The sequence below is a fragment of the Pseudomonas sp. P4_B3 genome, from assembly GCF_056402295.1.
The window spans coordinates 180,968-238,638 of record NZ_JBFUHR010000007.1 but is presented as its reverse complement, the minus strand read 5'-3'; the positions used below and the strand labels follow the sequence as shown (position 1 = coordinate 238,638).

Genomic DNA, 57,671 nt, shown 5'->3' with positions numbered 1-57,671 from the left:
TGCTCGGTGAAGCTCGGTTCCTGTTTGCCCTGCTCCGCTTCGGGCTCAGGTGCCAACCCCTTGCGCCCCATCAGCACCTCATAGGCCGATTCACGGTCAATCGGCTTGTCATAACGCCCCTGCAACGGCGAACCGGCAATCAGCGCCGTGCGCTCGGCGTCGGTCAAAGGCCCGATCCGCGATTGCGGCGGCGCTACCAGCACCCGCTGGACCATTTCCGGCGTACCTTTTTCCTGCAAGGTGCCGACCAGCGCCTCGCCGATCCCGAGCTCGGTCAGCACCGACAACGTATCGAACGCCGGATTCGGCCGGAAACCTTCGGCCACCGCGCGCAGGGACTTCTGCTCCTTGGCGGTGAACGCACGCAGACCGTGCTGGATGCGCAAGCCCAACTGCGCCAGCACATCATCCGGCAGGTCACCCGGCGACTGAGTGACGAAATACACGCCCACGCCTTTCGAACGAATCAGCCTCACGACTTGTTCCAGACGATCGCGCAATGCCTGGGGCGTACCGTTGAACAACAAGTGAGCCTCGTCGAAAAACAGCGCCAGCAACGGTTTGTCGGCATCGCCACGCTCCGGCAACTGCTCGAACAGCTCGGCCAGCAGCCACAGCAGGAACGTCGCGTAGACTTTCGGCGCTTCATGCACCAGACGGCTGGCATCCAGCAAATGAATGCGCCCACGACCGTCCGCAGTGGGCTGGAGGATGTCTTCGAGTTGCAGCGCCGGCTCGCCGAACAGGGCTTCGGCGCCCTGTTGCTCCAGGGTCGCCAGACGCCGCAGCAATGCCTGACTGGAGCCGGTGGTCATCAATGCCGCATCGTCACCCAGCAACTGGGGGTTGTCCCGCAGGTGATTGAGCAGCGCCTTCAGATCCTTGAGATCGAGCAACAACAGGCCTTCGCGGTCCGCCACCTTGAACGCGGCGTACAGCGCCGACTGCTGACTGTCGGTCAGTTCCAGCAGGCTGCCTAGCAGTAGCGGCCCCATTTCACTCAAGGTTGTGCGCAAAGGATGACCGGACTGACCGTGTACGTCCCACAACGTCACCGGATAAGCCTGAGGCTTGTGGTTGAGCCAGGGCATCCCGGCAATCCGCTCGGCGATCTTGCCCTGGGGATTGCCGGCGGCGCCGAGGCCGCACAGGTCACCCTTGATGTCAGCGGCGAACACCGCCACGCCGGCATCGCTGAAGGCTTCGGCCAATCGTTGCAAAGTGACGGTTTTGCCAGTGCCGGTCGCGCCCGCGATCAAACCGTGGCGGTTCGCCAGGCGCATGGCCTGGGCAATCGACTGCCCTTTGAGATCGGCGCCGATAACGAGTTGCAGAGAGTCAGGCATTTGGTCACCCATGATTAATCTTTGGTCCTACACGGCCGATAGAGATAGCTGACAAAGCAGTCAGACACGATCTGGTCGGAAATTTCCCTAAGGAGAGTCGGAAAATTCACTTGCTTTCAACCTTGCCCGTTGTGCGCCCCTTTATAAAAGCACGCGCTGGACATTAAGACCTTAGCGGAACCCCAAGCCATGAACAAAAATCTGCGTTTCAGCCATAAAATCCTGCTTGCCGCCACCCTCATTGTGATTGCCGCCTTCGCCTCATTCACGCTGTACAACGACTATTTGCAGCGCAATGCCATTCGCGAAAACCTGGAAAATTATCTGCAGGAAATGGGCGCAGTGACCGCCAACAATATCCAGACCTGGTTGAACGGGCGCAGCCTGCTGATTGAAAACCTGTCACAAACTGTCGCGCTCAACCCCGATGCGGACAACGTTTCCAGGCTGCTGGTACAAAAAGCCGTGACCTCGACCTTCATGGGCGCCTACCTCGGCAACAAGGATGGCTCTTTCATCATTCGCCCCGACAGCAAGATGCCCGATGGCTATGACCCCCGTGCACGCCCTTGGTACAAGAGCGCGCAAGGCAGCAGCGGTTCGGCATTAACCGAGCCTTATATCGATCTGGCCTCCGGCCAACTGGTGATTTCCATTGTCGACAGCGTTATCAAGGACGGCCAGAACATCGGCGTGGTCGGTGGCGACCTGAGCTTGCAGGTGATCGCCGACAGCCTTGGCACGCTGGACTTCGACGGCATGGGGTATGCCTTCCTGGTCAGTTCCGACGGCAAGATCCTGGTACATCCCGACAAAGCGCTGGCGATGAAGATGCTCAAGGATGTCTACCCGCAAGACACGCCGGCCATCAGCAGCACAATGAGCGAAATCCAGGTCGACGGCAAAACCCGCATCGTGACCTTCACCCCGATCAAAGGCTTGTCATCGGTCAACTGGTACATCGGTGTTTCAGTCGACAAGGAAAAAGCCTACTCGATGCTCAGCGAGTTCCGCACCTCGGCGGTCGTTGCGACCGTCATTGCCGTGGCCATCATCATCGCCCTGCTGGGCATGCTGATTCGCATCCTGATCCAGCCTTTGCACGTCATGACCCGCGCCATGGCTGATATCGCCGACGGCGAAGGCGACCTGACCAAGCGCCTGACCATCCAGAACAATGACGAATTCGGCACCCTCGGCACCGCGTTCAACCGCTTCGTCGAGCGCATTCACGGCTCGATCCGCGAAGTGTCCTCGGCCACCGGGCAAGTCAACGAAGTGGCGTTGCGCGTGGTCGCGGCTTCCAACTCGTCAATGTTCAACTCCGACCAGCAAGCCTCGCGCACCAGCAGCGTCGCAGCCGCCATCAACCAGCTCGGCGCCGCCGCCCAGGAAATTGCCCGCAACGCCGCCCAGGCGTCGAGCCAGGCCAGCGATGCCCGCAGCCTGGCCGAGGATGGTCAACACGTGGTGGACCGCAGCATCGTGGCGATGAATCAACTGTCGAGCATGCTCAGCGCATCGAGTTCCAACATCGAGTCGCTGAACAGCAAAACGGTGAACATCGGGCAGATTCTCGAAGTGATCACCAGCATTTCCCAACAGACCAACTTGCTGGCGCTCAACGCCGCGATTGAAGCCGCCCGTGCCGGTGAAGCCGGTCGTGGTTTTGCTGTGGTGGCGGACGAAGTGCGCAACCTGGCACATCGCACGCAGGAATCGGCACAACAGGTGCAAACCATGATCGAGGAGCTGCAGGTCGGCGCCCGAGAGTCGGTCAGCACCATGAGCGACAGTCAGCGCCACAGCCAGGACAGCGTGGAAATCGCCAACCTCGCGGGCGAACGCCTGAACAGCGTGACGCTGCGTATCGGTGAAATCGACGGCATGAACCAGTCGGTAGCCACCGCGACCGAAGAACAGACCGCCGTGGTGGAGTCGATCAACGTCGACATCACCGAGATCAACACGCTGAATCAGGAAGGCGTGGAAAACCTGCAATCGACATTGCGCGCGTGCTCGGACCTTGAGCAGCAGGCGGCGCGGCTGAAGCAGTTGGTAGGCAGCTTCCGTATCTAGCGCCTGAACTGGCCTCTTCGCTGGTAAGCCAGCTCCTACAGGGTTTAGCGTGAAGCCTGTAGGAGCTGGCTTGCCAGCGAAGGCCTCGTCTCAACCCTCACTGCCCCCACCCGCACAACTCCAACCGAACATCTATCCTTCATATAGGTCAACCAAGGGAGTACCGGGACTGGAGGATCGTTCATCGTGCATATCGCTGACATCACCATGTTCTACGCCCCTGCCAGCGGTGGCGTACGCACTTATCTGGATGCGAAGCACCGTCGTTTGGGCATCAAACCGGGCATTCGCCACAGTTTGTTGATTCCCGGATCTTCTTTTAGCGAACAGGATGGTATTTATACCGTTCCGGCCCCTGCCCTGCCCTTCGGCAAGGGCTATCGCTTCCCTCTGCGCCTCGCGCCCTGGCGCAATGTCTTGCAGGATTTGCAGCCCGACCTGATCGAAGTCGGCGATCCTTATCTCACGGCCTGGGCGGCGCTGGATGCGCGGCGCCAACTCGATGTGCCGGTCATCGGCTTTTATCACTCGGACCTGCCCCTGCTGGTCAGCAACCGCATGGGCCATTGGGTGACCAACAACGTCGAGGCCTATGTCAGCAAGCTCTACGGCAACTTTGACCGCGTACTGGCGCCCAGTCAGGTCATGGCCGACAAGCTCACCGGGCTTGGAGTCAAGAATGTGTTTGTGCAACCGCTCGGCGTCGACCTGCAAACCTTCAATCCCGATGCCAGAGACCCCGGGCTGCGGGCCGAGTTGGGCCTGGACGAAAACACCCGGTTGCTGATCTTCGCCGGGCGCGGCGCCAAGGAAAAAAACCTGCCGGTGCTGCTCGACTGCATGAAACGCCTGGGCCGACGCTATCACCTGCTGCTGGTTGGTTCGTCGATGCCCACGGCCGTGCCGTCCAACGTGACGGTGATCGACGAGTTCTGCCCGGCCGTACAAGTTGCCCGCCTGATGGCCAGTGCCGATGCACTGTTGCACGCCGGCGATCAGGAAACCTTCGGTCTGGTAATTCTGGAGGCCATGGCCAGCGGTATTCCGGTGGTGGCCGTGGCGGCCGGGGCCTTCAAGGAAATCGTCACCGAGGACTGCGGCCGGCTCTGCGCGCCGAACAATCCCGCCGCGATGGCCACCGCCGTTCGAGAACTGTTCGGGTCGGGCAACACAACGCTGGGCAAACAGGCGCGATTGCATGTCGAACGGCATTACGCCTGGGATACGGTGGTCAACAGCTTGTTGCGCCACTACCACGCCGTGCTTGGCAGCCAATGGCCGCTGACAGCCAATGGTTGAGTCCATGAACAGTCCCGCTTTACTGCTGGTACTGCACGACGTGGCACCGCCAACCTGGGCCGATTATCAGCCGTTCGTCAAAGCTGTCGACGCCTTGGGTGGCGTGCCGATCACCTGGCTGGTGGTCCCGGACTTCCACAAACACAACAACCTGGACGCCCATCCGCAATTTCGCCGCCAGCTCAGTACCAGGCTCGCCCGGGGCGACGAACTGGCGCTGCATGGCTACTTCCACTGCGACGACGGGCCGATGGCCAGCAATCCCCGAGACTGGTTCATGCGTCGGGTGTACACCTACGAAGGCGAGTTTTACCGTTTGTCGCAGGAAGCCGCCCTCGCCCGCCTGCGTTCGGGCATCGAGATGTTCCACCGCCATGACTGGCCGCTGGAGGGGTTCGTCGCCCCTGCCTGGCTGATGAGCCAAGGCACTCGCCAGGCATTGCGCCAATTGCCGTTGAGTTACACCAGCGACTCGCAGCACTTGTACCGGCTGCCGGATTTCACCGCATTCGAGGCGCCAGGGCTGGTCTGGAGTGCGCGCAGTGCCTGGCGCCGGGGCCTATCGAAGCTCGTCAGCGACTGCCGTGAACAACGCTGGCAGCAGGCCCCGGTGATTCGCCTGGGCCTGCACCCGGTGGACATGCGCCATGAGCTCTCGCGCCGATATTGGCTACAAACCCTCGAGCGCCTGCTCGACAACGGACGTGTTCCGATGACCAAGGCCCAGTGGCTGGCGCTGCAGAACGACCAACTGGGGTGCATCGCATGAGTCGCGGACTGCTGTTGCTCGTTGGCCTGCTCGCGGCAGTGCTCATTCCATTACTGTTGGGCGGCAGCGAAACCTGGTCCCGGCTGACCGGTTTTCCGCTACCGTGGTTGCTGATCATGTTCGGCATGATCCTGCTGTGCTGGGGCGTGAACACCCTGCGTCTACGCCTGTTGCTGGGGGATCAATGCGACAAGGTCAGCCGGCTCAGGAGCCTCGGTGTGGTGATTGCCGCCGAATTTGCCTATTGCGCCACACCCGGCGGCAGCGGCGGGCCTCTGACGATCATGGCTTTGCTGGCACGTTACGGCGTACGTCCGGCCAAGGGCACTGCGGTGTTTGCCATGGACCAGATGAGCGACTTGTTGTTTTTCCTTTGTGCCCTGAGCGGGATTCTGATTTACGCCCTGTTCCAACACCTGAGCCAGCGCATGGAATGGATGCTGATGGTCAGCGCCGTTTCGCTGTTCGGCGGTCTGATCAGTTGCGTCTTGGTGGCCCGGTATCACCGTTTATTGATTCGCCTGAGCGGCCGATGGCTCGCCCGAGTCAATGTCAAAGCGGCCACGCGAATGCGCTGGGCGCGCAAGCTCCTGCAGTTTTTGGCGGCGTTTACCGACACGCTGAAATTGCCCGTGCAGACCTTGATCAAGGTATTCGCCCTGACCTGCGTGCATTGGCTCCTGCGCTACAGCGTGCTGTACCTGGCGTTGCGCGGGCTCGGCGCGGATTTGCAGTGGGCCTGGACTTTTCTGATCCAGATGCTGGCACTCAGCGCCGGGCAATTCAGCCTTCTGCCGGGCGGAGCCGGGGCGGCGGAGTTGACATCGGCGGCGTTGCTGGCCCCCATGGTCGGGAAGTCCACGGCGGCGGCCGCGATTCTGATTTGGCGGGCGGTGACGTACTACTTCTATTTGCTGGTCGGTGGGCCGGTGTTTTTGCTGATGCTGGGCCGGCCGCTGCTGATGAAATTGATGAAACTCAGGCAGGCTTAGGTTTGTCCTCGGGCTCTTGCTGCAACTGTTCCCACAACTGCGCGGCGTCAGGAAACTCCGTACCCGTTTCAGGCCCCATGTCCTCCGGGTCGTAGCGGCTCAGGCAACCCTCGCCCAGCGTGGCGGGAGCCTTGGATGTGGCTTTGTCCAGTGGATCGGCCATGGTCATGTCCTCGGTGCAGAAACGGCGAAGGACCTGAAGCGATTGAACGCCCAGACCCTTCGAGTTTCAACTGTGCTGCAGGCCTGTCAGAAGACGACGGTTTTGTTGCCGTGCACCAGCACCCGGTCTTCCAGGTGATAACGCAGGCCACGGGCCAGCACCATCTTCTCGACATCGCGGCCGAAACGCACCATGTCTTCGATGCTGTCGCTGTGGCTGACGCGTACCACGTCCTGCTCGATGATCGGGCCGGCATCCAGCTCTTCGGTCACATAGTGGCAGGTCGCGCCGATCAGCTTCACGCCACGCAGGGAGGCCTGGTGATACGGTTTGGCACCGACGAACGACGGCAGGAAGCTGTGGTGAATGTTGATGACCTTGTGCGCGTATTCGCTGCACAACTCCGGCGGCAGGATTTGCATGTAACGGGCAAGCACCACCACTTCGGCATCGTGCTGTTTGACCAGGCGCGAAACCTCGGCGAAGGCCGGCTGCTTGTCCTGCGGATTGACCGGGACGTGGTAGTACGGGATACCGTGCCACTCCACCATGCTGCGCAAGTCATCATGGTTGGAAATCACGCAGGAAATTTCGCAGTCCAGTTCATCGCTGTGCCAGCGGTGCAGCAAATCGGCCAGGCAGTGCGACTCGCGGCTGGCCATCAGGACCACGCGTTTCTTTTGCTCGGTATCGGTGATGCGCCAGTCCATCGAGAACTCTTCGGCGATCGGGGCAAAGGCTTCACGAAACGCTTCGATACCAAATGGCAGGGAGTCGGCACGGATTTCGTGACGCATGAAGAACCAGCCACTGAGATTGTCCGAGTGATGGCTCGCTTCAGTGATCCAGCCGTTGTGTGATGCCAGAAAGTTACTGACTTTGGCAACGATGCCAACACGGTCCGGGCAAGAAATCACCAGACGAAAAGTGCGCATGAGGGGGAAACTCCAGAACTTCGCAAAGGCCGCCATTCTAGCGATTGCGCAGCAAAACTGCAGTATTGTTGACGTTTCGCCCCGCAGGAAGGTCGGTGCGGCAGGATGGATAGCGCAGATGCCGGTTCGCCCGGATGCTCTAGCGGTGCGGGTCATTTGTTAAATTATGTATATCCGGCAGACCTGGACCACACTAATAAACGCATTACAGATGTGCGCCAAAGACACAGCAATTAAATTAAATAAAGTTGGCTTAAATGTTTACTTGATGAAACACCGTGACTATTATTGCCGCACTGTCACCTGCCATCCAGCGCACAACATAAGGTAGTCCACATGTCCTTGATCAACGAATATCGCGCCACCGAAGAAGCTATCAAAGAGCTGCAAGCCCGTTTGAAGAACCTGTCCCAAGACGACAAACTGCAAACCGAGCTGGAATTCGAAGGCAAACTGCGCACCCTGATGGGTGAATACTCGAAATCCCTGCGCGACATCATCGCGCTGTTGGATCCAGAATCCAAAACCAAGGCACCACGCGGCGGTGCAGTGAAAACTACCGGCACCAAGCGTGCTCGCAAAGTTAAACAATACAAAAACCCGCACAACGGTGAAGTCATCGAAACCAAAGGTGGCAACCACAAGACTCTGAAAGAGTGGAAAGCCAAGTGGGGCGGTGACGTGGTGGAAGGCTGGGCTACCCTGCTGGGCTAAGCTTCAGAGCTTGTCGCAGACGGATCCGTGACAAAAAATAACGCCAGCAAATGCTGGCGTTTTTTATGCCCGGTGTTTTAAGCCCTGGCATGTTCGATTTCAAAGACGCAAACGCTGACGCAATCCCTGGACATAATCCTGCCACTCACTGAGCACCCCCTGCTGAAACGGAGTGGCACTAACGCTCAATTGGGCCGCGGCTTCTACAAAACTTTCAAGGGTATTTGGCGCCCCCCACTCGGGTTCTGACAAACGTTTCTGACAGAATATTCGCCAGCGTTCTTGCTCCTCGGAATTCAACGTGTCGGAAAAGTTACGTGCGCGATATCGAAACAGCAATTCAGGCAAACGTTCGTCATCGAAAGGCCACTGCTCTTGTGCCAATTGCATCGGGTCAACGGTTCTGACTTGCTCACACAATCGCCGATCCCGATCACCGATAAATCCATCATATAACTGTTGCTCCGGATCCTGGCTCTGGGAAAAATCTTCGCGAGCATAGATCGCCAGGACTTTATCCAGCCAAACTTTCCGGGCGTCATTGAGCTGCAACACCCGCTGCTGATACAGCGCCATATCCAGCCCCAGACGCTGCTGATCTTCCTGGCGAAGTACCGACAACGGTGCCACCACCGGGCACTTGTTGATGTGAATCAGCTTCAACGGCACCGGCAACTCACCTTCGGCCAGCTCGTCACGGCGGGTATACAAGCGCTGACGCAAGCTTTCGGCATCCAGATCGAGCAGGCCCTGGGGATCGAGGTGCAGGTCACAGACAATCAGGGCGTTCTTGTTGCGCGGGTGCCAGGCCAGTGGCAACACCACACCCACATAGCTGCGCGCGGCCGAAAATCGCCCGGAAACATGCACCAGCGGTTGCAGCAGGCGTATCTGGTCCATGACTTTTTGCTTGCTGCGCAGTTGAAACAGCCAGTCGTACAGCTTTGGCTGTTTTTCCCGTATCAGGCGCGCCAGGGCGATCGTCGCGCGAACGTCCGACAGCGCTTCGTGGGCATTGCCATGGTCGATGCCGTTGGCAGCGGTCAGGCGTTCAAGCTTGAGCGTGACCCGCCCCTCGTCATCGGTCGGCCAGACCATGCCATCGGGGCGCAAGGCATAAGCGGCGCGCACCACATCAATCAGGTCCCAGCGGCTGTTGCCGCCCTGCCACTCCCGCGCATAGGGGTCGAAAAAGTTTCGGTACAGGCTGTAGCGGGTCATCTCGTCGTCGAAACGCAAGGTGTTATACCCCGCGCCACAGGTGCCGGGCGCGGCCAGCTGCGCATGCACCCGGGTCATGAAATCGGCTTCGCTCAAGCCTTGCGCCTGCAGTTGCCCGGGGGTGATTCCGGTGATGGTGCAGGCGGCCGGATGCGGCAGGATGTCGTCACTGGGCTGACAGTAAAGATTGACCGGCGCGTCGATTTCATTGAGATCGAAGTCGGTGCGCAGGCCGGCCATTTGCAACGGACGGTCGCAACGGGGATTGATGCCAGTGGTTTCGTAGTCGTACCAGAAAATGGAGGTCACGGGCGATTCCTGAACTGAAGATCGGCAAAGTCTAGGCGTTCACCTCCTTCCCCGGCCAGTAGTCTTGTCATTCAAGCACCTTGCGCGACTCAGCATGCAATACATAGTTATGTCGTTTCCCCCCGCATAGGCTGCTAGCATCGGATAGACACAGAATCCCGATCCAGGCCACATCATCAGGTTGCCCATGTTCGAGACCACAGCACTGCCAGGGAATGTGCCGCTGTCACCGCCGCTGGATACGCGGTACCAGGTCGAAACGCCGGAGGGCGTCGACCTGCCACTGCGCCCGGCCGGGTTGATGGTCCGTGCGCTGGCCTTCTCCATCGATCTTGGTTTGCGCGGCCTGGTCCTGGGCTTGCTGTTCATTGCACTGGCGATGCTGGGCAAACTGGGTGCCGGGATCGGGTCGATCCTGCTGTTCGTGGTGAGCTGGTGGTACATGGTGCTGTTCGAGGTACTGAACCACGGCCGCTCGCCGGGCAAGCAATGGATGGGGCTGCGGGTGGTGCACGACGATGGCACCCCGGTTGGCTGGTCCGCGTCGCTGCTGCGAAACCTGTTGCGCGTTGTCGACCTGCTGCCCTTCGGTTACTTCCTCGGGGCCATCAGTTGCCTGCAACATCCCCACTTCAAGCGTCTCGGCGATATCACCGCCGGGACCCTGGTGATCTACCGCGAACAAACGCACGCCCGCCCCGAACTCCCCGAAGCCCAACCCCGCCGCCCGGCCTTTGTCCTGACACTCACCGAGCAAAGGGCCATCATCGGGTTTGCCGAGCGCCAGGGCGAACTCTCCGAAGCGCGGGTCAATGAACTGGCCGCGATCCTCGCCCAACCATTGCAAGTCCAGCCCCCGCAGGCGGTGACCGAACTCAACGGTATCGCCCGCGGCTTTTTGGGGCCGACATGAAGCAAAGCCTTTTTGAAAGCCGGCACAAGGCCGAATGGGAACAGTTCACTCACCTGCTCGAGCAATTGGAGCACGACAGGAAAGCCACCGACGCCGGCAGCTTCCCGAAGGACTACCGACGCCTCTGCCACCACTTGGCACTGGCCCGGGAGCGTGGCTACAGCAGTTTCCTGATCGACTCCCTGCAGCAACAAGTGCTGCGCGGACACCAACAGCTTTACCGTCATCGCAGCCGTTTGGGCGCCAACGTGCTGGCATTCATCCTGGCCGACTTTCCGCGACTGGTGCGCGAACAGTGGCGTTTCGTCCTCGCCGCCAACCTGATGTTCTTTACCAGCCTGGCCGGTTTCGCGCTGCTGGTGTACCTGTACCCGGACCTGGTCTACAACCTGATCCCCGCCGAGCAGGTCAGCGAGATGCAAAGCATGTACGACCCCGTTGCCGGTCACCTCGGGCGCACGACGGAACGAGCCGCCAGTGAGGACTGGGCGATGTTCGGCTACTACATCATGCACAACATCGGCATTGCCTTTCAGACCTTCACCAGCGGTTTGCTGTTCGGCCTGGGCAGCGTGTTTTTCCTGATTTTCAACGGCCTGATGATCGGTGCGGTGGCCGGGCACCTGACCTATGTCGGCTACGGGCAAACCTTCTGGTCATTCGTGATCGGCCATGGAGCATTCGAACTCAGCGCCATTGCCCTGGCCGGTGCCGCCGGCCTGAAGCTGGGCTGGGCGTTGGTCGCCCCGGGGCGCCTGCCACGCGCCGAGGCCTTGCGATTGGCGGCGCGCAAGAGTGTGCTGCTGGTCTGTGGAGTCATGCTGTTTCTGTTGATCGCAGCGTTTATCGAAGCCTATTGGTCGTCAATGAGCGCCCCTTCACACCAGACCAAGTACCTGGTTGGCGCGGCGCTCTGGTTGCTGGTGGTGGTTTATCTCGTGTTTGCCGGACGTCGCCGCCATGCGCCTGAGTGACGCCACTGTGGTGATTCGCCCGCGCTCGACCTGGGAAGCCTTGGACCTCGGCGTGCTCCAGAGCCAGCGCCACCGACGCCTGTTGATGACCAGTTGGGCCATGGTCACCTTGCCCATTTTCGTGCTGCTCAGTTGGGGATTCTGGGATTCGCCCTCTCTCGCCGTGTTCATTTTCTGGTGGCTGAAGCCGGCGTTCGAACGCCTGCCCTTATACATCCTGTCCCAAGCCATGTTCGGTGAAACGCCCACGCTCAAGCAGGCCCTGCGCCAATGGCCACGCCTGCTCAAACCGCAATTGCTGGCCAGCCTGACCTGGCGACGCCTGAGTTTGCCCCGCAGTTTCGTGATGCCGGTGGTGCAACTCGAAGGGCTCAACGGCCAGCAACGGCAGCAGCGTCTACAGGTGCTGTTGCAGCGGGACGCCGGCACCGCACGCTGGCTGACGATCATCGGCGCGCACCTGGAAGGCGCGTTGTGGATCGGCTTGATGGTGCTGTTCTATCTGCTCCTGCCACAGCAGGTCGCGCTCGACTGGAGCTGGCAGTCGCTGATCTCGGCAGCCACCCACGACTGGCTCTGGCTGGAACACCTGACCAACGCCTTTTATGCACTGGTGCTGGTGGTCTGGGAACCGATCTATGTCGCCTGCGGTTTCAGTCTGTACCTGAACCGGCGCACCGTGCTGGAGGCCTGGGATATCGAACTGGTGTTCCGCCGAATGCGCCAACGCCTCGTCAGTGCAGGCGCTGTCCTGTTGATGGCCGTGATTGCGCTGATGTCGCCCAACCACAGCGCATGGGCCACCGAACCGGCCATCTCACCCGACAGCCCGCGCTTGCTGGACCAGCCCCTGACCAGCCAGGCCTCCAGGGACAGCATCAAGTCGATCCTCGAGCAGCCGCCCTTCAAGAACCGGGAAACGGTGACGCGCTACCGCTTTGGCGAAGAGCAACCGAGTCCTGAAGCCGCGGACGATGGCAAGACACTGCAATGGTTGAAGGCGCTGTTGAAGCTGTTCGAGGGGCAACGCTTCGGGGCATTGGCGACCCTGATTGAAATCGTGCTGTGGGGCATCGTCATGGGTGCCGTCGGCCTGTTGATCTGGCGCTATCGCGACTGGTTGCAGGCGTTCGTCAGCCTCCGACCGATCCCCGTCAACAAAGCCACGGGGCTATTACCGCAGCAGGCATTCGGCATGGACCTCAAGCCCGAATCCCTGCCCGCCGACATCGCCGCCCACGCCGAAAGTCTTTGGCAGACTCATCCACGTGAAGCGCTTGGTTTGCTTTATCGTGCCCTGCTCAGCCGTCTGTTGCACGACTTCAACATCGCGCTCAAGTCCGCCGACACTGAAGGCCAAGTGCTTCAGCGTATCGAACTATTACAGCAACCGGCCTTGCTGGCCTATAGCAAAAACCTGACCGGGCACTGGCAAAACATGGCCTACGGTCATCGCCTGCCGCCCGCTCAGGTGCAGCAGGAACTGTGTAACGGCTGGCGCGTTCTGTTCGGCTCGCAGGTTGTCCGTTGAATCGGCGCTGGGGGGCGATAACCGGGGTGTTGATCGCCGTGTTGCTGGCAGCGCTGAGTGTTTATCTGTACCTCAAGGCAACCCCCTACCAGACCGACATCGACCACGGTCCCGCCCCCGAAGCCAGGGCCAACCCATATCTGGCGGCGGAGCTGTTCCTGCGCAAGCAAGGCCTGAGCGTCGACCACGCCAATGGCCTCGACATCCTGCCCAGCCTCGACCCGCATCAACACAGCCTGCTGTTGCTCGCAGAGCGCTACAACATGACCCCACGGCAGATCGACCAGGTGATGAACTGGACCCGGGCCGGCGGGCGGCTTCTGTTCGTCGCCGAAGCGCTGTGGGATGAAAAACGCGGTCATAGCAATGACCTGCTGCTCGATCGGGTGCAACTGCACCAGTCCCTGAGTAAGGACCTCAAGGCAGCGCCACCCAATGTCGGCGCAGATCCGTACCCGGAACTGACCAAGCTCTATCTGGAAAACGAAGACGCCCCGGCCTATGCAGGTTTCGATACCGCGTTCCATCTCGAAGACCCGAAAAACCTCGCCCAGGCCTGGGCCAACAGCGCCGGGGCCACACACATGATGCAGCTCGGTTACGGTCTCGGCTCGATCATCGTGGTCACCGATGCCGACTTGTGGAAAACCCCGGCCATCGACCAGTACGACAATGCCTGGCTGCTCTGGTACCTGACCGCCGACACCCGCGTGACGCTGATCTTCAATACCGATCACGACAGCCTGCCGACCTTGCTGCTGCGTTATTTTCCCCAGGCGCTGGTCGCGTTGTTCGCTTTGATCGGTCTGGGTTTCTGGCACTTCGGTGTGCGTCAGGGGCCATTGCTGGAGCCGGCGCCGAAAGCACGCCGGCAACTGCAGGAGCACCTGCGCGCCAGTGCCGACTTCCTGTTGCGTCACAACGGTCAGGCCGGCCTGCTGCAAGCCTTGCAGCAAGACATCCTGCGGCGCATGCGGCGTCGCCATCCCGGCTTTGAACAACTCGCCGTTGCCGAACAATGGCTAGTGCTCGCGCGCCTGACCGGCCAACCCACACGCGCTATCAGCCAGGCCATGAGCCCGCGACCGAAGCAACGACTTACCAGCGTTGAATTCAGCCGTCAGGTCGCCCATCTGCAATCCTTGAGGAACGCCCTATGAGTCAACCGATCGAGCCCGACGCAGCGAGTCATGCCACTCAACAACGTCAGCGTGCCAGCCACCTGGCCCAGGCCGTACGCCATGAGTTGCAAAAAGCCTTGATCGGCCAGGACAGCGTGATCGACGACGTCCTGACGGCGCTGATCGCCGGCGGCCATGTGCTGCTCGAAGGCGTACCGGGCTTGGGCAAGACCCTGTTGGTGCGCGCCCTCGCTCGCTGCTTCGGCGGTGAATTCGCGCGCATCCAGTTCACCCCGGACTTGATGCCCAGCGATGTCACCGGGCACGCGGTGTACGACATGCAGACTGAGCAATTCAAACTGCGCAAGGGCCCGTTGTTCACCAACCTGCTACTCGCCGACGAGATCAACCGCGCCCCGGCGAAAACCCAGGCGGCGCTGCTCGAAGCCATGCAGGAACGGCAAGTCACCCTCGAAGGTCGTGCTCTGCCCATCGCGCAGCCGTTCATGGTGCTTGCCACGCAAAACCCCATCGAACAGGAAGGTACCTATCCGCTACCGGAAGCCGAACTCGACCGCTTCATGCTCAAGGTACGCATGAATTACCCCGACGCCGACCAGGAGTTGAACATGGTCCGTCAGGTCAGCCGCTCGACCCGGGCCGACATGCTCGATGTCCAACCGATACGTACGTTGTTGCAGGCCAAGGATGTACTGGCCCTGCAACGCATCGCCAGCGACCTGCCGCTGGACGATCAGGTGCTCGATTACGCCGTGCGCCTGGCCCGCTCCACCCGCAACTGGCCCGGCCTGATCCTCGGCGCCGGGCCTCGGGCGTCCATTGCACTGGTGCGATGTGCTAGGGCGCGCGCCTTGTTGCGCGGTGGCGAGTTCGTGATTCCGGATGACATAAAGGGCTGCGCGCTGGCGGTGCTGCGCCATCGCGTACGCATCGCGCCGGAGCTGGATATCGAAGGGCTGGATGTAGATCACGTGCTGCGGCAACTGCTCGACCAAGTGCCGGCGCCTCGGGTTTGAACGTCGTGGCCCGGATAAAAGATCGCAGCCTTCGGCAGCTCCTACGTCGAAGGTGTGCACCTGTAGGCGCTGCCGAAGGCGGCGATCTTTTGATCTGGCTGCACGGTGTTACACCATGAAACCCTCGCGCCTGCTGTTGATCTGGCTGGCACTGCTGCTGGTCATCGGCATCGTGCTCGGTGCATTGCGGGCGCTGGACGTCGCCGTTCCTTCGAGCCTGTTGTCGATCAACTGGGGATTGCTGCTGGCGCTGCTGGCACTGGCAATACTCGACGCCATCCGCCTCCAACGCCTGCCCTCCCCCCGTGTACGACGACAAATGCCCGGTAGCCTGGCGCTGGGTCGCTGGAGCGAAGTGCGACTGGAGGTCGTGCATGACCTCCCCCAACCACTGAACATTCAGATCTTCGATCATGTGCCCAACGGCCTGAGCTTCGAGAACCTTCCCCTGTCGGTCGAACTTCAGCCCGGCCAGCACAGCGAGGTTGGCTATCGCCTGCGCCCGCTCAAGCGCGGTCACTTCAGCTTCGAACGCTGCGAAATCAACCTGCCAAGCCCATTGGGCCTGTGGTCCGGCAAACGTCTGCTCAGCGTGACCGACCACACCCGCGTCTACCCCGACTTCGCCCGCCTCTACGGTGGCCAACTGCTGGCGGTGGACAACTGGCTCAGCCAGCTCGGCGTGCGCCAGCGACAACGACGCGGCCTGGGCCTGGAGTTTCACCAGCTAAGGGAATTTCGCGAAGGCGACAGCCTGCGCCAGATCGACTGGAAGGCCACCGCCCGCCAGCGTACGCCGATTGCCCGGGAGTATCAGGATGAGCGCGATCAACAGATCATTTTCATGCTCGACTGCGGCCGGCACATGCGCAGCCAGGATGATGAGCTGTCGCACTTCGATCACGCCCTCAACGCCTGTTTGTTGCTCAGCTACGTCGCGCTGCGTCAGGGCGACGCGGTGGGCCTGAGTACATTTGCCAGCGAACAGCCGCGCTACCTTGCACCGGTAAAAGGCACCAGCCATCTCAACACACTGCTCAACACGGTCTATGACCTGGAAAGCACTCACCACAGTGTTGATTATCAGGCCGCTGCCAGCCTGTTACTGGCTCGACAGCAGCGCCGGGCGCTGGTGGTCTTGGTGACCAACTTGCGCGTTGAGGACGATGAAGATTTGCTGACCGCCGTCAATCGCATGGGCAAGGCGCACCGGGTGATCGTCGCCAGCCTGAGGGAAGACGTGCTCGACTGTCTGCGCCAGACACCGGTGCAAACCTTGCAGGAGGCTCTGGCCTATTGCGGCACGGTTGATTACCTGAATGCGCGGGCAGAACTCCATGAGCAGTTGAGTGCTCATGGAGTGCAGGTGGTGGATGCCCGACCTGATCAGTTGGGCCCTGCTCTGGTCACACACTACTTGAGTAGAAAAAAAGCAGGATCGATCTAGGGGGCGTTCTCAATTAGTTTTCCCGCCGCGTTGTTGACGGTCATTCAACTCGACGATAAAACACGCAAGCTCCGCGGTTCGTAAACCCTGTCGTCGAGTTGGATAGTTTTTAGTGCAAGAGGGACTAGTTTCACATCCACTTCAACATTTGCCATACGCAGTGCGGCCGTACCGGCTTTTTTAGAACCATGCAACTGCACAGTAAAATCGGTATCCCCCGCCTCAAAAACATCCAGATGATTCAGGTCATAGTGGTTCCAATCGGCAAGCGTCTGATCAGCAGTCTTGCCACTCAGGTCAATAGGGAATTCTTTTCCCTTGCTGGTTATCACTACGACTTTTGAATTCTCGCCGTCGAGATAGTTTTCATACATAAAGGCAATCCGATACGCTACTCCCGTCATCTGAGATTCGGAAAAAGTGACCGTATCTATTTTCTGTTCCACCTTTGCAAGGCTATTCATTGCCAAGTAGTTGCCTACGCTCTCATCTTTCATTATCACTGCGTTTCCCACGCCATCATGCGTCCAGAAGCTCTTCCAGTCTGCGGGAAAGTTGCCGCGTAAAATCAAATTGCGTCCTTTGATATCATCATCGTTCATGATGCATTCACCTCTATCAATCAACAGTTGCGAGGTCGATGAATTCGACCCGGTTGTCAAGCTAACGCCCCAAAGCCCTCAGGGCAGCGCCACCCTCAATCACCCAGTTTGTCCAGAACAGCTTTGGTGTAGGCTGAACCTCCGACCTTCGCCAGGTATCGCACGTGCACAATGATGTCTGTCAGGCTGTCGATCAGTTTGATCTGGTCTGGCGATTTGGGTCGTGGTAATTCGAAGTGCCAATGCGATACCGCTCCTGTTCCTTCAAATGGAAGGTAACGTTCATCACCAAAATTCAGCTGGAACAAACCGTAATCATCCAGACCGTGGCTGATTCCCTGTTGCTGGTTGGGGCGCGGATTCAGAAAAATCCCCGGTGGCGGCATTTCCTCTCCGTCGCCATACAACCAGCCAAGTGAGTCGATATCGGTTTTGTGTACTGTGGTACTGCCGGTTTGCGTCAAAATGGCGTGAACATCCTGATAAGGACCGAGCACCGCGGGCAGAGACAGCGAGACACTCGTGATCTGCCGGCAATAATGGCCGGGATAATCACTGTCGAATAATCTTTGGGAAAAGTTAAATTCAAGTTTGCCATTCTCGAGTTCGGCTATCACTGCTGCCCAGTCTTTCCCTGAGATGAACTCTGCTTTCTCGAACAGATCGCGCAAAGAGATGGTTTTGGTCAGCTCCAGCCGGCGTTCGTTTCGCTCAAGATACATACGCTCCAGACGCAACAGGTCAAGCAACATGGATTCGCCCGCACTCAGGCCATGGTGATGATCCATCCAGACATTAGGGCGAATGACCTGCGTGTCGAAATCGCCCATCTCGTATTGAAAGCTGGCTTGCGCACTCAGGCAAATGCTCACCACGGCGTCGTAAGCCTGGAAGTACAACGTGGCCATCTGGCTCAGCAACCAACGATAGAGTTCAACATTGGTGGACCGGGTTTTGTAAAAGGAAAAAATTTCCTGGGCCTGGTCGTTGGCTTTTTGTGTTTGCGCCAGGCTGGTTCTAGCTGCGTTGAGAGAGTGTTGTTGTGCTGTCAGCTGTTCCTGAAGGACCAGCAACTCACTATTGGCCTGTCCTTCTGCAAAGTCCCATTCTTGTTCTCGACGGGCATAAAAAGCTGTTCGCTGAAGTATTTCTGCCCCTGCATCGAGGATACTGGCACTTGCATGCAGACTGTTACCCGCCGCCTCCAAAGGTCCCGCAGGCTGCATGCCACCATTGGCGAGACCGAAGATTGTCGGTACCAACTTTACAGCGCCTGCCGCAATATTGGGTGCAATGGTAGCGGCACGTAATACCTTGCCACTAACTGACAACAAATCCCCTCCTACTTCCAAAGCCAGAAGTGCACTTCTACTGAGTTCTCTATAGTGTCCCGCCCGCTCTGCAACCATTTTCTGACTTTGTTTAAGCCCCTGCAGCGAGGCCTCCATTTGCTTGATCGTTTCCTCCTGAATGGTCCTGGCATGTGCTCCCAGCGCGATGACATGACTCTGCTGCAGCTCCTCCAACTGCCCACGGTCACGCTGTTCCATCAGCTGACGCACTTCCCGACCAAAGCCGATCAGCGTTTGCACTGCATTTTGTGCCGTGGACAGCAGGGTACGGAATCGATAATGCGGAATAGTCTTCCACCCTCCCGCATTGCGCGTTGCCCCCGATGAACCGCCAGCCTGAGCGCGAAGCAAATCAAGTGGATTCGTCGGCGGAGCATACAGCGCCAGCATCATCGGTTTGCCATCGATGGTCAGGTTATGCCGCATGTTCCACAAGCACTCGTCAATATACTTCCAGGTGTCCAGCAACTGCTCGTTGGTGAATGGACGAAAGACACCCAGCTTCAATATTTCAAAATCGGGTGTGCCCTCGACGCGGGCAGGCAGGTTCGCGACATCGACATCAAGTGTTCCCGCGAACGATTCCAGGGGCGAAACGGTTTCGGCCAGGTCGTCAAGAATGTCTTTGGCTGACTGCGGTTTCCAGTGGCTCATGGCCTTTGCTGTGGGTGCCGGCCCCATCAGTGACAACGCACGCACATATTGCAATTTCGCCGCCGTCAGACTGTCACGGGTCAATCGACGATAAAGCGAGTCGGCATGCGCGATGATGCAACGCACGTAGCCCATGAAAATAGCTTTGCGATAGTGAATCCGATTGGAAAAGGCGATGGCATCAGGGTCAACCAACCCTTTGGCCTCGAAGCTGATACTGCCCTCTTCCAGCAATGGGCGACAAAACCAGAACTGCTCACCGGGAACCGCTTCGCGGTTGCTGTCGGTGCGAATATGCGGGTTGAATATGTATTGATACCAGCGTTGCGACTCATGGTAGTTGCGCTGTTCGCAGAGCCGATGGGCAATCAGGAATGGCAGGTGAAAGAACAGTTCCCAATAAAAAGTGCCGTGGGCACTGTTGAAATCGATGGGAGCCCATTTAATTTCGTCATTTATGCCTTCAACCGGCAATGGTTCTTTTGTGTTCTGAGTAACCCAACTCAGGATGTCATCAATGGAGATAGCCGCTTTGGCTACGAGTTCCGGAGCAAAAAGAGAATTGAGGCGAATCCATTTGAAGTCGGTGATTTTCAACTTTGAAATATCCAGGAACTGTGCCCCGGATTTCTGCTTGCTGATCAGTGGTGCATCACCGAGGGTGACCGCGCCATTTTTCAAATTGTGTTGCAACCAGGTCTCAGCGAACTGGTCAGAAATCAGCAACTTAAAGTTATCGCTGGGACGCAGCGCGTCATCGAATATAGAATTTCTCGCCGCGACAAAATAATCCCATTCTTCATTAAGACCCTTAGTAGCAAAACATATAGCCAGCCTATCATCGCTGCTTTTTTCGCCAACATAGTTCACAACTACCAACTTCGTTGGAGGGTCACCGACCCAATGCTTCAGCTTCTTTTTCCCTAGGCTCGTCGGAGTCGACCATACTCCGTTCGCAGCAAGATAGGAAAGTTTTATCTCAAACTCCCACCAACCATTTACTTTAAAATGACCACCTTCATACTCGATCGTAAAATCGACCATTTCCAAACGCTCAACCTGAACCACCATCAAGCGTCCGGCGAAAAATACTGGGCGCATTTCCACCGTATCCTTCGCCGTTGGTATAGTGATGGGGGCCCACTCGGTCCAGGCCGCAGGGTCAAGAAATTTTCTATCGCCATTTAAATCGACATGGGCTTTGCGCCAGAAATAGCCAAAAGGCTGTACCCTTTGCCGACCAATAAAATAATAGTCGGCATTTTTGAAACTCTGACCCTTTCCAGTTCCCGTACCGTCGATACTATTTATATAGCCCGAAACCAGATCGAGGTTGCACACCTCTTCAAAATTCTTCAAATGCTCAAACAGCGCCGTTTGTACAGCCGCTTCATTGAGCGTACTTTGACCCAGGTTATTCTCCAACTCCTTGAACGAGTCGGACTTTCCAAGACGCAACGTCGGATTCAACCAATTTTCCGGATAATCGAGCAACACCTGATAACCGGCCCAATCACTGACATTGCAATAGCGCTGATGCCAGGCAATTAACTCTTCTTGAGTGAACTCTGTTGCATGACCGGGTTCCAGACCACCGTAGACAGCACCTATATACTGTTGAAGGCAAGCAATGGCTTCAGCCAGCCGCGAAGTATCGGGTTCCTGGCCAACCTGACTGTCCAATAACAAATATTGGTATAAATCATCCAGCGACGTCAGGTTAAGCTCCCTGGCATCAGGATCATTGGGCGCCACTTGCCCCAGATAAAAATCGGCCAAGGCCGAGCAGCGCCTTTCTTCCAATGTACCAATGATGGAGTTATTCATTTTTTAATGCTCCTGAATGCAGCATGCACCCGGCGGTTTCAATAAAAACACCCGTTCAGTATTCAGCAATAAGTGTTCAGGGATTAATCAATGAGTTTTTTCCAACATGCACGTGAACATCCGGCGCCCATGCTTCGGTTGTGTCGATGTGTCGTTGTTTGACCGAGAACACATGCGGCCCTGTAGAAAGTGGTTCGGCAATCGTTACTTTCCAGTTGCCGTCAACGCCTACGCTGGTTCTTGCCAACAGCGCGCCCTGCTTACCTTCAAATACATATATCTGCGCTGAGGAACTACCCGTACCGCTGAGCTCCGGTTGAACGTCCACTTCAGCGTTTTGGGCAGGAATCGCCACCACCGGAGGTGGTGCATCCAGGCGACCCGGCAATATCAGGCGCTGATCAAGTCGATCGCAGTAGAAGGTCAAATCGAAGGCGCCGTTGCGCAGATTCTGGCAACTAATATCCCAACCGAGGGACGTGTCATTGGCGCCGATCCCTACATATGCACCTGTTGCCGGGGTGAATAGCATTCCCAACCCCTTCGCCGAGAAATCACTGTCCCAAGCCAGCATGGCACGCGCCCCGACCAGGTCGACGCCATCAGGCAAGCTGATTACGAGCTTGTATTGATGACCTCTGATAAAGGCCAGTGGCACGCTGCTGTAAACAATACTTGTCGCGGTGTCGGTCAACGTGAACGTCCAGTCAATGGCCGGAACAACTTGAAGATCGAATATGCGCTGATCCCCCGCGCCAGCCTCACGAACTGCGGTCACTTCATACTTTCCGGCCACATCAACCTCGAAGGGGTAGGTTGAACGCCCCATAGCGTCGGTAGGGATGCTGACAGATGCCAGCAGTTCTCCACTCGGACCTGTAACGCTCCACAAAATCGGGCAGTTGGCAATGAACCGGGACTGGTTATGCGACTCCTCTCTGACCGTGACCCACAGCAAGGTAGGCGTACCTGAACCTGCCACAGGGAACCGATAATCCGCAGACTCTCCGTGAATGACCGCCGATTTGGCCACATCGATTTCAAGCTGTTGCTCGTCCATCTCGACCTTGGCGGTAAATGTCTGTTTCCCGGCTTTAACGTCAGGCACGGTGAACTCCGCGATCCCCTCCTCGGTGGTGAGTTTTGTTTCAATCGGCTCCTCTGCGGCGTCGAGGTACAAGTCAACCGACACACCAGGGGACGGCAGCTTGCCCAACCCGAACACATGGCAACGAAGCACCAGCGGCTCCACGAGCACGGCCATCGACACCACTTCCAGGAGCTTGATAGACGGCTTGTCGACAAAGGTGATGTTGTTGATGACCTTCGAATCCTTGGTGCTGTAACTGGCCACCAGACTCGCTTCTATAACAGGCTCAATACTTCTGACACGGGTGCGGGCGACGCCCTCCTTATCTGTAATTGCCACCAGAGGATCAGCCACCGCGCCCTGTCCTGAAAACGTCACGGTACGGCCAACCCCTGGGTTGGAGTGCTCGTCGACAAGACGCACCCACACCGGAAAGATCCCTTCGCCGCCCGCCAGAAACGTCTCGTCTGGTTCTGGATCAACTGTGCCGCCAAGGTCAAAGTCAAGCGAGTACTCATCGCAGTCGACGATGATCTTCGGTGCATAAACCACCTGAGCCAGACCATAAGAGCCTTTGATCTGCACCGCGCCCATCCACGACCCTTTTTCTGGCCTGAAGCGAATGACCGCACGGCCCTCATGATCGGTAATTGAAATATCCTCCAGCAAACCGGGGCGGTCGGAGGTCCACTGAACCGTGATATTCGGCATTGGTCGGTTGGCAAGATCACGCAAGCTCAACTCGACCAGCGCGACCTGATTCTCAGCATTGGCAATAAGGGTGTCATTGATGCAGCGGATTTCGTGAGTCACGCTCTGGCCGACTTCGCCAACTTCCCTGGATTGCCCCTCTACCGTCGACTCGGACAGGCTCTCAAGGACGTGTTCCGCCACGTCACGATAGGCGGGGGTGTCGCTGTCTGGAGTGAGCGATCCCAATCGGATAATGGCTTTCGCATCCAGCCCACTGCGGGTCGCCAGTCCACGAATGCGCAGCAGGGCATCCAGCGTGGTGACGTCGCGAACGATCGGCATCGCAGGGCTCAAATAGAGGATGCATTCAAGCACCTCCCTGACGCCCCACTTCAGCACCACCGCCAGCCGGGTCGCGGCGGAATCACGGATCAGCCGCTGATCTTCCGGCGTCAGCATGGCCGGTAAAGCGTTGACCAGTTCCAGGTATTGCAACAGCGTTTGGGCGGGCTGCCCGGTGTGCATGACAGCTCGCTGAAACAGTGTCAGTTGATACAACGTACTCAAGGTAAGTGCTTGCGCATCATTGAGGCCGAACCATTGCCAGTTCTGTCGCGTCGTCAGGGCTACGAGCATCGCGGAACTCAACGACAACATGTTAACAACCTCGGCCCGCTGTACCAGATGCTCCAGCAGATTAAGCACATCATCACCAACATTGACTTTATCGGCCCCCGAAGTAACCGCTGCGAGTGCCCGTGTGGTTTCCATCACCAACAGGTAAACACCACCCTTGTTGACCCATTTGAGCAGCGGCAACACCACGTCTGGTGACACACTCAAATACACGGACAGACTTTCCTGAATCACTGCGCATTGCGCATCCCGGGCCTGCAGCACCAATGCCAAAATGACCGCGCGGGCATTATCCACATCAGCTTCGGGTAATTTCGCGTCCGCCACTGCCGCCTGAATCTCGGCGACGGCCCGTTCGTAATCGTTCTCATCGCTGGGAAGGTTCGACACCAGGCCATCGGCATCTACCAGTTGATCCAGCAGAGACAGCCAACCTTGCGAAGGGGCGGCGTTGCTCTGTGGAACACCCGCTGCCATGAAGACTTCTTCGGTGAGCCGCACCGGCTGCAGTCGCCCGTGGATTTCTTGCAGCAACATGACGTCTGCTTCAGTGGCCAAGGGGGGAGCAATCACCTGAGCCACATGCTGTACCAGCCAGGTCACACTCAGGTCGTTTTCCTGCAACCACTGGACACAGGTTTGTGCCGCATGGATAACACTCAGCACATCACCGACGCCACTGGTGCCGCTGATCAATAGGCGAGGCTCGCCGAGCAGTCGTTGCACCACTTCGCTTGCGCCGCGCTCACTCAAGGTTTCCAGCAGGGCTGCCAGCTCTATCGGGCTGATGCGCAAAAAAGAAGCGAGCAGTACCAAGCGATAAAATGAAGACACGACCGGCAGACTGCACTGCAGTTCGTCGCGCTGGTTATAGCTCTTGGCGACGAAGCGCGCGAGGTATAGCCAGGTTTCCTGGTTGAGGCCCAAGCTGCTGCAAATCTGATCGACGGTGCGCTTGTCGTTGCGGGTTTGAGGCTCGATCGCGAAAAAGCGGTTATCCAGTTTCAGCGGCGTGTCGAACAAGGCCTGAACGTTGAAAATACGGTCGAACTGAGAAAGTTCTTCTCCGCGACCGCAAGGGGAAATCTCGTCAATCAACGCAGCGAATTGCTCTGCAGTGCACTTGAACTGCAGACGAAACTCCTGGAACAGGCCAATGACTCGAAGGGTATTGTTGGTAATTCTGGAGGGTCTGTCTGCCAACTCGCTCAATCGGATTGCAGGGTCAACGATATCGCCCCGTACTTCGGCATTGAACGCTGCCATGATCAGTCGATCACATTGGTCTGGAGGCAGGTCCAACCAGCGGCTCAGACGCAACATGCGGTTCATCCGGTCAAAGCGATTGAGATCATGCTGGACGAATTTGCGCGTGCCATCTGCCGGATCCGACAGGTCCATCGCTGCTGCCAAGCCATAATTAATGTAGCGCGAACCAAACTCTTTGGGCGTTACCGTCACCGTCGTGGTTGGCAGGCTGACGTTGCTGGATTGTTTCGGTGCAAACTCTTCTATGGACAACAGCGAGGTCAATGCTTTCGCATCAATCGAGGTTTGCGCGCAGAAATGTACCGAGTCCTTGAGTTTGTCAGCAGTGGAACCAAAGTTTTTTGTGTAAAAGTCCGCCGCGTTGCCGGGAATAACAAAATTCTCGATCAACAAACGCTGCTGCTTCGGTCCGAGATTGCACGATTGACGCAATGCAATATCCGAAAAATCACCCCGGACACCAGGCTGTCTGAAGTAGGGAGCAGTGTGATCGATCGATCGCACCACCTCGCCCAGAGAGAGCTTGTTCTTCGCCAGTACCACTTTGTATTGCTCGGCGTACCACTCGAAGGGCATGGAGCGATGCGGAAACCGTGTTTCCAGTAATTTGTCATCGACAACCTGACCTTCCAGCAATTGTGGAGCGAGGTGATTCTTGATAATGCTTTCTAGCACTTCATTGACCAAAGTGATGGTCGGTTTGATCTGAAAGGCGCTGGTCGGATCGATGATGAGCGATGTCAGATCGGGTCGCCGGGCTTCGAAGGTGAACTTCTTTTTTTCGGCTCGTTCTTCCAGCGCACGGGCGAGTTCTACCAGCCGCAGAAAATATGCCGCTGGGGAAATGCTCGAGTCCAGGCTTTGTGCAGGGGCAGCACGTTCCCAGTCCGGGTTGAACAAATCGTCGAAGGTGGGCGAATCCACCAATGCCCTGATCCCGGTGCGATGCAGCGGATTAGGCGGCCCCTTCCTCACCAGTCGTTGTTCACGATATTCACGGGCACTGTGCACTGCCAGGCTCTTGGCTTTGTCCAATAACACTTGCGCATCACCAGCCTGCAGCCCGAATGTTACCGCCACCCCCTTGAGCCCCATGTTCAACACGTCGAAAACCGAGCCGCCCTTCGCGATGAAGTCTGTACCAAGGTCCATCATCGTCGGATCTTGCATCTCGAACAGCTGCTTCAGGGGGGGATCGGTGATTTCCTTGCTCATCGTTGCTCTCCAGCCGGCCAAAGGTGCGCTCTGCAAAACCCAAACGGGATGAGAGCCAATACTCAATCGCTACTGAAAGTTTTATACGTTGAACAACGACGGCCCCACACCTGTCATAACTGACAGTGCAGACGAACGGTACGAGTGAATCACACGGACAATAGCGGATCGCGATATCAGGAATACCGACGGTTTTGGCGGGTCAGTAGAGAATTGACGCGAGCGACAAAGAGGTACGTCAGGCCGAAGCAGGCAACGGCTGAAAACTGAAGTACTGCTTCAACGCCTCCATCAACTGCCCATACTCCGGCGGTGCCCGTTGCAGGCTGAACCCGGCGTCGTAATAGTGGGGAGTCTCATCTTCATGGCACCACAGGCAACACGCCTGCACATCGATGACCTGCAAGATGCCGTCGCTGGCGGGGATTTTCAGGCGCAATTCGAAGTCCGCGCCGATCATCATCGGCAATTGGCTGATAAGCATCAGCCCGTCTTCGGAGACATTGCCCAGAAAGCCAATCGGTTTGTCGGTGACGCTGTTGAACACTCTCAAAAAATACGGCAGTTGATGCCGCTCGATCCGGCGGTCAGTGAACATGCGCAATTCGCCCAGCAAGGCCCTTAAGCAGGACCGCACTAATGCTTCGGAACGGGCCTGCCTGCCTTTATCAAATAAGAGCTAGGCAATGGGCGCGCTCTCCCCGATCCCGGTGCGACAGTCCATGAACCGCTGCCGCTTACGCCTGCCGATCACAGGTGTTACCTCGATTCAGAGTCACGGCTCTAATACCGATCTATTCGACTATAGCTCACCACCGGTGAGCCAGCCGTTGAATGACACCTGCAATCAGAACCGGGTCGGGCTAACGGCCGACGCACTGCGCAGCGGGTAGTGGCCCAGCGACTGCAAGGTTTGCAGACGGGCACGGGCGCGGAAGGCGTATTCACTTTGCGGGTACGACGCGATGATGAACTGATAAGTTTGAGCCGCATCGACAAACATCTTCTGCCGTTCCAGGCACAGCCCGCGCATCATCGACACTTCCGGCCACACGTAAGGCCGCGCGCGGCTGTCGCGTTCGACCTTGGACAGTTCGAGCATCACCTGCTCGCAATTGCCACGCTCGTAGGCGCTGTAGGCATTGTTCAAATGATGGTTCATCGACCAACGGGTGCAGCCCACAACACTGAGGGCAAGGACGACTATGAGCACGATTCGCATGGGGGTTCTCCTGTCTTGAGCTCTGTATCGACCCGTGAGCGAAAATCTTCAGGCTGCCTGTAACCGAAAGTATTCGGTTAAAGAAACAAACGAATAAGTAGTGCAAACGAACAATGACTACAACATCGGAGCATAGTAGCCTCACTCAGCGCTTGAACTCAGGAGTCTTTGCATGTCCGTCCGTCGTACCAAAATCGTCGCTACCCTTGGCCCGGCCAGTAACTCGCCGGAAGTTCTCGAACAGCTGATTCTGGCTGGCCTGGACGTCGCCCGCCTGAACTTCTCCCACGGCACCCCCGACGAGCACAAGGCTCGCGCGAAGCTGGTGCGTGACCTCGCCGCCAAGCACGGCCGCTTCGTCGCCCTGCTGGGTGACCTGCAAGGCCCGAAAATCCGTATCGCCAAGTTCGCCAACAAGAAGATCGAGCTGAAGATCGGTGATCAATTCACCTTCTCCACCAGCCATCCTCTGACCGAAGGCAACCAGCAAGTGGTCGGCATCGACTACCCGGACCTGGTCAAGGACTGCGGCGTGGGCGACGAGCTGCTGCTCGACGACGGCCGCGTGGTGATGCGCGTCGATACTGCCACGGCCACCGAACTGCACTGCACAGTGACCATCGGCGGCCCGCTGTCCGACCACAAAGGCATCAACCGTCGCGGTGGCGGCCTGACCGCTCCGGCCCTGACTGAAAAAGACAAGGCTGACATCAAGCTCGCTGCGGAAATGGAAGTCGACTACCTCGCGGTATCCTTCCCGCGTGACGCCGCCGACATGGAATACGCCCGTCAACTGCGCGACGAAGCCGGCGGCACCGCCTGGCTGGTGGCGAAGATCGAACGCGCCGAAGCCGTGGCCGACGACGAAACCCTCGACGGCCTGATCAAGGCATCCGACGCGGTGATGGTTGCCCGTGGTGACCTGGGCGTGGAAATCGGCGACGCCGAGCTGGTGGGCATCCAGAAGAAGATCATTCTGCACGCACGCCGCCACAACAAGGCGGTGATCGTCGCGACCCAGATGATGGAGTCGATGATCCAGAACCCGATGCCGACCCGCGCTGAAGTTTCCGACGTAGCCAACGCCGTGCTCGACTACACCGACGCCGTGATGCTCTCGGCCGAAAGCGCCGCTGGCCTGTACCCGCTGGAAGCCGTTCAGGCCATGGCGCGCATCTGCATCGGTGCCGAAAAGCACCCGACCAGCAAGACCTCCAGCCACCGCATCGGCAAAGAGTTCGAGCGCTGCGACGAAAGCATCGCACTGGCGACCATGTACACCGCCAACCACTTCCCGGGCGTGAAAGCGATCATCGCCCTGACCGAAAGTGGCTACACCCCGCTGATCATGTCGCGCATCCGTTCCTCGGTGCCGATCTACGCGTTCACCCCACACCGCGAAGCCCAGGCTCGCGCGGCGATGTTCCGTGGCGTGTACACCATCCCGTTCGACCCGGCTTCGCTGGCGCCGAACGAAGTCAGCCAGAAGGCGATCGACGAACTGGTCAAGCGCGGCGTAGTACAGAAAGGCGACTGGGTCATCCTGACCAAAGGCGACAGCTACCACACCACCGGCGGCACCAACGGCATGAAGATCCTGCACGTTGGCGATCCGATGGTCTGAGCGAGCGCTTGCTGAAAAACAAAAGCCCCGCCATGTGAATGGCGGGGCTTTTTGCTTTCTGATCCATTTTTTGTGCCGCCTGATCCGGCCCCTTCGCGGGCAAGCCCGCTCCTACAGATGTTTTGTTTACGCCGCAAATCCATTGTAGGAGCGGGCTTGCTCCGGGCGGCGTTCCGACGAAGGGGCCGGTCCTGCCGCCTCAAATTCAATGCCGCTTGATAAACCCCGTCAACGCCGCCAAAGCCTCCGGCGACCGCAGCCGCTGAGTAAACAGCGCCCCCTCCTCTTCAATCACCTTGCGCAACAGTTCCCGATCCGGCGCCCTCATTAATTGCTTGCTGATGCGCACCGCTTCCGGCGGCAGCGACTCGAAGCGCAGCGCCATCTCCCGTGCCTTGGCCAAGGCCTCTTCGCCACTGCCCAGCGCCTCAGACGCAATGCCCCACGCCGCAGCCTGTTCACCACTGAAGCCTTCACCGAGCAGCAACAACTCTGCCGCTTTGGCCTGCCCGAGCAGACGCGGCAGGATCAGGCTGGAACCAAACTCCGGGCATAAACCAAGGTTGACGAACGGCATGCGCAAGCGGGCATCGCGGGACACGTAGACCAAGTCGCAATGCAGCAACATCGTTGTGCCAATGCCCACCGCCGCTCCGGCCACGGCAGCGATCACCGGTTTGCGGCATTCAAGCAAGGTCAGCATGAACTGAAAAACCGGGCTATCGAGGTTGCTCGGGGGCTGCTGCAGGAAGTCCGCGATGTCGTTGCCGGCCGTAAAGCATTCGGCAGAGCCGGTGATCAGCACGGCGTTGATCCCGGGGTCGCTATCGGCCTGTTTCAGCGCATCGGCCAAGTGGCTGTACATGGCGCGGGTCAGGGCATTTTTCTTGTCTGGGCGATTCAGGCGCAGGGTCAACAGGCCGCGTTCGCGTTCAACTTGGATGGCATCGGTCATGGCAGGTCTCGCGTCTGAAAAGTCAGCGCTCAACCACGGGGCAGGAACACATCGGCCAGCAGTTGATTGCGCGGCAATCCCGCCAGATACAGGCGCCGGGCAAAGGCGTCGACACTGTCGGGGGCTCCGCAGAGTAAGGCCAGGGTTTGCCGCGAAACAAGCCGCAGTTGCGCCAAAGCCGCCGGCAACTCGGCCGGGGTCCACAGTTCGACACTCAGGTTCGGACGACTGGCGGCCATGGCTTGCAGGGGGCTGGCCAGGTAGTGCTCATCGGCATCATGGGCCAGGTGAATGACGCGGATGGCGCCTTGGTGATCCTGCCGCAGCGCTTCGCGCAATACACCAAACAATGGCCCCAACCCGGTACCGGCCGCCATCAACCACAACGGCCGGGCGTGCCAGTCCGGATCGTAATGCAAGGCACCGCCGCGCAGCTCACCGAGGCGGATCGGATCGCCGATGCGCAATTGCCTGGCGGCATCGCTGAATTCCCCGGGCTTGCGACAATCGAGATGGAACTCCAGAAAGCGGTCTTCTTGCGGCAGGCTGGCGAGGGAATATGGCCGCGCCACGCTACCCGCCCACAACACCAGGTGCTGGCCAGCGCTATAGCGCAACGGTCGCTGGGGGATTACCCGCAATCGCAGCACCGTGGTGCTCAGCCAATCTACCGCCGCGACCTCGGCCGGATGGCCATCGAGTTGCGGGTCGAAGGCGTGCACCTGCAAGTCCTCGACCACCTGGCACTGGCATGCCAGGCGCCAACCCTGTTCACGCTGTTGTGCACTCAGGGCATCGGGGCGGCTGTCGCTCGGCAGGCCCCGTACACACTGCACCAGGCACGCATGACAACTGCCGGCGCGGCAACTGTAAGGCACTGGCACGCCGTTCTGGTTCAGCGCGTCGAGCAGATTGCTGCCCGCCGCCACCGACCAATTGCGCTCGCCGACCCGCAGCTCAGGCATCGACGTTCTCCCACGCCGCCGCGCATCGGTTGCGGCCGTCACGCTTGGCGCGATAGAGCGCCTGATCGGCCTGTTGCAAGGCGTCATCGAGATCGTCGCCCCGCTCCAGCAGGGTCATGCCGGCAGACAGGCTGAGGTTGCGCACATTCAGACCAATCAGCTCGACATCGGTGAACGCGATGCGCAGCCGTTCGCAGCACGAAGTCAAACTGTCGGCATCGCAATCGGGCAGCAGTACCACGAACTCTTCGCCGCCGTAGCGGGCCAGAACATCACCGTCGCGCAGACACGCGGAGGCAACGCCGGCAAAGGCTTGCAGCACCTGATCGCCGGCGGCATGGCCGTGCAAGTCGTTGATGCGCTTGAAATGGTCAAGGTCGATCAGCGCCAGGCCATGCACGACACCCGCGTCCATGGCGTTCAATTCGCGGGAAGCCAGGTGCAGGAAATGCCGACGATTGAACAGACCCGTGAGCTCGTCGGTGGCCACCAGGTCTTCGAGCTGGCGCATCATCCCGCGCAACGTGTCCTGATGCGCCTGCAAGGCAAAACGCCGCTGGCGCATGCGTTGTCGCGAGGCCTGGACATAACGGGCATACAGCACCAGCCACACCAGCACGATGAACAGCACACAGACCTGGAGCACCGCCATGGCCGGGTCAGGCAGCTGGAAGTGGTAGCCCTCCCACAGCGTGATCGCACTGAAACTGATAAACACCAGCAGCGCGCACCGTACTAAAGACCGGCGTGACAGATGGAACAGGCCGAACAGCAGGATCAGCACGTAAAACACCAGAAACGTACCCCGGGCTTCGTCCAGATGAGCGATCAGCCAGGTTTGCCACCCCAGCCCCAGCAACACTTGCGCCTCGGTCAGGCTGGGGTCGGCGAAACGCAGGTTGTAGCCGCTGTAAAACACCGCGAACAGGGAGGCCTGGCTGATCACCACCAGCGTGCTGCCGATGATGACACTGGAAAGCGGCGCATCGTAGTGACCGGTAAAAAACGCCAGCCACAGCAACAGCAATGCCAGGGCATAGGTGCCGGCCGCGAGGGCGAAACGTTTGAGCAACAGGCGCTGGATGGCGTTATGGGTCAATCGTTGATTCACCGAATGAAAGGAGACTGACAGAGCGTCCTACTCTACAGACCGAATGTCACTTTAGTGGTGTGACCGATAAATGACCATCCAATTTTCAGGTTGACCCGATTCCCCTGTAGGAGCTGCCGCAGGCTGCGGCAGCTCCTACAGGGATCGATCACGACAATGAGACCAAGGTTTGACCACTGGCGCGTGTGCCGCTCAACGAGGCGCGGTATACTGCCGCGCCTTTTTAGCGTCGCGCCAGCTTGCCCGGCGTGCCTTGAAAGGTGCTTGCAACCGACCGATGCACCCAAGCTGCAAGCACCTTATTGAATGTTCCCGTCTTTTAGAGGAGCGCGACTCATGACCGTGATCAAGCAAGACGACCTGATTCAGAGCGTTGCCGACGCCCTGCAGTTCATTTCCTATTACCACCCCGTGGATTTCATCCAGGCGATGCACGAGGCCTACCTGCGCGAAGAATCGCCAGCGGCCCGTGACTCGATGGCACAGATCCTGATCAACTCGCGCATGTGCGCCACCGGCCACCGCCCGATCTGCCAGGACACCGGTATCGTTACCGTGTTCGTGCGTGTCGGCATGGACGTGCGCTGGGATGGCGCCACCATGAGCCTGGACGACATGATCAACGAGGGCGTACGTCGCGCCTACAACTTGCCGGAAAACGTCCTGCGTGCTTCGATCCTCGCCGACCCGGCGGGCGCTCGCAAGAACACCAAGGACAACACCCCGGCCGTCATCCACTACTCCATCGTTCCGGGTAACACCGTGGAAGTGGACGTGGCGGCCAAGGGCGGCGGTTCCGAGAACAAGTCGAAGATGGCCATGCTCAACCCGTCCGACTCGATCGTCGACTGGGTGCTGAAAACCGTCCCGGAAATGGGCGCCGGCTGGTGCCCACCGGGCATGCTCGGCATCGGCATCGGCGGCACCGCCGAGAAAGCCGCGGTCATGGCCAAGGAAGTGTTGATGGAATCCATCGACATTCACGAGCTCAAAGCTCGTGGCCCGCAGAACCGCATTGAAGAAATGCGCCTGGAGCTGTTCGAGAAGGTCAACCAGCTGGGCATCGGTGCCCAGGGCCTCGGCGGCCTGACCACCGTGCTCGACGTGAAGATCATGGACTACCCGACCCACGCCGCTTCGCTGCCGGTGTGCATGATCCCGAACTGCGCCGCCACCCGTCACGCGCACTTCGTGCTCGACGGTACAGGTCCGGCCTCGCTGGAAGCGCCACCGTTGGACGCCTACCCGGAAATCGTCTGGGAAGCCGGCCCGTCGGCCCGTCGCGTCAACCTCGACACCCTGACCCCGGAAGAAGTGCAGAGCTGGAAGCCGGGCGAAACCGTCCTGCTCAACGGCAAGATGCTCACCGGTCGCGATGCTGCGCACAAGCGCATGGTCGAGATGCTGAACAAGGGCGAAACCCTGCCGGTGGACCTCAAAGGTCGCTTCATCTACTACGTCGGCCCGGTCGATCCGGTCGGTGACGAAGTGGTTGGCCCGGCCGGTCCTACCACCGCGACGCGGATGGACAAGTTCACCCGTCAGATCCTCGAGCAGACCGGTTTGCTGGGCATGATCGGCAAATCCGAGCGCGGCCCAACCGCGATCGAAGCGATCAAGGACCACAAGGCCGTTTATCTGATGGCAGTGGGCGGCGCGGCTTACCTGGTGGCGCAAGCGATCAAGAAGTCCCGCGTGGTGGCTTTCGCCGAACTGGGCATGGAAGCGATCTACGAGTTCGACGTCAAGGACATGCCAGTGACTGTTGCGGTCGACAGCAAGGGCGAGTCGGTGCACATCACCGGTCCTGCCATCTGGCAGCAAAAGATCAGTGAAAGCCTGGCGGTGGAAGTGCAGTAAGCACTGACATCGCACAGTAAGAACCGGTCTGTCGGCAACGGCAGACCGGTTTTTTTACGCATGAAAAAAGTAATCAAAGGCCGAAACAAGCGCACCGTTTGTTCTAAAAATTCCGGGCTGACCTGTCAGATCTGACAGGTTACAGCCGCCAGTGTCGCTGATAGTTTGAACGCACTCGATGCATTCTCTGTCACGGCGGACACTTCCATGGCGACTGAACAGCAGGGCACCCTCGACATCAAAGCCCCCGCCCTCCCAAAAGGCGGCGGCGCCATCCAGAGCATCGGCAAGGGCTGGGGCGCGGTGGGTACCAGCGGTGCCGCGTCGCTGGAGTTGCCGCTGCCGATCAGCAAGGCGCCCAACCGCGATCTGGTCCCGGCCCTGGGTCTGGGTTACAGCAGCGATGTCGGCAACAGTCCGTTCGGCATCGGCTGGCGCCTGACCACCAACGCGATCACCCTGCGCACCACCAAGGGCGTGCCGAAATACGACGGCAACGATCAGGTGGTCGGCCCCGGCGGTGACGTGTGGATGCCCGAGAAGAGTGACGACGGCAAACTGATCTCTATAGCGGTATCCGAGTACAACGGCGTTCAGATCGGCACGCACCATGTCGTGCGCTACTGGCCGCGGGTCGAAGGCGCTTTCGATTTGATCGAACACTGGACCAAAGATGACGATGCTGACAACCCGGCCGGCTTCTGGCTGATCCACGGCGCCGATGGCAGCCTGCATTGCTACGGAAAAACCGAGGCATCACGCCGGGCCGATCCACAAGACAAAACCCATGTTGGTGTCTGGCTGATCGATGAAAGCCTGAACCTGCGCGGTGAACATGTGGTGTACCTGTACCAGGCGGAAGCCGAAGCGCCGGTCGCCCCGCAGTTCCGCGACTACCGCAGCCAGCGTTACCTGCGTCGGGTCTTGTACGGAAATGCCCAGGCCAACGCCAACCTGTATGCATGGAAAGCCAATGGCTGGAAAGACGCGATCTGGAATTTCCATTTGCTGTTTGACTACGGCGAACGCAGTGCCGACCTGACGCAAGTGCCGGTTTACGACCTCCCCGGCATAGAGCGCGGCGAGTGGGGGGCACCGCGCAAGGATCCTTTCTGGAATTACGCCTACGGGTTTGAATTGGGTTCCCGGCGCCTGTGCCGTCAGGTCCTGATGTTTCATCAGTTCACCGAAGAACTGGGCAGCGACCCGTTGCTGGTCCAGCGCCTGCTGCTTGAGCACCGCGAGAGTCCGCTGGGTTACAACCATCTGACTGCCGCGCACATCCAGGCATATGACAATCAGGGCCAGATGGAAAGTCGCCCGCCCATGGAGTTTTTCTACAACCCGTTTGAACTTGATCCCACGCGCGAGGGTTATAGCGAGTTCCCCGAGATGCCGGGGCTCAATGACGGTCAGCGTTATCAACTGGTGGACTTGTATGGCGAGGGCATGCCCGGCGTACTGTTCAGCAGCGACAAGGCCTGGTATTACCGCGAACCGTTGCGCGCCGACAGTGGTGGCAACGACGTGAGTTATGGCGACTGGGAGCGCTTGCCCGGCATTCCCGTTGCCGACAGCAGCAAACCGATTCGCCAGTCCCTCAGCGACCTGACCGGCGACGGCAAGCTCGACTGGGTAATCGCCCGCCCCGGCCTGTCCGGGTTCTTCACCCTCAATCCCGACCGAACCTGGTCGAACTTCGTGGCCTATGCTGCGTTCCCCACGGAGTTTTTTCATCCCATGGCGCAGTTGGCGGATCTGGTGGGTGACGGTCTGACCGATCTGGCGTTGATCGGCCCGCGTAGCGTGCGGCTGTATTCAAGCCGTCGTGCAGTCGGGTTCAGCCATGGGGACAACGTCCCTCATGACGACGACTCGCTTCCCCTGTTGAGCAGTACCCAGACCGAACTGGTGGCTTTCAGCGATCCACTGGGCAGCGCGACACAACATTTGATCCGCATCCGCCACAACGAAGTCAAATGCTGGCCGAATCTGGGGCATGGAAAATTCGGCAAAGGTTTCGTCCTTTGCGAGCTGAATTTCAAATATGCCGAGTTCGATTCGTCTCGGGTGCGGCTGGCGGACCTGGACGGCTCGGGTGCGGTTGACCTGATCTACCTGGAGTCGGACGGTTTCCGGATCTACATGAATCATGGCGGCGAAGGCTTCGAAGAGGACTATGTGAAAATGCCATGGCCGCAAGGCGTGCGTTACGACCGCTTCTGCCAGGTGAGCATCGCCGACCTGCAGGGGCTGGGATGTTCCAGCCTGATCCTGACCGTGCCACACATGGAACCCCGACACTGGCACTACGATTTTGTCAGCGCCAAGCCGTATCTGGTGAATGCCAGCCACAACAACATGGGGGCCGTGACGGGAGTGAGTTACCGCAGCTCGGCCCAGGAATGGCTGGACGAAAAAGCCGAATTGATCGCGGCCGGTAAAGCCCCGGTGTCTCATCTGCCGTTTGCCATGCACCTGGTGAGCCGGCAGACCCAGCTCGATGAAATCACCGGCAATCGACGGACCCAGGGCTACAGCTATCGCCAGGGTTTTTACGACAGTTTCGAACGTGAGTTCCGGGGTTTCGGCCTGCTGTTGCAAATCGATACCGAGGCTTCGGCGGCGGAGCGTTCCAACCCGGGTTTCACCGCGCCGATTCTGAGTAAAACCTGGTTCCATACCGGCCGCGCCATCGACATGCGCGATGACGGTTACTACGACGGTGACACGAACGCAGAGCCGCTGCGCACGACGCTGCTGCACGAGTATCACCTCAGCGACGCAGCGGGACGCGTGATCAGTCCTGATGAAGATCTCGCCCGTGAGATGGCCCGCACCCTCAGCGGTTCAATGTTGCGCGCGGAGGTGTTTGCCGCCGACGACGATCCCGAAACGGCCGTGCCCTATACCGTGCAGGAGAACCGCTTTCTCATTCGCCAATTGCGCCCCAAAGGCAAGAATCACCCCTATGCCGTGTTGCAGTCACTGGCACTGGAAAGCATTGCCTACCAATACGAACCGCAGATGGCGGACGACCCATTGGTGCAGCACACCCTCAATCTGGCGTGGGACAAATTCGGCAGCCTGACCCATGGTTTTGTCGTGCACTACGCCCGGCGCAAAACAGACAAGGACAGCCCGCCCTTCCGCGTCGATCAGCCCGGCGATGAGAGCGATGAAGACTACGAAAACAAATGGTGGCTGGACGCCCACGACGAAGCACAACAGTGTTGGTATCTGACCGAGGCCAAAGCCGAGTATCGGCATTTGGAAGCCCCTGACGGCTGGCGTCTGGGCCTGCCCTATCGTCAGCGCGCCAATGCGCTGGTCCTGGAAAAGGATGAACTCAAACCTGTCGACATCAACCACGAAAACTTCCTGGAATGGGGCGATGACGAAGGAGCCTGGGCAGCCAAAGCGGTGCTGACCGGTTTGTCGCTGCAACGCTATCAGGATCCGGCCACAGGCAAATTACTGGAGCCGGATAACCTGATCTTCACCGCCCTGCCCGACTACCTGGAAACCGCCGAACTGGACGCCACCGCCCTGAGCGCCTACGACAAGCTCAAGGACGAAAATGGCGACATGCCGTTCAACCTCAAGGAGAAACTCGAATCGCCGGAAGTCGGTTACCACATCATGGATCTGTTCTTGCCAGACGCTGTGCAGGGTGAACCCGAAGACCCGACCGATGCCAGGAATTACCTGTGGTCCGTGCGCAAAAGCTTCCCCACTTACCACAGTTTGGCAGGGTTCTTTAACGTCGAACAATTCCAGCAAACCAAGAGCCATGGCATCACTTGCGTCGCGTATGACGAGTACTGGTGCCTGAGCACCGCCGTCACCCTGCCGGATGGCTGCACTACAAGCATCCTCGATATCGACTACCGGTCGTTCCTGCCGGCAGGCATCATCGACCCCAATCAAAACACCCAGGAAGCCCGCTACAACGCGTTCGGCGAAGTGCTCGTGACCAGCTTCTACGGCACGGAACTGGGCGTCGAGGTCGGTTTCGATCCACTCAGCGATTACCAACCACCGGAAGATCGCTCGCCCGCAGGCGCTATCGCCGACAAACACAACGCCATCGGCAACTACGCGACGGCGACCTTCTCTGCGCCCTTCAGCTGGATGGGCAAAGCTCCCCCGGCAGCTCCCGCGCCCTGGCTGGCCTGGGCCCGCTCCGAAGGTTTGGTATTGCCCGACGGCCATCTTTGCAGCCGGGCGCGTGTACACCTTGAAGGTTTGCAGAACCCTACTGCGAACGAGCGGCAACTCCAGCAATACCTCGACGACGCGCATCGCGAACCGGTTCACATCGTCACCTTGCAGGCCGACCGCTACCCCGGCGACCCGGAACTGCAAATCCGCGCGGCCATCGCCTGCTGGGACGGCTTCGGACGCTCCCTGCAAACCAAGCAAGAGGTCGAACCGGGCCTGGCCTGGGTAGTGAACGACAAAGGCGAACTGGAACCCGACGAAAACGGCCGGCCCAGGGAAGAACAGGCGGCCCGACGCTGGCGGGTCAGCGAACGGGTCGAGTACAACAACAAAGGCGAAACCGTGCGGATCTATCGCCCCTACTTCGCCAGCGCCTACCGCTACATCAACGACGCTTCGATCCGCGAATCGGGTTACCACGACCAGCAGTTCTACGACGCCGCCGGTCGGCCGACACACACTGTGCTGGCGAAAAAAATGTTGCAGGGCAATCCACCAGAAGAAAAACCATTGCGCCGGGAACAACGCTATCGCACCTGGTACACCATTGCGTTCGATGAGAACGACTTGTTTGATCCGCCACCTGCACAACGGCGGTCCATCTGGACACTCCATTGAACTCAAACATCCATTGCCAAACGCCAGCGCTGGCTGCAACCGATGGTCGTGGCATGGCGGTACGGCAAGTGGCCTATCTTCGCGCGGTGGTGTCTGACAATCCCGCCGCGCGAATCTCCACTCAGCAACATGACGCTGCCGGGCGGTTAGTGGCTCAGCGCGATCCACGGTTTTCTTCTACCGCAGCCCGGCCGAACCAGACAGCGTTTTACAGCCTGTCGGGCGCGGCGCTGTTGACTGACAGCGTCGATGCTGGGTGGCGCCTGAGCCTGACGGGTGCAGCCGGACAAGTGCTCGAACATTGGGATGGCCGAGGCAGTCATTGGCAGAACGAGTACGACGAACTGCGCCGACCCATCGCGCTCCATGAATACGCCCAAGGCGTGGACTTACGTACCATCGAACGCCTGACGTATGCCGACAACTCGGCTGAATTCGCCGAACGCAACCAATGCGGGAGTTTGATCCGCCATGACGATTCGGCCGGTACGCTGTGGCTTAAACAAATCGCCCTGAATGGCGGGCTGATCCGCCAGACCCGGTGTTTCCTGCCGGATCAGGCAAACCTGTCAGCCAATTGGCCCGTGACCGAGGCTGATCGCGACCCATTGCTACAACCCGGCGCAGGCTACTCCAGCGAGTATCGATACGGCCCGTCAGGTGAAGTGTTGGAACACATTGATGCCGGCGGTCATCTACGACAGTTCAACTACGACCGCACCGGGCAACTGCAATGCATTGACCTGAGGCTCAAGGGCCAGGCATTGCAGCCGTTGCTCAGAGCGGCCGACTACGATGCCGCAGGACAATTACTCACTCAAATTGCCGGTAACAACGTCACCAGCGTTGCCAGCTACCAGCCTGCAAACGGCCGACTGGAACGCCTGACCGCGACCACCTCGACACACCAGCGTTTGCAGGAGATGAGTTACGAGTACGACCCGGTCGGCAATATCCTGCGGCTGGTGGAGCACACACAGGCGGACAGCTATTTCGACAATCAGCGCGTGGCTGCCGAGAACACCTACACCTACGACAGCCTCTACCAACTGACCAGTGCCAAGGGCCGTGAAACGGCGGATGCCGGGCAGAAACCGGGTTTGCCGGAGCTGATCATCCCGAGCCCCATCGACCCCGGTCGGTTGCTCAACTACAGCGAACATTACGAGTACGACGCTGGCGGCAACCGGACCTTGTTGCGCCATGAAAGTGATAAAAATCCGTTCAGTCGCCTGATGTACGTCGACCCACAAAGCAACCGCGCCTTGCCATGGAAAGAGGGTGAGGACGTTCCCGACTTCAGCCGTCACTTCGATGCAAACGGCAACTTGCAATACCTGGCGTCAGGCGCCCAACCGATGAGTTGGGATGCGCGCAATCAGTTGCAAGGCATCACCACCGTCTACCGCTCGACCGGGCTCAATGACGGGGAATGGTATCGCTACAACGCTGCCGGAGAGCGGGCCGTCAAGTTCAGCACCCGACAGGCCCGCACTGTGACCCATCAAGAGGTTGTCCACTATCTCCCAGGCCTGGAAGTACGCACCACTGGCGGCGACGAAGAATTGCAGGTCATTGACGTCCAACTGTCCCGTGGCAGCGTACGGTGCCTGCATTGGGTCAATGGGCCGCCGGACGATATCGATAACGACCAAGTGCGCTACAGCATCGATGATCACTTGGGCTCCAGTTGCCTGGAGCTGGATCAACTGGCCGCCGTCATCAGTCACGAGGGGTACTACCCCTACGGTGGCACAGCGTGGTGGGCGGCACGCTCGAAGGTCGATGCCGATTACAAGACCATTCGGTACTCGGGCAAGGAGCGGGATGCCAGTGGGCTTTATTATTATGGTGCCCGGTATTGCGCGGGGTGGCTGGGGCGATGGATAAATCCGGATCCGATTGGCTCGATTAACGGTCTGAATTTGTATCGGTTCTGTGGAAACAATCCCATCTGCAGGATCGATCCTGATGGGCGAATGTGGCAGCCATACGATGATGAGGTTCTGAACGAGTTTGTAATGGTCGAACCTGACTTGAGAACTGCCTATGGCCTACCACCGATTGACTTACGGCGCTCAGAGCAAGACGGTGATGAATCAATGGATTATCAAGGCTCGCCCGAAAGCGATCATCCACCGAGTGAGTCCAGCTCAGACTCTGCAAACAGCCCTGCCAGCCTACCTGCGCCAACCGATGACCAAAGTACGGTGCTAGAAATCCTGAATGCAGACCCCTATCGACCCGCTCACTACTGGAACAGCAGGAACCTTCTGGAAAGAACCGATTTTGGTGGCAAGGTATACCGTGCAGACCGGCGTGGCCCTGAAGAGGTACTACGGGATGGATTCAAAGCTTCAGATGAATTCACTGCGGTTAGCAAAATGATCAGCGGTGAAGCCTTGATTGTCGCAGAGACACTCGAGGGAGCCATTTTCTATGCGGCCCAAGAGGGCCGTCCATATTATTTCTATGAAATCGACGCCACTAACGTAAGTGGCGTTTCCCTACTTGAAAACATGGTGCTGAATAATTCGATAATGGTTGAACATCTCAACGCAAATCCTGGTGGCAAGCCATCTGAACAGACCGGACTGGCCAACAGAATGCATGAAGCACACTTGAACCATGATGACCTCAATAACTCCGGGATCCCGATAGTTCCGTTGGGGGAGCTGACAGATGAACTGGAACAAATGCGCCGAAATATGAATCGTTGAAAGCTCAAGGTATCCACTCGGGCGCAGTGAGATGAGATCTGGCGCAAGATAGTCCGCATGCTATCTTGCGCCTCCTATCTTTTGTCCGATTTCCGTTCGATGCTCCCGACCTCCAGATCCCTGCGCCTGGCGCTCTACACCCTATTGATCATCGCCGGCGCCGCCATCGTCGCCACGCTGGCCATGCGCCACGCCGTGCGCCAGTCAATGGTCGAAGACGCGGCCCGTGCCAATCAGCAATTGGCGCTGTACGCCACATCCCTGCATACCCTGATCGAACGTTACCGCGCCCTGCCCGCCGTGCTGGCGCTGGACCCGGAACTGCGCTCGGCGCTCAAGGGGGCGGTGAGCCCAGAGCAGCAGGATGCGTTGAACCGCAAACTGGAAAAGATCAATGGCGCCGCCGAATCCTCGACCCTGGAATTGCTCGACCGCAGCGGCCTCGCCATCGCGGCGAGCAACTGGCGTTTGCCCAGCAGCTATGTCGGTCACAACTACGGTTTCCGCCCTTATTTCAACCAGACCCGCACCCAGGGCACCGGGCGCTTTTATGCCGTTGGCGTGACCAGCGGGATTCCCGGCTACTTCCTCTCCAGCGCGGTCAGCGATGATGGCGGCCAGTTCCTCGGCGCCATGGTGGTGAAACTGGAGTTTCCCGAACTGGAGCGGGAGTGGCGTCAGGGCAGCGACACGCTGCTGGTCAGCGACGCACGCGGGATCATTTTCATCGCCAATCAGCCAGGCTGGCGCTATCGCCTGCTCAAGCCGTTGAGCGACAGCGATCACGCCGAACTCAAGGCCACCCGCCAATACGACAAGCAGCCGCTGACGCCGCTCGAGTTTCAATCGTTGCGGCGCTTCGACGACAACAGTGACCTGACCCGGGTCGATGGCCCGGACGGCAAGGCCGATTACCTGTGGGAATCCCTGCCGCTGAGCACCGATGGCTGGACCCTGCACCTGCTGCGTCGCCCGCAGGTCGCCTTCGAAGACAGCCGCAACGCCGCGCTTGCCGCGGCCGGGTTGTGGCTGACCCTGGTGTTCCTGTTGCTGTTTCTCAACCAGCGCTGGCGCCTGGCGAAAATGCGCCAGCGCAGTCGCGAAGAACTCGAACGACTGGTAGAAGAACGCACCCGCGACCTGCGCACCGCCCAGGAAGGCCTGGTGCAATCGGCCAAACTCGCGGCGCTGGGGCAGATGTCCGCCGCCCTCGCCCATGAAATCAACCAGCCACTCACCGCCCAGCGCATGCAGTTGGCAACCTTGCGCCTGCTACTCGACCACGGCCGCGTCGATGACGCCTACAAGGCGCTCAAGCCGGTGGATGAAATGCTCACGCGCATGGCCGCCCTCACCGGCCACCTGAAAACCTTCGCCCGCAAAAGCCCCAGCGGTTTGCGCGAACGCCTGGACCTGGCGGCGGTGGTGGACCAGTCGCTGCAACTGCTCGACACCCGGCTGCGCGACGAACAGGTCAGCACTGTGCTGCACCTGACCCGCCCGGCCTGGGTGCGTGGCGATGCGATTCGCCTGGAACAGGTGCTGATCAATCTGCTGCGCAACGCCCTCGATGCGATGCAGGACAAACCCTGCAAACGCCTGGAAATCCGCCTCGAAGCCGACGAGCAATTGTGGCGCCTGAGCGTGATCGACAATGGTGGCGGTATCGCCGAAGAGAACCTGTCCAAGGTCTTCGATCCGTTCTTCACCACCAAACCGGTGGGCGAAGGCCTGGGGATCGGTTTGGCCGTATCGTTTGCCATCGTCCACGAATCCGGCGGGCGCTTGAGTGCCGGCAATCATGACAAAGGTGCCGTGTTTACCCTGACCTTGCCCATCGACCTGGAGGTGCATGAAGCATGCTGAACTCAGTGATCGTGGTCGACGACGAAAGCAGCATCCGCAGTGCCGTCGAGCAATGGTTGAGCCTGTCGGGTTTCGAGGTGCAGCTGTTCAGCCGCGCCGATGAGTGCCTGGCGCAGTTGCCCAGGCATTTTGCCGGGGTGATTCTCAGCGATGTGCGCATGCCCGGCATGACCGGCCTGGAACTGCTGGCCGAGGTGCAACGCCGGGATGCCGATTTGCCGGTGATCCTGTTGACCGGCCACGGCGATGTGCCGATGGCCGTCGAGGCCATGCGCGACGGTGCCTACGATTTCCTCGAAAAACCCTTCAGCCCGGAAACCCTGCTCGGCAGCCTGCGCCGCGCCCTCGACAAGCGCCGGCTGGTGCTGGAAAACCGCGCGCTGCACGAACAGGCGGACAACCGCGCCAAGCTGGATGCCACGTTGCTCGGCGTGTCCCGTGGCCTGCAAAACCTGCGTCGGCAGGTTCTCGATCTGGCGGCGCTGCCGGTCAACGTATTGATCCGCGGTGAAACCGGCAGCGGCAAGGAACTGGTCGCCCGCTGCCTGCACGACTTCGGACCGCGGGCCGACAAGCCCTTTGTCGCACTCAACTGCGCGGCCATCCCCGAGCAATTGTTCGAGGCCGAGCTGTTCGGTCACGAGAGCGGCGCGTTCACCGGGGCGTCCGGCAAGCGCATTGGCAAACTGGAGTACGCCGACGGCGGCACGCTGTTTCTCGATGAAATCGAAAGCATGCCCTTGGCCCAACAAGTGAAATTGCTGCGGGTGTTGCAAGAGCAAAAGCTTGAACGACTGGGTTCGAACCAGAGCATCCGCGTGGATCTGCGCATCATCGCCGCGACCAAACCGGACCTGCTCGACGAAGCGCGGGCCGGACGTTTTCGCGAAGACCTGGCCTATCGTTTGAACGTCGCAGAACTACGCCTGCCGCCCTTGCGCGAACGCCGGGAAGACATACCCTTGCTGTTCGAATCCTTTGCCCAAAACGCCGCCGAACGCCTGGGACGTAAATTTCCACCGTTGAGCGGCGCACAGTTGAGTCACCTGCTGAGCCACGACTGGCCGGGCAATGTGCGCGAACTGGCGAACGTCGCCGAGCGTCAGGTATTGGGGTTGGGTGAGCCGGAGCCCTTGGGCATCGAGCCCGGCCAGTCACTGGCGGCGCAGCAGGAAGCGTTCGAAGCGCAATGCCTGCGTGCCGCACTGACCCGGCACAAGGGCGATGTGAAAGCGGTGCTCGAAGAACTGCAACTGCCGCGCCGGACCTTCAATGAAAAGATGCAGCGGCATGGGTTGAGCCGGGAGATGTTCCTGTAGCGTCTGGACTGGCTCCTTCGCTGGCACAGCCAACACTCCCCGCAAGCAAATAGGCAATTTTTCGCTCACCACTTACTTTTAATAAGCGGATTTCCGCTCACCAAAACACCACCACCCCTCTAAACCGGCCCTCTTCCCCTTGGCACAGCTCCTGCTATAGCCCCTGCAGGCTGCGTTTATTCGCGCTCCACAAAAACAATTAAATGAAGGATCCTTCAATGGATAACTCCAACTCCCTGCCGCTTGGGTCGGCTGCCCTGCCGGCCAAAGAAAGAACCACGTCCAGCCGCATCAAATCGATTTTCAGCGGTTCCGTCGGCAACATGGTCGAGTGGTACGACTGGTACGTCTACGCCGCCTTCTCCCTGTACTTCGCCAAGACCTTCTTCCCCAAAGGCGACACCACCGCCCAACTGCTCAATACCGCCGCGATCTTCGCCGTGGGCTTCCTGATGCGTCCGATCGGTGGCTGGCTGATGGGGCTGTATGCCGACAAGGTCGGGCGTAAAAAGGCCCTGATGGCCTCGGTGTACCTGATGTGCTTCGGCTCGCTGCTGATCGCCCTGAGCCCAAGCTACGAAATCATCGGCATCGGCGCGCCGATCCTGCTGGTGTTCGCGCGCTTGCTGCAAGGCCTGTCGGTGGGTGGCGAATACGGCACCTCCGCCACTTACCTCAGCGAGATGGCGACCAAGGAGCGTCGCGGCTTCTACTCCAGCTTCCAGTACGTGACCCTGATCTCCGGCCAGCTCATCGCTTTGGCGGTGCTGATTGTCCTGCAGAACTTCCTGACCACCGAGGAGCTCTACGCCTGGGGCTGGCGCATCCCGTTCGCCATCGGCGCGCTGTGTGCCGTGGTGGCGCTGTACCTGCGTCGTGGCATGGAAGAAACCGAGTCCTTCACCAAGAAAGAAAAAGCCAAGGAAAGCGCGATGCGCACCTTGATGCGTCACCCCAAGGAACTGATGACCGTGGTCGGCCTGACCATGGGCGGCACCCTGGCGTTCTACACCTACACCACGTACATGCAGAAATACCTGGTGAACACCGTCGGCATGAGCATTTCCGACTCCACCACCATTTCCGCCGCCACACTGTTCCTGTTCATGTGCCTGCAACCGGTCATCGGCGGGCTGTCGGATAAAATCGGTCGCCGGCCGATCCTGATTGCCTTCGGTATCCTGGGAACCCTGTTCACCGTGCCGATCCTCACCACCCTGCACACCATCCAGACCTGGTGGGGCGCGTTCTTCCTGATCATGGCGGCACTGATCATCGTCAGTGGCTACACCTCGATCAATGCCGTGGTGAAAGCCGAACTGTTCCCGACCGAAATCCGCGCCCTGGGCGTGGGCCTGCCGTACGCACTGACCGTTTCGATCTTCGGCGGCACCGCTGAATACATCGCGCTGTGGTTCAAGAGCATCGGTATGGAGACGGGTTACTACTGGTACGTGACCGCATGTATTGCCGTGTCGTTACTGGTGTACGTCACCATGAAAGACACCCGCAAGCATTCACGGATTGTCACGGACTAAATCAAGCCTCAAGGAAAAGGGGCAGATCTCACCGGGGTCTGCCCCTTTTTATTGAATCAACATAACCCCTTGTGGGAGCGAGCCTGCTCGCGATGGAGTGTCAGTCGGCACCAACTTATCTGATACACCATCGCGAGCAAGCTCGCTCCTACAGAGGGTAGAGTCGACTGGAATTCAGCGGTTCATCCTTGCACTATGAACGCCACCCGAACTACGCCCTGGAATTACTCCATGCCCGACGACATCCACTTCTACGAACCCGCCAACGGCCACGGCCTGCCCCACGATCCGTTCAACGCCATCGTCGGCCCGCGCCCCATCGGCTGGATCTCTTCACAGAATGCCGAGGGCCACTTGAACCTTGCGCCCTACAGTTTCTTCACCGCCTTCAACTACATTCCGCCGATCATTGGTTTCTCCAGCATCGGGCGCAAAGACAGCCTGAACAACATCGAGCAAACCGGCGAGTTCGCCTGGAACCTGGCCACCCGGCCGCTGGCTGAGCAGATGAACCAGAGCTGCGCCATGGTCGGGCCTGAAGTCAACGAATTCGAATTGGCCGGCCTGACGACCGTTGCCTCGAAGGTCATTCAGGTGCCACGGGTGGCCGAGAGCCCGGTGTCCTTCGAGTGCAAGGTCACGCAGATCATCCAGTTGCAACGGGCGGACGGCAATGTGGTGCCCAGCTGGCTGATCCTCGGCGAGGTGGTCGCCGTGCATATCGCCAAGTGGCTGTTGAAGGATGGGATATACGACACCGCCGCGGCAGAACCGATTCTGCGCGGCGGCGGGCCAGCGGATTATTTCCAGCTGGGGCCTGAGGCGTTGTTCAAGATGTACCGCCCGGGGCGGTGAGAATCACCAGAGCAGGTCGGTGTTTTCCTTGACGTCCTTGAGGCGGGTCAGTTCCTTGGCGGCCGCATCATCGGCCTCGTGAGCGGTCTTGAAGATCTGGCCTTCCAGCACTTTGTGAAAGCGCGGGGCGCCGGCACCGCCCAGCGCTTTGACGGCGATAGCGGCGTGGTAACCACCCTCGCCCGGTACTACAGCGGAAACAGCTTCGAAGTGATCAAAGGCTTTACGTGCCATGTCGCGAATCCTGGCTGGTTGAGAATGCCGTCATTAAACCCTCAACCGGCCAGTTTGTGTACCGCCACTGCGGACTGCCGCAAGGCCTGCGCCGCCGAGACATCCTTGAAGGTGTGGAAATCCAGACTGTTGACCACCAGCTCCTGCACCAGCTCGGCAAAAATCTCCATCGCCGGCGTGCTGAAGTACGCGGTCATGGCCTGTTGATTGCTCCAGAAACCGGACACCAGCCACAATTCCGGATCGCATTGCGAATGCTGCAAGGCAAAGCTCAGGCAGCCTGGCGCTGCGCGGGACGGTTCGATCAGGGCGCTGAGGCGCACACCGAGTTCCGCCGAACGCCCGGCGCGCGCTCGAACGAAGGCCATATGACTGACGGGGATCTGCGTGGACATGTTCAACCCTCCCGGGGAGTCGCGTGGCAGCCGGGGGACGGGCTGCGACAGGATCAAAGGTTAAGGGCCGCGACGCCTGTCTCGTTAGTCGATTCCTGCCGGTGCGTTGCACAATCCTGCGAAACTGCATGGACAGCCTGTAACAAACGGTAAAACCCTGTCACGGTTCTGCCATACGCGTTTTGTGTAGGAGCTGCCGAAGGCTGCGATCTTTTAGACGCTCATCTATAGAATCAAAAGATCGCAGCCTTCGGCAGCTCCTACGGGGTTATCGGCGTTAGTTGAAGCGCGCCTGTGCGTTGGCCGTGTTTGGGAACGAAACCAACCCCGAGCAGAATCAGGCAAGCATCTGACAGGATGTGTCTACCGCTGCGGCTTGCACAAACTTATGCTCTGCCCATTACTCATGCCTTGCCGAGGATGCCTCGCATGTCGTCGTTCGATCACTTTCAAGCCCCGCTGGACACCGACATGGAAAAGCAACGTGCGGAACTGGCGGCGATCATTCGCCGCAACACCGCCGAAGATGGCAGTTATGCCACGGCCATCGGCTCGCTGTTCATGTCACGCCACAGCCAGTCCCACGAGTTCGCCCCGGGGCTGGCGCAACCGGCGCTGTGCATCATGGCCCAGGGGCGCAAGGAAGTTCGGCTGGCCGATGAATACTTCAATTACGACCCGTTGAACTACCTGGTGGTCTCGGTCTCGATGCCGCTCAGTGGACGGGTGGTGGATGTCTCGCCTGAGGAACCGATCCTGGCCCTGCGCCTGGACATCGACCCGACGGAAATCACCGCACTGATCGCCGACGCCGGCCCCCTCGGCGTGCCCACCCGGCCAACCGGGCGCGGGCTGTATGTCGAAAAACTCGACACCGCGATGCTCGACGCCGTGCTGCGCCTGGCACGGTTGCTGGACACGCCAAAAGACATCGCCATGCTGGCGCCGCTGATTCGCCGGGAGATCCTCTATCGCCTGTTGCGCAGCAAACAGGGGCATCGGCTGTATGAAATCGCCATCGCCAACAGTCAGAGCCATCGCATCAGCCAGGCGATCAAATGGCTCAACGGCAATTTTGAACAACCGTTGCGCATTGATGATCTGGCCAAGGAAGTGAACCTGAGCGTGTCGACCCTGCATCACCGCTTCAAGGCGATGACGGCGATGAGTCCGTTGCAGTATCAGAAGCATCTGCGCCTGCAGGAAGCGCGGCGGTTGATGCTGGCCGAAGGGCTGGAAGCTTCGGCGGCGGGGTATCGGGTCGGGTATGAAAGTCCGTCGCAGTTCAGCCGGGAGTACAGCCGGTTGTTTGGGGCACCGCCGTTGCGGGATCTGGCGCGGTTACGGTTATCGGTTTGATCCGGATCCAGTGGTGCGGCTACTGACGCCTTCGCGGGCAAGCCCGCTCCTACAGGGGATTATTGGTGGTCACCACATTGTGTGAACACCGACGGTCCTTGTAGGAGCTGGCTTGCCAGCGATGGGCTGCGCAGCAGTCCTCTGGAAAATCAGGCGCCAAGCACCCGGCACGCCTCCACCGGCAAGGTCACCGACACCGGATGCCCAACGCTCAGGCCAAAGCCCTGGCACGGCGTGCTCAGCGCAGTAAACGACACCCCGGAACACTCCACCGTGGTCTCGATGGTCGCGCCGATATCGCGCACGAACGTCACCTTGCCCAGCAAGCGGTTGCCCGCGGTCGCCTGGGGTGCTGACAGTTGCAGGTCTTCCGGGCGAATCAGCATCTTCACCTTTTCGCCAGCCACAATGCTGCTGCAGATCGGTACTTGCAGCGCATCGCCGCCTGGCAAGCTGACTTTGCCATTACCCAGCACCGTGGCCGGGAAGATGTTGCCCGAGCCGATGAAATCCGCGACGAACTCGTTGGCCGGGTGGCGGTAGATCTCGATCGGTGTGCCCACCTGCTGCACCTTGTGCTCACCCAGTACGACCACGATATCGGCCATGGTCATGGCTTCACGCTGGTCGTGGGTCACCATGATGGTGGTGATGTTCAGGCGCTGTTGCAGTTGACGGATTTCCACCTGCATCGACTCGCGCAGCTTGGCGTCCAGCGCCGACAACGGCTCGTCGAGCAGGAGGATTTTCGGGTGATTGGCAATCGCCCGGGCAATTGCCACACGCTGGCGTTGGCCACCGGACAGCTTGGCCACCGGACGATCAATCATTTGCTGCAACTGGATCAGCTCCAGCAACTCCACCACCCGCGCCTGCTGATCGGCCTTGCTGACCCCGCGCAGTTTCAGCGGATAAGCGATGTTCTCACCCACGGTCATGTGCGGGAACAACGCCAGGGACTGGAACACCATGCCGAAATTGCGCAGGTGCGCCGGGGTGTTGCCGATGTCTTCACCGTCCAGGCGGATTTCGCCGCCGGTCAGGGTTTCAAGGCCGGCAATCATGCGCAGCAAGGTGGTTTTGCCGCAGCCCGAAGGGCCGAGGAAACACACCAGTTTGCCCTCGGGCAAATGCAGGTTTACATCCGTTACCGCGCAGGCCGAGCCGTAATGTTTCTCGACGTTTTCCAGAATCAGACCAGACATGTGAATCACCTCAAGAAATCAGAACGAAACGCCACCTTCACCGACCAGTTTTTCGAGCGCCCAGATCAGGACGAAGTCGATCAACACGATCAGCACGGCAAACGAAAATACGGTTGGGTCGAGCGAAGACACGGTGCGGCTGTACATCCAGATCGGTACGGTCATCACATCGATGGTGTAGAGGAAGTAGGTCACGGTGAATTCGTTGAACGAGACGATGAACGCCAGCAGCATGCCCGCCAGGATCCCCGACTTCATCAACGGCACCACCACATCGACAATCGCTCGCAGCGGTGAAGCGCCGAGCATTTGCGCGGCCTCCTCGACTTCGCTGCCGATGGAGAGCATCGCCGCCGTGCAGTTCTTCACCACGAACGGCAACGCGAGGATCACGTGGGCAATCACCAGACGCGAGGTGGTCATCTGGAACGGCAGGCTGTCGAACACCAGCAGCAACGCCAGCCCCAATACCACCATCGGGAACACCAGGGGCAACGACATCAATTGCAGGGCCACGGCCTTGCCACGGAACTCGCAACGGGTCAGGGCATACGCCGCCGGCACTGCGATGATGGTCGCGAAGACCATGGTCAGGCAGGACACCATCAGGCTGGTGGTCATGGCCTTGCCCAAGCTCAGCACATCGCTGGCGTCCGGCGACACGAAGGTGTGCCAGGCGGCCTTGTACCATTGCAGGCTGTAGCTGCTCGGCGGGAAGTCGAGGTTCGATGCGCCGCTGAACGACATCACGATCATGGTCAGGATCGGCAACACCGCCAGCAGCAGGATGAAACCCGAGAGGATGCCGGCGAACTTGCCGGTCTCACCCGGCAACAGCGACTGGCGCTTCTTGGTCAGGGTACTCATTGCGAAGCCTCCAGCATGCGCCGACGACGGCCAGTGATGTATTCGGACAGGGTCATGATCGCGAGGGTGGTGACGATCAGCACCACACCGGCAGCGGACGCGGCGGGCCAGTTCATCAGCGGGGCGATCTGGTCATGCACCATCACCGCCAGCATCGGCACGCGCCGGCCACCGAGCAGCAAGGGCACCACGAAACTGCTGGCGTTGTAGGCAAATACCAGGGTCGCACCGGTAATGATCCCTGGCAGACTCATCGGCAATACCACTTGGCGGAACACCTGGAAGCGACTCGCACCCAGGGTGGCGGCAGCTTCTTCGTAGCTGCGGGCGACGCCGCGCATGGCGCTGGCAATCGGCAACACGGCCAGCGGGAAGGCGGTTTGCACCAGGCCCATCAACACACCGTTCTGGTTGTACAACAGCATGATCGGGCGCTTGATCAGGCCCAGGCCCATCAGGGTCTGGTTGAGCATGCCGCCAGGGCCAAGGATCACCAGCCAGCCGTAGCTTTGCAGCAGCAGGTTGACCAGCAGCGGCAGCAACACCGCAGCAAGGAAAATCCGGCGCACGAACGGCGAGGTCAGGCGCGACATGGTGTAGGCCACCGGGATCGCCAGAATCACTGCGATCACCGCGCTGATCAGCGCCAGGCGCAGGGTCAGCATCAGCGACTTGAGGTAATAGGGTTCCAGCAACTGGGCGTAACTGGCCAGGCTGAACCCGGACCATTCCGCGCCTTTGGTGCCCACGCTCATGCGCAGTACCAGGAGGCTCGCGGCAATCAGTACGCCAAGAAACAGCATCGACGGCGAGAGGAAAAGCCAGGCGCGCGTCGTTGGCGAAACACCCCGAGCGGCGCGCACTGGGGCGGCACTCAGCGGATGAGTCAGAGGTTGGTGTTCCATAGCAAAGGGTCTCGTCAATGGAAGATCAGAAACATCTCGCGCCTGGCACCTGTAGGAGCTGCCGAAGGCTGCGATCTTTTGATCTTTTCAAAACCGCCGAAAAGCCAGATCAAAAGATCGCAGCCTTCGGCAGCTCCTACGGATCAGGAAGAAAAGATTTCCGTGTAACGACGAATCCACTGGTCATGCACAGTCGCCAGGAAGGCGTTGTCGTGCATGATCGCCTTCTCGGCAATCTGCTCCGGCGTGAGGATGTACGGGCTCTTGCGTGCTTCGGCGGAGATGATCGCCTTGGCGTTGACCGGGCCGTTGTAGATGTCTTCAGCCATCTTGCCCTGCACCAGCGGGTCCAGAGAGTGGTTGATGAAGGCATAGGCCATGTCGGTATCGCCCGGACGGTTCTTCGGCATCACCGACAGCATCAGGTCGGTGTAGAAACCTTCCTTCATGCCGAACGTGGCACCCAGGCCGTAGTTCGGATCGCGGATCTGTTTCGGGAAGAACGCTGGTGCGTACAGACCGCCCATGTCCAGGGAACCGGTGCGGAACAGTTCGGCGATCTGGTTCGGGTTTTCGCCCAGGGTCACCACACGATCTTTCAGCTCGGCGAGTTTCTTGAAGCCAGGTTCAATGTTGTGCTCGTCACCACCGGCCAGTTTGGCGGCGATGATGATCAGGTCCATGGCCTCGGTCCAGTTCGGCGGCGGCAGGAAGATGTTCGGTGCCAATTCTGGATCCCACAGGGCCGCGTAGCTGTCCGGCGCTTGTTTCTGGGTGCGGGTGCTGTAGACCAGGCTGTTGCACCACAGCAGATAACCGATACCGTGGCCATTGGCGCCGGTGCGGTATTTCTCCGGTACATCGACGAGGTTGGGAATGCGGTTGAGGTCGGGTTTTTCCAGCAGGTTGGCGGCGGCCAGACCTTCGGCGCCGACGCCTGCCAGGGTGATGATGTCGTACTGCGGACGATCACCGCCGGCCTTGAGCTTGGCGACCATTTCCGAGGTACTGCCGGTGCGGTCAGCGATGACCTTGCAGCCGTACTTGTCTTCGAAGGTCGCGGCGATGTTGCGCAGTGCGGCCAGGCCCGTGTCATCGGACCAGGTCAGCAAACGCAGGGTCTTGCCGGCAAAACGTGTGTCGCTGGCATTGGCCTTGATGAACGGCATGCTCATGGCTGCCGCTGCAACCGAGGCTACGCCCACGGTCTTGATGAATTGACGTCTGTTCAGATCATGCTCGCCCATTACGGACTCCCTTTGTTTTTGTAGGTATAAGGCAGGTCGAAACTGTTGCATCCGCGCGACCGGACCAGCGTTATCCCTCGTATTTTCGGGGGCTTGGCTGAGCCAGCAAGTTCATCCTGAGGTCGTGTAAAACACCTGACTATCGATAAAAACTCATTGAAGCCATGACGCCAGCGCATGCCTCAATGCGAGGCATGCGCTCACCTTTTTCGTGCCTTCAGACGGCCCGGATCACGTGTTTGATTTCCTGGAAAGCCTGCAAGCCCCACGGCCCCAATTCGCGGCCGATGCTGCTCTGCTTGTAGCCGCCCCAGGCGGTCTGCGGGAAGATCACCTGTGGCGCGTTGATCCACACAAGCCCCGCCTGCAAAGCGTTGGCGACGCGGTCAGCGGTCTGTGCATTGCCCGTCACCACACTGGCGACCAGGCCAAACTGACTGTCGTTGGCCAGGGCAATCGCTTCGGCTTCGCTGGAAAAACTGCGCACGCAGATCACCGGGCCGAAAATCTCTTCATTCCACAACGCACTGTCGAGGGGCACTTCGGTGAACACCGTCGGCTGCAAAAAATATCCGCGCGGCAGGTCGGCGGGACGATTGCCACCGCACACCAGCTTGGCGCCGGCACTCAAACCGCGGTCGATGTGGCCCAATACACGTTGGTATTGCGCCTGATTGACCAGGGCGCCCATTTCCACGTTCGGGTCGAACGGGTCGGCCACGCGTATCGCTTCGGCACGAGCCTTCACGCGGCTGAGGAATTCATCGGCCAGTTCATCGGCGACCAGCACGCGGCTGGTGGCGGAGCACATCTGCCCGGCGTTGAAGAAACCACCGCCGCAGGCCACTTCCACCGCCAGGTCGAGATCGGCATCGGCCAGCACCAGCAGCGAAGATTTGCCGCCCAGTTCCAGGCTCACGCCCTTGACGGTTTCAGCCGCCCGTTGCATGACCTGCACGCCGACCGCATTGCTGCCGGTGAAGGAAATTTTCGCGATGCGCGAGTCTGTCGACAGGGGCGCGCCAACCGCCAGGCCAGTGCCGCACACCAGGTTGAACACGCCCGCAGGCAACCCGGCTTCAGCGATGATCGCTGCCAGTTCCAGCTCCGGCAGCGGCGTCACTTCCGAAGGCTTGAGCACCACGCAGCAACCGGCGGCAAGGGCCGGGGCGAGTTTCCACGCGGTGGTGACCATCGGGAAGTTCCACGGCACGATCAGGCCGACCACACCGCACGGCTCACGGCGCAGGCGAGCGCTGAAGTCGTCGGTCGGCAGCTCGATGGCGCTGTCCTGTTTCGCGTCCAGGCCTTCGGCCAGACCGGCGTAATACTCGAACGTGGCGATCACGTCATCAACGTCGATAGCCGCTTCGAACTGTGGCTTGCCGTTGTTGCTCGACTGCAAGTGCATCAGCTTTTCACGGTTGGCCTGTACCCCCACGGCGATTTTGCGCAGGATCGCGCCGCGTTCGGCGCCCGTGGTTTTCGACCAGTCGGCGAACACCTGGGTCGCCGCGCTCACCGCTTGATCGACAGCGCGCTCATCGCCGCCATTCACCGTGGTCAACAGGGCTTCGGTCGCCGGGTTGATCACCCGCAGGTGTTCGTTGCCGGCCGACCATTGGCCGTTGATGTACAGGCCATCCTGGGTAGTCGAGAAAGTCATTTCGACACCGCCTGCATCCACTGGGTCTGGTCGATTTCAATCAGGGTCGGGCCCTGGCGATCGGTAGCCATACGCAACGCGCCACGCAATTGCTCGACACTGCTGACCGCTTCGGCCGCGCAACCCAATGCCTTGGCCACACCGATGAAGTCCGGGGTGTAGATGTCCACGCCGACCGGCTCGATGGCACGGTTGACCATGTATTTCTTGATCTCTTCGTAGCCCTGGTTATTCCACAGCAGCACGATCACCGGGGTGTGCGCTTCAACGGCGCTGGCCAGTTCCGGCAGGGTGAATTGCAGGCCACCGTCGCCGATCAGGCACACCACCGGAGGACGCGCGCCACCTTCGACGCTACCACCCAGCCAGGCGCCAATCGCCGCCGGCAAGGCGTAACCGAGAGTGCCGTAACCGGTGGACGAGTTGAACCAGCGGCGCGGGCGCTCCGGGTTGAATGTCAGGTTGCCGGTGTACACCGGTTGCGTCGAGTCGCCGACGAATACCGCGTCCGGCAGTTCGTGCAGCACGGTTTCAAGGAAACGGGTCTGAGCCAGGGTCGGTGCGTCCCAGGTCGCGGCCAGCTCTTCACGCAGACGAGCGGCGCGCACCTGGCCCCAATCGTTGCGGCGCTCGGCCAGGGATTTGTGCGACAGCGCGCTGAGCAAAGCCTGGGCGGCGTTGCGCGAGTCGGCCACCAATGCCACGTGCGGCGGGTAGTTGCGCACGGTCTGGTCCGGGTCGATGTCGACGCGCAGCAACTTGCCAGGAATTTCGAAACCGCCGGCGAAGGTCACGTCGTAGTCGGTCTCGGCCAGCTCGGTGCCGATGGCCAGGACCACATCGGCCTCGGCGACCAGCGCACGGGTGGCGACCAGGCTCTGGGTCGAGCCGATCAGCAACGGGTGGCCGGAGGCGAGCATGCCCTTGGCATTGATGGTCAGGGCGACCGGCGCGTCCAGCAACTCGGCCAGTTCAGTCAGCTCGGATGCCGCGTCGATGGCCCCGCCACCGGCGAGAATCAGCGGACGCTTGGCGTCGGCCAGCAATTCGGTCATGCGCGACACGGCGCTCGGCGAAGCACCGGCGCGGTCGATATTGACCGGCAGGCTGGCGAGCAAGTCGTCGGCTTCTTCGACCAACACATCCAGCGGAATTTCGATGTGCACTGGACGCGGACGGCCAGCCTGGAACAGCGCAAAGGCACGAGCCAACACGCCCGGCAGCTCGGAAGCCGACATCAGGGTGTGGGAGAACGCCGCCACACCGGCACACAGTGCGCCCTGGTTCGGCAGCTCATGCAGCTTGCCGCGACCACCGCCCAACTGGCTGCGCGATTGCACGCTGGAGATCACCAGCATCGGGATCGAATCGGCGTAGGCCTGGCCCATGGCGGTGGTGATGTTGGTCATGCCCGGGCCGGTGATGATGAAGCACACACCCGGTTTGCCGCTGGTGCGGGCGTAGCCGTCGGCCATGAAGCCGGCGCCCTGTTCATGGCGCGGCGTGACGTGGTTGATGCTCGAACGGGCCAGCCCGCGATACAGCTCCACGGTATGCACCCCCGGAATGCCGAACACCTGCTCGACCCCGTAGTTTTCGAGTAACTTGACCAATACTTCGCCGCACGTCGCCATGTCTTTGCCCTTTTTGTTCGTTTGAGACGCCGGGCGTGCGCTGTGTTTATGATGGATTCGCAGGCCCGGGAATGGCCTCATTGGAACGGGCGGGACGTAGCCGCAACAATGGATAAAAAGTCATACTAGCCATGTCCTCACGTCATACCTTGGATCCCAATGAAACGACTGCCTCCCCTGCCGGCGCTGCACACCTTTCTGATTACCGCGCAGTGCTGCAATTTCACCCGGGCCGCCGAACAGCTGCACATCACCCAGGGCGCGGTGAGTCGGCAGATCGCCGGGCTGGAAGATCATCTGGGTTATGAACTGTTCATCCGCCTGGCCCGAGGCCTGGACCTGACAGCCGAGGGACGGGAATGGCTGCCACGGGTCCAGCAAATTTTCGGCCTGATCGACGAGGCCGTTGAACAGATCGGCGAGAAGCGCGAAACCCTGCAACTCAAGGCCCCGACTTGCGTCATGCGCTGGTTGCTGCCACGTCTGTTGCAATGGCAAAGGGAACGCCCGGACGTGCCGGTGGAACTCACCACCACGGTCAAGCACGGCGTGGACTTTCATCGCGAGCAGTTCGATGCGGCGGTGATGTACGGCGCACCGCCGGACGATTCATTGATGTCGCAAAAACTCTTTGATGAGCAACTCACGCCGGTGTGCTCCAGACCGATGCTCGAAGGCCCCATGCCCCTGCAAGCACCGGCCGATCTGCAACAACACCTGTTGCTGCACCCAACCCGCGATGAACGGGACTGGAAGGCCTGGTTGAAAGCCGCGGATGTGCATTTGACCAATGTCGGCAAGGGCCAGCACTTCGAAACACTGGACCTGGCAATGTCGATGGCGTCCCAGGGAACGGGGGTGGCGATTGGTGATTGGTCGCTGATTGGCGATGACCTGAACGCCGGGCGGCTGGTCATGCCATTCGAATTGAAGGTAACGACGGGGCTGGCGTATTACCTGGTGTTCCCCGAAAAACCAGGACCTTCGCCGAAATTACGTGAATTGATGAGCTGGTTGGTGGAGCAGGCGCAGTCTCGGTAAACCACGGTATCTGTAGGAGCTGCCGCAGGCTGCGATGTTTTGTTCTTGTAATT

General features: G+C 59.5%; 41 protein-coding genes and 1 pseudogene (1 of these 42 cut by a window edge). 22 read left to right on the top strand and 20 right to left on the bottom strand.

Annotated elements, in window-relative coordinates; genetic code table 11:
* On the bottom strand, positions 1-1,346 hold the 5' portion of the coding sequence (locus tag AC1DWG_RS09850; protein WP_477762767.1) for a helicase HerA-like domain-containing protein. Its footprint begins 133 nt before the window's first position; the window shows 1,346 of its 1,479 coding nt (coding positions 1-1,346); the start codon lies at positions 1,344-1,346; the stop codon falls past the left edge of the window.
* A 189-nt stretch (positions 1,347-1,535) separates the two neighbouring features.
* Between AC1DWG_RS09850 and AC1DWG_RS09845 the strand changes: the two are divergent.
* From AC1DWG_RS09845 to AC1DWG_RS09825, 5 genes and pseudogenes are all read left to right on the top strand, one after another.
* Positions 1,536-2,567, top strand: a pseudogene (locus AC1DWG_RS09845) (HAMP domain-containing protein); the annotation flags it as partial.
* A gap of 93 nt (positions 2,568-2,660) precedes the next feature.
* Positions 2,661-3,425, top strand: a complete 765-nt coding sequence (locus AC1DWG_RS09840) for a methyl-accepting chemotaxis protein (protein ID WP_477752566.1) — start codon at positions 2,661-2,663, stop codon at positions 3,423-3,425.
* Between the two features lie 186 nt (positions 3,426-3,611).
* Entirely contained in the window at positions 3,612-4,724 is a 1,113-nt protein-coding gene (locus tag AC1DWG_RS09835) for a glycosyltransferase family 4 protein (RefSeq protein ID WP_477762766.1), read from the top strand.
* Positions 4,717-5,493: a DUF2334 domain-containing protein gene (locus AC1DWG_RS09830; RefSeq protein ID WP_477752542.1), complete on the top strand. Its 777-nt coding sequence runs from the start codon at positions 4,717-4,719 to the stop codon at positions 5,491-5,493. The genes AC1DWG_RS09835 and AC1DWG_RS09830 overlap by 8 nt, the downstream gene beginning before the upstream one ends.
* Positions 5,490-6,485 carry a lysylphosphatidylglycerol synthase transmembrane domain-containing protein gene (locus AC1DWG_RS09825; RefSeq protein ID WP_477762764.1) on the top strand — a complete coding sequence of 332 codons (996 nt, stop codon included), beginning with the start codon at positions 5,490-5,492 and terminating at the stop codon, positions 6,483-6,485. The genes AC1DWG_RS09830 and AC1DWG_RS09825 overlap by 4 nt, the downstream gene beginning before the upstream one ends.
* Here AC1DWG_RS09825 and AC1DWG_RS09820 read toward each other — a convergent pair.
* Complete coding sequence (locus AC1DWG_RS09820) at positions 6,472-6,648, bottom strand: hypothetical protein (RefSeq protein ID WP_477762763.1); 177 nt, start codon at positions 6,646-6,648, stop codon at positions 6,472-6,474. The two genes, AC1DWG_RS09825 and AC1DWG_RS09820, sit on opposite strands and share 14 nt — an antisense overlap.
* An 86-nt stretch (positions 6,649-6,734) precedes the next feature.
* Positions 6,735-7,583 carry a formyltetrahydrofolate deformylase gene (gene purU, locus AC1DWG_RS09815; protein WP_007993692.1) on the bottom strand — a complete coding sequence of 283 codons (849 nt, stop codon included), beginning with the start codon at positions 7,581-7,583 and terminating at the stop codon, positions 6,735-6,737.
* A 336-nt stretch (positions 7,584-7,919) separates the two neighbouring features.
* Here purU and mvaT point away from each other — a divergent pair, with 336 nt between their 5' ends.
* Positions 7,920-8,297, top strand: coding sequence for a histone-like nucleoid-structuring protein MvaT (gene mvaT, locus AC1DWG_RS09810; protein WP_007933316.1), 378 nt, complete (start codon positions 7,920-7,922; stop codon positions 8,295-8,297).
* Between the two features lie 99 nt (positions 8,298-8,396).
* On the opposite strand, the gene sbcB is transcribed toward mvaT, so the two are convergent.
* Positions 8,397-9,827 (bottom strand): exodeoxyribonuclease I, encoded by a 1,431-nt coding sequence (gene sbcB / locus AC1DWG_RS09805; RefSeq protein ID WP_477752546.1) that lies wholly within the window; start codon positions 9,825-9,827, stop codon positions 8,397-8,399.
* Between the two features lie 187 nt (positions 9,828-10,014).
* On the opposite strand from sbcB, the gene AC1DWG_RS09800 reads away from it, so the two are divergent.
* The 6 genes from AC1DWG_RS09800 (at position 10,015) to AC1DWG_RS09775 (ending at position 16,850) form a co-directional block, all read left to right on the top strand.
* On the top strand, positions 10,015-10,740 hold the full coding sequence (locus AC1DWG_RS09800; RefSeq protein WP_477762761.1) for an RDD family protein: 726 nt from the start codon (positions 10,015-10,017) through the stop codon (positions 10,738-10,740).
* Positions 10,737-11,714, top strand: coding sequence for a stage II sporulation protein M (locus AC1DWG_RS09795; protein WP_477762760.1), 978 nt, complete (start codon positions 10,737-10,739; stop codon positions 11,712-11,714). The genes AC1DWG_RS09800 and AC1DWG_RS09795 overlap by 4 nt, the downstream gene beginning before the upstream one ends.
* Positions 11,701-13,245: a DUF4129 domain-containing protein gene (locus tag AC1DWG_RS09790; RefSeq protein ID WP_477762759.1), complete on the top strand. Its 1,545-nt coding sequence runs from the start codon at positions 11,701-11,703 to the stop codon at positions 13,243-13,245. Before AC1DWG_RS09795 ends, AC1DWG_RS09790 begins: the two co-directional genes overlap by 14 nt.
* On the top strand, positions 13,242-14,405 hold the full coding sequence (locus tag AC1DWG_RS09785) for a DUF4350 domain-containing protein (protein ID WP_477762758.1): 1,164 nt from the start codon (positions 13,242-13,244) through the stop codon (positions 14,403-14,405). The genes AC1DWG_RS09790 and AC1DWG_RS09785 overlap by 4 nt, the downstream gene beginning before the upstream one ends.
* Positions 14,402-15,403, top strand: a complete 1,002-nt coding sequence (locus AC1DWG_RS09780; protein WP_477762757.1) for an AAA family ATPase — start codon at positions 14,402-14,404, stop codon at positions 15,401-15,403. Before AC1DWG_RS09785 ends, AC1DWG_RS09780 begins: the two co-directional genes overlap by 4 nt.
* A 115-nt stretch (positions 15,404-15,518) precedes the next feature.
* Complete coding sequence (locus AC1DWG_RS09775; protein WP_477762756.1) at positions 15,519-16,850, top strand: DUF58 domain-containing protein; 1,332 nt, start codon at positions 15,519-15,521, stop codon at positions 16,848-16,850.
* Between the two features lie 44 nt (positions 16,851-16,894).
* Here the strand turns inward: AC1DWG_RS09775 and AC1DWG_RS09770 are convergent, their stop codons facing one another.
* The 5 genes from AC1DWG_RS09770 to AC1DWG_RS09750 all read right to left on the bottom strand — a co-directional run bounded on the left by AC1DWG_RS09770 (position 16,895) and on the right by AC1DWG_RS09750 (position 27,410).
* On the bottom strand, positions 16,895-17,452 hold the full coding sequence (locus AC1DWG_RS09770) for a hypothetical protein (RefSeq protein WP_477762755.1): 558 nt from the start codon (positions 17,450-17,452) through the stop codon (positions 16,895-16,897).
* 95 nt (positions 17,453-17,547) lie between these two features.
* The gene (locus AC1DWG_RS09765; protein ID WP_477787705.1) at positions 17,548-21,285 is read right to left on the bottom strand and encodes a Tc toxin subunit A-related protein; all 3,738 of its coding nucleotides are present in this window, start codon (positions 21,283-21,285) and stop codon (positions 17,548-17,550) included.
* A gap of 76 nt (positions 21,286-21,361) precedes the next feature.
* Positions 21,362-26,188, bottom strand: coding sequence for a Tc toxin subunit A (locus AC1DWG_RS09760; protein WP_477762753.1), 4,827 nt, complete (start codon positions 26,186-26,188; stop codon positions 21,362-21,364).
* Between the two features lie 238 nt (positions 26,189-26,426).
* Entirely contained in the window at positions 26,427-26,786 is a 360-nt protein-coding gene (locus AC1DWG_RS09755) for a PilZ domain-containing protein (RefSeq protein WP_477762752.1), read from the bottom strand.
* 249 nt (positions 26,787-27,035) lie between these two features.
* The gene (locus AC1DWG_RS09750) at positions 27,036-27,410 is read right to left on the bottom strand and encodes a tetratricopeptide repeat protein (RefSeq protein ID WP_477762751.1); all 375 of its coding nucleotides are present in this window, start codon (positions 27,408-27,410) and stop codon (positions 27,036-27,038) included.
* Positions 27,411-27,582: 172 nt separating this feature from the next.
* Between AC1DWG_RS09750 and pyk the strand changes: the two genes are divergently transcribed.
* Positions 27,583-29,034: a pyruvate kinase gene (pyk, locus tag AC1DWG_RS09745; RefSeq protein WP_108215066.1), complete on the top strand. Its 1,452-nt coding sequence runs from the start codon at positions 27,583-27,585 to the stop codon at positions 29,032-29,034.
* Positions 29,035-29,239: 205 nt separating this feature from the next.
* On the opposite strand, the gene AC1DWG_RS09740 is transcribed toward pyk, so the two are convergent.
* The 3 genes from AC1DWG_RS09740 to AC1DWG_RS09730 are packed head-to-tail and all read right to left on the bottom strand — an operon-like array spanning position 29,240 to position 32,053.
* A complete protein-coding gene (locus AC1DWG_RS09740; RefSeq protein ID WP_477762750.1) occupies positions 29,240-29,989 on the bottom strand; it encodes an enoyl-CoA hydratase-related protein in 750 nt (249 codons plus the stop codon).
* 29 nt (positions 29,990-30,018) lie between these two features.
* Positions 30,019-30,954: an iron-sulfur-binding ferredoxin reductase gene (locus tag AC1DWG_RS09735; RefSeq protein ID WP_477762749.1), complete on the bottom strand. Its 936-nt coding sequence runs from the start codon at positions 30,952-30,954 to the stop codon at positions 30,019-30,021.
* Positions 30,947-32,053, bottom strand: coding sequence for a GGDEF domain-containing protein (locus AC1DWG_RS09730; RefSeq protein ID WP_477787704.1), 1,107 nt, complete (start codon positions 32,051-32,053; stop codon positions 30,947-30,949). Before AC1DWG_RS09730 ends, AC1DWG_RS09735 begins: the two co-directional genes overlap by 8 nt.
* Positions 32,054-32,401: 348 nt before the next feature.
* Here AC1DWG_RS09730 and AC1DWG_RS09725 point away from each other — a divergent pair, with 348 nt between their 5' ends.
* The 7 genes from AC1DWG_RS09725 (at position 32,402) to AC1DWG_RS09695 (ending at position 47,065) form a co-directional block, all read left to right on the top strand.
* Positions 32,402-33,925, top strand: a complete 1,524-nt coding sequence (locus AC1DWG_RS09725; RefSeq protein WP_477762748.1) for a fumarate hydratase — start codon at positions 32,402-32,404, stop codon at positions 33,923-33,925.
* 207 nt (positions 33,926-34,132) lie between these two features.
* The gene (locus tag AC1DWG_RS09720) at positions 34,133-38,767 is read left to right on the top strand and encodes a SpvB/TcaC N-terminal domain-containing protein (protein WP_477787703.1); all 4,635 of its coding nucleotides are present in this window, start codon (positions 34,133-34,135) and stop codon (positions 38,765-38,767) included.
* A complete protein-coding gene (locus AC1DWG_RS09715) occupies positions 38,764-41,487 on the top strand; it encodes an RHS repeat domain-containing protein (RefSeq protein WP_477787702.1) in 2,724 nt (907 codons plus the stop codon). The genes AC1DWG_RS09720 and AC1DWG_RS09715 overlap by 4 nt, the downstream gene beginning before the upstream one ends.
* Positions 41,488-41,586: 99 nt before the next feature.
* Positions 41,587-43,353 carry a sensor histidine kinase gene (locus AC1DWG_RS09710; protein ID WP_477762825.1) on the top strand — a complete coding sequence of 589 codons (1,767 nt, stop codon included), beginning with the start codon at positions 41,587-41,589 and terminating at the stop codon, positions 43,351-43,353.
* Positions 43,347-44,672: a sigma-54-dependent transcriptional regulator gene (locus tag AC1DWG_RS09705; RefSeq protein ID WP_477762745.1), complete on the top strand. Its 1,326-nt coding sequence runs from the start codon at positions 43,347-43,349 to the stop codon at positions 44,670-44,672. The genes AC1DWG_RS09710 and AC1DWG_RS09705 overlap by 7 nt, the downstream gene beginning before the upstream one ends.
* Positions 44,673-44,890: 218 nt before the next feature.
* Positions 44,891-46,210 carry an MFS transporter gene (locus tag AC1DWG_RS09700; RefSeq protein WP_477762744.1) on the top strand — a complete coding sequence of 440 codons (1,320 nt, stop codon included), beginning with the start codon at positions 44,891-44,893 and terminating at the stop codon, positions 46,208-46,210.
* Between the two features lie 231 nt (positions 46,211-46,441).
* On the top strand, positions 46,442-47,065 hold the full coding sequence (locus tag AC1DWG_RS09695; protein ID WP_477762743.1) for a flavin reductase family protein: 624 nt from the start codon (positions 46,442-46,444) through the stop codon (positions 47,063-47,065).
* A gap of 3 nt (positions 47,066-47,068) precedes the next feature.
* Here AC1DWG_RS09695 and AC1DWG_RS09690 read toward each other — a convergent pair whose 3' ends face one another.
* Together AC1DWG_RS09690 and AC1DWG_RS09685 are read right to left on the bottom strand one after the other, a co-directional pair.
* A complete protein-coding gene (locus AC1DWG_RS09690; RefSeq protein ID WP_223532182.1) occupies positions 47,069-47,299 on the bottom strand; it encodes a hypothetical protein in 231 nt (76 codons plus the stop codon).
* 41 nt (positions 47,300-47,340) lie between these two features.
* Positions 47,341-47,694 carry a putative quinol monooxygenase gene (locus AC1DWG_RS09685; protein ID WP_477762742.1) on the bottom strand — a complete coding sequence of 118 codons (354 nt, stop codon included), beginning with the start codon at positions 47,692-47,694 and terminating at the stop codon, positions 47,341-47,343.
* A 429-nt stretch (positions 47,695-48,123) separates the two neighbouring features.
* Between AC1DWG_RS09685 and AC1DWG_RS09680 the strand changes: the two genes are divergently transcribed.
* Complete coding sequence (locus tag AC1DWG_RS09680; RefSeq protein ID WP_477762741.1) at positions 48,124-49,053, top strand: AraC family transcriptional regulator; 930 nt, start codon at positions 48,124-48,126, stop codon at positions 49,051-49,053.
* A gap of 149 nt (positions 49,054-49,202) precedes the next feature.
* On the opposite strand, the gene AC1DWG_RS09675 is transcribed toward AC1DWG_RS09680, so the two are convergent.
* The 6 genes from AC1DWG_RS09675 to AC1DWG_RS09650 all read right to left on the bottom strand — a co-directional run bounded on the left by AC1DWG_RS09675 (position 49,203) and on the right by AC1DWG_RS09650 (position 56,577).
* On the bottom strand, positions 49,203-50,258 hold the full coding sequence (locus AC1DWG_RS09675; protein ID WP_477756381.1) for an ABC transporter ATP-binding protein: 1,056 nt from the start codon (positions 50,256-50,258) through the stop codon (positions 49,203-49,205).
* Positions 50,259-50,276: 18 nt separating this feature from the next.
* Positions 50,277-51,125 (bottom strand): ABC transporter permease, encoded by an 849-nt coding sequence (locus AC1DWG_RS09670; protein WP_477762740.1) that lies wholly within the window; start codon positions 51,123-51,125, stop codon positions 50,277-50,279.
* On the bottom strand, positions 51,122-52,030 hold the full coding sequence (locus AC1DWG_RS09665; protein ID WP_477762739.1) for an ABC transporter permease: 909 nt from the start codon (positions 52,028-52,030) through the stop codon (positions 51,122-51,124). Before AC1DWG_RS09665 ends, AC1DWG_RS09670 begins: the two co-directional genes overlap by 4 nt.
* 143 nt (positions 52,031-52,173) lie before the next feature.
* Entirely contained in the window at positions 52,174-53,277 is a 1,104-nt protein-coding gene (locus AC1DWG_RS09660; protein ID WP_007986100.1) for an ABC transporter substrate-binding protein, read from the bottom strand.
* A gap of 217 nt (positions 53,278-53,494) precedes the next feature.
* Positions 53,495-54,943 carry an aldehyde dehydrogenase family protein gene (locus AC1DWG_RS09655; RefSeq protein WP_477787701.1) on the bottom strand — a complete coding sequence of 483 codons (1,449 nt, stop codon included), beginning with the start codon at positions 54,941-54,943 and terminating at the stop codon, positions 53,495-53,497.
* Positions 54,940-56,577, bottom strand: coding sequence for a 5-guanidino-2-oxopentanoate decarboxylase (locus AC1DWG_RS09650; protein WP_477787700.1), 1,638 nt, complete (start codon positions 56,575-56,577; stop codon positions 54,940-54,942). The genes AC1DWG_RS09655 and AC1DWG_RS09650 overlap by 4 nt, the downstream gene beginning before the upstream one ends.
* Before the next feature lie 159 nt (positions 56,578-56,736).
* On the opposite strand from AC1DWG_RS09650, the gene AC1DWG_RS09645 reads away from it, so the two are divergent.
* The gene (locus tag AC1DWG_RS09645) at positions 56,737-57,618 is read left to right on the top strand and encodes a LysR substrate-binding domain-containing protein (RefSeq protein WP_477762735.1); all 882 of its coding nucleotides are present in this window, start codon (positions 56,737-56,739) and stop codon (positions 57,616-57,618) included.
* Positions 57,619-57,671: the final 53 nt, after the last annotated feature.

Bases quoted from the DNA above. Each gene is read 5' to 3' on its own strand.
- AC1DWG_RS09840 (WP_477752566.1), top strand. From the start codon at position 2,661: ATGTTCAACTCCGACCAGCAAGCCTCGCGCACCAGCAGCGTCGCAGCC.
- AC1DWG_RS09830 (WP_477752542.1), top strand. From the start codon at position 4,717: ATGGTTGAGTCCATGAACAGTCCCGCTTTACTGCTGGTACTGCACGAC.
- AC1DWG_RS09825 (WP_477762764.1), top strand. From the start codon at position 5,490: ATGAGTCGCGGACTGCTGTTGCTCGTTGGCCTGCTCGCGGCAGTGCTC.
- AC1DWG_RS09820 (WP_477762763.1), bottom strand. From the start codon at position 6,648: ATGGCCGATCCACTGGACAAAGCCACATCCAAGGCTCCCGCCACGCTG.
- purU (WP_007993692.1), bottom strand. From the start codon at position 7,583: ATGCGCACTTTTCGTCTGGTGATTTCTTGCCCGGACCGTGTTGGCATC.
- mvaT (WP_007933316.1), top strand. From the start codon at position 7,920: ATGTCCTTGATCAACGAATATCGCGCCACCGAAGAAGCTATCAAAGAG.
- AC1DWG_RS09800 (WP_477762761.1), top strand. From the start codon at position 10,015: ATGTTCGAGACCACAGCACTGCCAGGGAATGTGCCGCTGTCACCGCCG.
- AC1DWG_RS09795 (WP_477762760.1), top strand. From the start codon at position 10,737: ATGAAGCAAAGCCTTTTTGAAAGCCGGCACAAGGCCGAATGGGAACAG.
- AC1DWG_RS09790 (WP_477762759.1), top strand. From the start codon at position 11,701: ATGCGCCTGAGTGACGCCACTGTGGTGATTCGCCCGCGCTCGACCTGG.
- AC1DWG_RS09780 (WP_477762757.1), top strand. From the start codon at position 14,402: ATGAGTCAACCGATCGAGCCCGACGCAGCGAGTCATGCCACTCAACAA.
- AC1DWG_RS09775 (WP_477762756.1), top strand. From the start codon at position 15,519: ATGAAACCCTCGCGCCTGCTGTTGATCTGGCTGGCACTGCTGCTGGTC.
- AC1DWG_RS09770 (WP_477762755.1), bottom strand. From the start codon at position 17,452: ATGAACGATGATGATATCAAAGGACGCAATTTGATTTTACGCGGCAAC.
- AC1DWG_RS09765 (WP_477787705.1), bottom strand. From the start codon at position 21,285: ATGAATAACTCCATCATTGGTACATTGGAAGAAAGGCGCTGCTCGGCC.
- AC1DWG_RS09760 (WP_477762753.1), bottom strand. From the start codon at position 26,188: ATGAGCAAGGAAATCACCGATCCCCCCCTGAAGCAGCTGTTCGAGATG.
- AC1DWG_RS09755 (WP_477762752.1), bottom strand. From the start codon at position 26,786: ATGTTCACTGACCGCCGGATCGAGCGGCATCAACTGCCGTATTTTTTG.
- AC1DWG_RS09750 (WP_477762751.1), bottom strand. From the start codon at position 27,410: ATGCGAATCGTGCTCATAGTCGTCCTTGCCCTCAGTGTTGTGGGCTGC.
- pyk (WP_108215066.1), top strand. From the start codon at position 27,583: ATGTCCGTCCGTCGTACCAAAATCGTCGCTACCCTTGGCCCGGCCAGT.
- AC1DWG_RS09740 (WP_477762750.1), bottom strand. From the start codon at position 29,989: ATGACCGATGCCATCCAAGTTGAACGCGAACGCGGCCTGTTGACCCTG.
- AC1DWG_RS09735 (WP_477762749.1), bottom strand. From the start codon at position 30,954: ATGCCTGAGCTGCGGGTCGGCGAGCGCAATTGGTCGGTGGCGGCGGGC.
- AC1DWG_RS09725 (WP_477762748.1), top strand. From the start codon at position 32,402: ATGACCGTGATCAAGCAAGACGACCTGATTCAGAGCGTTGCCGACGCC.
- AC1DWG_RS09720 (WP_477787703.1), top strand. From the start codon at position 34,133: ATGGCGACTGAACAGCAGGGCACCCTCGACATCAAAGCCCCCGCCCTC.
- AC1DWG_RS09710 (WP_477762825.1), top strand. From the start codon at position 41,587: ATGCTCCCGACCTCCAGATCCCTGCGCCTGGCGCTCTACACCCTATTG.
- AC1DWG_RS09705 (WP_477762745.1), top strand. From the start codon at position 43,347: ATGCTGAACTCAGTGATCGTGGTCGACGACGAAAGCAGCATCCGCAGT.
- AC1DWG_RS09700 (WP_477762744.1), top strand. From the start codon at position 44,891: ATGGATAACTCCAACTCCCTGCCGCTTGGGTCGGCTGCCCTGCCGGCC.
- AC1DWG_RS09695 (WP_477762743.1), top strand. From the start codon at position 46,442: ATGCCCGACGACATCCACTTCTACGAACCCGCCAACGGCCACGGCCTG.
- AC1DWG_RS09690 (WP_223532182.1), bottom strand. From the start codon at position 47,299: ATGGCACGTAAAGCCTTTGATCACTTCGAAGCTGTTTCCGCTGTAGTA.
- AC1DWG_RS09685 (WP_477762742.1), bottom strand. From the start codon at position 47,694: ATGTCCACGCAGATCCCCGTCAGTCATATGGCCTTCGTTCGAGCGCGC.
- AC1DWG_RS09680 (WP_477762741.1), top strand. From the start codon at position 48,124: ATGTCGTCGTTCGATCACTTTCAAGCCCCGCTGGACACCGACATGGAA.
- AC1DWG_RS09675 (WP_477756381.1), bottom strand. From the start codon at position 50,258: ATGTCTGGTCTGATTCTGGAAAACGTCGAGAAACATTACGGCTCGGCC.
- AC1DWG_RS09670 (WP_477762740.1), bottom strand. From the start codon at position 51,125: ATGAGTACCCTGACCAAGAAGCGCCAGTCGCTGTTGCCGGGTGAGACC.
- AC1DWG_RS09665 (WP_477762739.1), bottom strand. From the start codon at position 52,030: ATGGAACACCAACCTCTGACTCATCCGCTGAGTGCCGCCCCAGTGCGC.
- AC1DWG_RS09660 (WP_007986100.1), bottom strand. From the start codon at position 53,277: ATGGGCGAGCATGATCTGAACAGACGTCAATTCATCAAGACCGTGGGC.
- AC1DWG_RS09655 (WP_477787701.1), bottom strand. From the start codon at position 54,943: ATGACTTTCTCGACTACCCAGGATGGCCTGTACATCAACGGCCAATGG.
- AC1DWG_RS09650 (WP_477787700.1), bottom strand. From the start codon at position 56,577: ATGGCGACGTGCGGCGAAGTATTGGTCAAGTTACTCGAAAACTACGGG.
- AC1DWG_RS09645 (WP_477762735.1), top strand. From the start codon at position 56,737: ATGAAACGACTGCCTCCCCTGCCGGCGCTGCACACCTTTCTGATTACC.